Raw genomic sequence first — 47,795 nt, 5'->3', positions numbered from 1 at the left:
CCATAGTGGACTTTCACCACCCAGATATGTGCCATGCCGGGCACACAAAAAAAACAGATGCCCATACATGCGACATCTGTTCCTCATTTTCAGCTCTGTGTACTCAGCCGCGGCGGTTTCTGAACATGCGGACGGTCAGCACAATGCCCGTCACCACGCCGATCAAAGCCGCCAGGGCACCGATGATGCCTGCAGTTTTCAGCCGTCTGGCGCGCTGCATGGCTTCCTCGTCTGCCGGCAGGTCCTTTTCCGTAACTTCAAAGGGCATGCCTTCTTCGTTCACCATCTTCTGGGCAAAAATGCTGATGGCTGTATCCATGTCCAGCCCCAGTTCATCACAGAGTTCCTGCATCTTGTCGTACAGGTCTTCATTCATTTCAACGGGTACATTCACTCGGGTCATACGATCACGCTCCTGTCTCCGATTATATCACGCGCCGTCCTTCATCAGCGGCATCAGGTTCTTTGCATAGGTCCGGGACACAGGCAGATGCCGCCCATCCCGGAGAATCACGCAGTCCCTGCGGACTTTCTGAATATAGCGCCGGTTGATGATGCAGCTGAAGTGAATGCGGATGAACGTTTCATCCAGCTGCTCCAGCACATCGTCCATGCGCATGTAGGAGGTGCAGACTTCGCCGTCCGCCAGACAGACGTTGGTTTTCCGCAGGTCCTTTTCAATGGAAATGATCTGCTCCATGGGTATGAACCGAAGCACGTTTTTCCAGGTCATCTGCAGCTTGCGGCCTTCCTTTTCATCGAGCCGCTGCTGCACCTCCAGGACCACCTGCTGCAGGCGGCCGGGATTCCGGGTTCCCCGCAGAAAGGCTGCGAAGTCCACCTGCCAGGCATCCAGCACATCTTCCGTGTCCGGCCCTGCCACAACCAGCGTCATCTCCGGACGTTCCTTCTGCAGACGCTTCAGTCGTTCCAGCTTTTCCCCGTCTTTCAGGGAGATGGCGCTGATGAACAGATCCGCCTCCGGGATATCCACCCAGTCCGGTCCGGTCTGGACGAAAGAGACAACAGCGAAGCCGGCAGCCTCGTTGACCACCTCCCGGAGCCAGGCGGCATAGCCGGTGTCTTCCACATCTGTCACTGCCCTGAGCATCCTGTGTCCCCCTTCCGTTTCCGGCTCAACCGGTTTCATTCTTTCATGATACGGTTTTTCCCGGCCGAAACGTCAGCTGAATCTTACATTTTCATGATTGTAAAGCGCAGGTCTGAGAATTTCCTGCGGCAAAAAAGCCGGCAAATGACTAAAACAGCGTCATCTGGTTCTCTTCATCCAGCCCCTGACAGGCACCCAGCTGGTCCAGCTTGTCCAGCAGCGTCCGGGAGAGCTGCGTCCGGCGGAGCACATCTTCCTTGGAGAGGAACGCTCTGTCTTCCCTGGCAGCCACCACCGAGCGGCCTACGCTGGCGCCCAGGCCATCCACCGCGGTAAAAGGCGGAATGATGGCTTTTTCATCATCGGGATCGGGAATGAACTCAGACGCCGCGGACCGGTCCAGACTGATCCGGGAAAAGCGGTATCCCCTCAGGGTCATTTCCAGCGCCAGTTCCAGGGTGTCGTAAATGGCCAGTTCCTTGTCGGAGGGCTTTTCCGTCTTGTTGTCCCGCATAGCCCGGATGGCGTTCATTCTCTCCCGGATGGCGCCTTCTCCCTGCATCATGACGGCTATGTCGTAGGCATCGCAGCGGATGGAGAAAAACTGGCAGTAATAATACACCGGCATATGCACCTTGAACCAGGCAATGCGCACGGCGTTCATCACGTAGGCCACGGCATGGGCTTTCGGGAACATGTACTTGATCTTTTTGCAGGAATCAATGAACCAGTCCGGCACATTGTTTTCCTTCATCAGTGCTTCCCACTCCGGTTTGAGCCCTTTTCCCTTCCGGACGCTTTCCATGATCGTAAAGGAGTCTTTCGGGGGCAGGCCGTAGTTCATGAGATCCACCATGATGTCGTCACGACATCCAATGACCTCCGACAGAACGCAGGTTCCGTTGTCAATCAGGTCCTTGGCATTGTTCAGCCATACATCCGTTCCGTGGGAGAGCCCGGATATGGAAACCAGCTCGGCAAAGGTGGTGGGTCTGGTCAGTTCCAGAATTCCCCGGACAAAGGGGGTGCCGAATTCCGGGATCCCCGCAGCGCCGGTTTTCTGATCATACCGGGAGGAGTCGATGTTCAGGGAATCGATTCCGGAGAAAATCGCCATGGTCTCCGGGTCATTCATGGGAATCGTGGTCACGTCCATGCCTGTCATCCGCTCGAACATTTTCATGGCGGTGGGATCCACGTGACCCAGGATATCGAACTTCAGAATGTTGTCATGGATCTGATGGAAATCGAAGTGCGTGGTCTTCCACTCCGCTTCCGGGTTGTTGGCCGGATACTGCACCGGAGTGAAGTCATGGACATCCATGTCCAGAGGCACCACCACAATGCCGCCGGGATGCTGACCGGTGGTGCGTTTCACCCCTTCGCAGCCTTTGGCCAGATCCGTGCGCTTGGCTTCATTGAAAGGGGTGGCTTCCAGACCCATTTCCTCTTCGTAGCCCTTCACATAGCCATAGGCGGTCTTTTCCTGCACCGTGCCCACGGTACCGGCCCGGAACACATGGTCATCCCCGAACACTTCCTTGGTGTAGGCATGGGCTCTGGCCTGATATTCGCCGGAGAAGTTCAGATCGATATCAGGGACCTTGTCCCCGTTGAACCCCAGAAACGTCTCAAAGGGAATATCCTGTCCGTCTCCCCGCATGACAGTGCCGCAGTGAGGGCAGACTTTGTCCGGCAGATCGAAGCCGGATTTCACCTTGTCATCCGAAATCCACTCGCAGTACTGGCAGTTTTTGCAGATGTAGTGGGGCATGAGGGGATTCACCTCGGTGATGCTGGACATGGTGGCCACAAAGCTTGAACCCACCGATCCCCGGGACCCCACCAGGTACCCGTCTTCGTTGCTTTTCTTCACCAGGAGGTGAGAAATGTAGTAGACCACGTAATATCCCGCGCCAATGATGGCATCCAGTTCCCGGTCCAGCCGTTTTTCCACGATATCCGGCAGCTCTGGTCCATAGACATGATGGGCTGTCTCGAAGCAGATGTCCCGGAGCTTCTGGTCCGATCCCTCGATGTCAGGGGGATAGAGCCGGTCTTTGACCGGATAGATCGTGTCGAATTTCTGCCGCATCTTTTCCGGATTGACTACCACGATTTCCTCGGCTTTCTGCGCCGGAAGCCAGTCGAAATCCTCCAGCATTTCCTCTGTGGTCCGCAGATGCTGGTCCGGGTTGGAGAGCATCCGGCGTTCCTGGGCGTTGTATTTGTACAGCGGATGCCGGCTGTTGCCGATGGCCTTGGAATTGATGTAGATGTCCCGGATGCGCTTGTCATGGGGATGAATGTAGTGGGCATCCCCGGTGGCCAGCACCGGTTTGCCGCAGGCTTCGGCGGCTTCCATGAGAAAGGTCACAAATGTCCGCAGCTGCGCGCCATCCGCCACGGTTCCCCGGTCCACCAGGTTTTTGTAGCAGGCCAGGGGCTGCACCTCCACGAAATCGTAGAAAGGCACCGCCGCTTCCAGCTCTTCCCTGGAGCGGGTGTGGGCCAGTTCGAAAAGTTCCCCGTTCTGGCAGGCAGACCCGATCAGCAGGTTTTCCCGTCTCTTTGCCAGTTCCGCTTTGGGGATACGGGGTTCTCCCGCCGGAGACAGGTACGTTGTATGGGAAAGCGTGATCAGCTCGAAGAGTGATTTCAGCCCCTCTTTGTTCAGGGCATAGACCGTGGTATGGAACGGCCGCAGCTTGCGCATGGCAGAGGACTGATCCAGCGTGGTCAGATGCCGCAGAGTTTTTCCCTCAAACTGATTGAGCATGTGGGAGAACACGCCGGAGAGCACCTCGGCATCGTAGTCTGCCCGGTGGGCTCCCTCCCCGTCGTAGGCCACGCCGTAATGGCGGCAGACACTGCCCAGGTTGTACCGCTTGATGTCCAGGATCGAGTGCGCCAGGGGCAGCGTGTCGATCACCGGATTGGTCAGTTTGTCCCTGCCCAGGGCCTGGCAGGCTGCATTCAGAAATCCCACATCAAACACGGCATTGTGTGCCACCAGCACCGCATCGCCGATCCAGTCCAGCAGATCCGGAAGCACCGTTTCAATGGGATCGGCGGCATCCACATCCGACTGGGAGATGTGAGTCAGCTGACCGATCCTGGCCGGAATCGGCCGGCGAGGATTGATGAACATCTGCCGGCGGTCCCCGATGTCCCGGTCCCGCATCTTCACCGCACCGAATTCAATGATCGCGTCTTCCCGGCTGCTCAGCCCGGTGGTTTCCAGGTCGAAGATCACATATTCGGCGCTTTCCAGATCCCGGTCATCCGGATTACGGACAATGTGGTAGACCGGATCCACCACATTCATTTCGCAGCCGTAGATCATCTTGAAATCCCGGTCGGGATCCGTTTTTTTCAGAGCCGTCACTTTGTGCTGCGCCAGCGGGAAAGCCTGCACCACAGCGTGATCGGTCACGGCAATGCCGGGCATGCCCCAGTCCCAGGCCTGCTGAATGTAGGCCTCCACGGCCGACACCCCGTCCATTTCCGAGAATGTGGAATGGGCATGGAATTCCGTGCGCTTTGCCGGCGCCTTGTCCACCCGTTTTCTGGCAGCCACCGGTTCCAGGCGGCTGATCATGAAGGTGTCGGTATGGGCGTAGTTGTCATACTCCACCCGCCCTGTGACCCGGACGGTCATGCCCTTTTTCACGGATTCCAGCTCTTCCAGCGGACAGCGGGCGCTTTCAAACCGCTTGCAGACAATGGCTTCTTCGTAATCGGACAGATACAGCATCTGCAGCGTCTTGCCGGAGCGCAGCTGCCGGTTTTCAATCTCGAAAATGTGGCCTTCGATCTGCACGTTGTCCAGTCCCACCTGCAGATCCCGGATCTTCATTTCGCTGGCCGCTTCCCGCTTCCAGCTTTTCTTTTCCTGCACCGGCTCCCGGACCGGTTCCGGCGCTTCCAGCACGTTGGTTTCCACTTCCGGCTGCGCATCCGTCTCCAGACGGATTCCCGGCTCGCAGACAAATCCGCAGTCCGACAGCGCCTGTATCAGGGCTTTTTTTCCATGGAGCATCTGGGCATATTTCTGCTCATCCCGCGTGGAAAACCAGATGGTCTCCTCCGAGAACCAGGGATGAACAGACAGAAAGGCGGACAGATCCCGGCGGGAGGAAACCAGCCAGGAGATGTAGCTGTCCAGCAGGCTCAGGTCCGCCTTGCTGTCGGCAGCTTCAATGCGCAGGTCGATGCTGCAGTGAAACCGCAGCCGCAGGGCGGTGAGCAGAGACTCATAGGCTTCAAAGGGCAGCGGAACGGGATTGGCCAGAACCATTTCCAGCTTCCGGCTTTGATCATGCCAGACGGGATCCTTCACCCAGTCCGCCTGGCTGAAAGAACCCCGGATCTCCGGCGCCAGCAGCGTCAGAAATCCGAGGTCCCCCCGGGATTGGGCTTGTACGCGGTTATCCTGATCCATCCCGTTACCTTGCCATCTTCTCGAACGCATCCCGGGCGGCTTTCTGTTCCGCCTTTTTCTTGGATGCGGCCGTACCTGATCCCATCAGAATGTCATCCAGATACACGCCCATGGTGAAGGTGGGCGCGTTGGCCGGACCGGATTCCGACAGCAGGCGGTACTCCAGCGTCTTGCGGGAATCAGCCTGCACCACTTCCTGCAGGTGGCTTTTGTAATCCGTCACATCTTCGCCTTTTTCCGCCGTGAACTCCGGCAGCATGATTTCATCCAGCAGCCTGGCAGCGGCCGGATAGCCCAGGTCCAGATACAGCGCGCCCAGGCAGGCTTCGAAGTGATCGGCCATGAGGCTTTTCCGGGTCCGGCCGCCGGTGCGCTCTTCTCCCACCCCCAGCAGCAGAAACTCATTCCAGCCGTAGCGGCGGCTGAGCCGGGCCAGTGTGGATTCGCAGACAATCTGCGCCCGCAGCGTGGTCATCCGTCCCTCGGGCATCGCCGGCTGCATATGGAACAGCTTGTCGGCGCTCCAGACCTGCAGCACCGCGTCTCCCATGAACTCCAGCCGCTCGTTGTCGGGGCAATGGTGCTCGTTGGCATAGGAGGAATGGGTGCACGCCTCCCGGTACAGTTCCAGGTTCACCGGGTCAAACCCCCGGTCTTTCAGCCAGTCGGTAAATGTCTTCATTTCTGTTCCTCCTTGTCATTGCAGCCAGTGATGTCATGGGTCTGCCGCGTCTTTGCTGTCCGGTTTTCCTGCAGCCACCGGTTCACCGGTGCCGGCACCAGATCATCCACCGGCAGACCGTATTTCAGCAGCTCCCGGACATTGGAGCTGGAAACCAGGGTGTCTTCCGGCGCGGAGAACAGCACCAGCGTTTCGATGTCCGGGGCTATGCGCCGGTTCATGGCGGCCATGTTGCATTCATAATCCGCATCCGCAGCGGACCGCAGTCCCCGCACCAGCACCCCGGCGCCTGCCGCCCTGGCTGCATCCACAGCCAGCCCGTCAAACTCCATCACGCTGACATTGGGCAGATGGGCCACGGACTCCTCCAGAAGCCGGCGGCGAAGATCCGCAGAAAGCAGACAGTGCTTGTCCGAATTGGGGGAAATGACCACACACAGATGATCGAACAGTCCCGCCGCCCGCTGAATCAGTGCCAGATGTCCCCGGGTCACCGGGTCGAATGTACCGCAGAATACCGCTTTCATATCCTTGCCCTTTTCCTGTTCCTTTTCTCTTTTTTGCGTTTGCGCCCCGCAGACCGGTGATGCGGCCGTTCTTCTCTTTCGGCGGTCAGAGACTCCTCTGTGAAGATTGCAGTCTGCATGCTGCCGGTGTCCGCCACAATGCCAGAAAACTCCGTTTCCGCCCGCCGCAGGCCCATTTCATGCCGCCGTATCCGGGCAATCACCCGCTGGCAGATGCCAATGGCCATGGAAGCCGCCAGCAGGCTGGATCCCCCGGAGGAGATGAACAGCAGCGGAATGCCGGTCATGGGAATCAGACCCGACACGCCTCCCACGTTCAGCAGAAAATGCAGAAAAATGTACGTGCCGGTGCCCGCCAGGATCACCTTGCTGACGGTATCCCGGGTTTTCAGGGCATACCCGAACAGCTTGTACTCGATCATGGCATAGCAGAGCGTCAGCACCCCCAGCCCGAACACACCCAGTTCCTCGATGATCACAGCCAGGATGTAGTCGTTGTCTGCCTGGGTCAGATACCCGTATTTCCGGGCAGAATTGCCAAATCCCCGGCCCAGAAAATTGGAAGAGCCGATGCTGTACAGGGCATTGGCGGGCTGATACCCGGCGCCGTATACATCAGTATAGGGGTTGACTGTATTCTCGATCCGCACAGCGATGTGCTCCATGCCCGGAATCCGGCTGACAATGTCTGCCAGCAGACCGGAATACATGAGCCCCACCGCAGCGATCACGATCAGGGAAATCACCAGCAGCGTGCTGCGCTGCCGTTTCCGGATTCCTGGGTTGTCGGGAATGGAAGCGCACAGCAGATAAATGCCCGCGGTGATGGTCAGGGTGCCGAAGTCTTTCTGCAGAGTCAGAAGAATGATGTCTGCCAGCAGAAAGAGCAGCGGCAGCCGGAAATACTGACCATAGTCGACTTTCATGCGGGGATGCCGCCGGATGGCCCAGACAGAGGAAGCCACCAGCAGGATCATCAGCGGTTTTCCGAATTCGGAAGGCTGCAAGGTGAAAAGCTTCAGATTGATCCAGGCGTGGGAGCCGTTGACGGCGGGAAAGACGAAGCAGATCCCCATCAGACACAGATAGCCGATGATGATCAGCCAGCGCCAGCTGAAAAACCGCTGCATGGTGAAAACCCGGTTGACCAGCCACATGGCTCCATAGCCGGCGGTGATGAACACCAGCTGCCGGATCAGCGTGGTGAGCACGGCCTGCGCATTGGATGTTGTCTGTCCCACTGCCGTGGATGCGATCATGCAGGTTCCGAAAATGATCAGGATCCAGACAGCTGCCATGAGTCCTTTGTCATACCCGCTGCACAGATGCAGGCTGAACCCATCCCGCTGTTTTCCCGCTGCCTTGTGCATACAGTCCACCCCCCTTGACGCTCAAGTCATAATACCATAATTGAGACAGGGGAAAAAATGACGTAAAATAAGCTCCATGAAGATAACCACAGAACAGATCATTACCGATACCGATCCCCGGATCCGGGAAAAAAGCACACAAGTTGAACTTCCACTGGGGCCGGAAGACCGCCAGCTGCTGGAAGGACTGCTGGAATATGTCAGAAACTCCCAGGATGAAGAAATCGCCGAAGCCGAAAACCTGAAACCCGCCGTGGGCATCGCCGCCATTCAGGTGGGAATCCCCAGAAAGCTCATCGCCGTGGTCGTGCCTGACCCGGATGATCCGGAGAAGAATCTGGAATTTGCCCTGGCAAATCCGAGAATCATTTCCGAATCCGTTCAGAACAGCTATCTGGAAGGCGGAGAGGGCTGCCTGTCCGTTCCGGAAAACCACGAAGGCCACGCCTTCCGGCATGCCCGGATCAAAGTCCGCGCCTATGACCTTCTGCAGGACAAAACCGTCGTCATTCCTGCAGAAGGGTTCCTGTCCATCTGCCTGCAGCATGAAATCGACCATCTTTCCGGCATCCTTTTCTATGACCGCATAGACAGAAACAATCCCATGAAGGAGGATCCCGAAGCAGAGGTCTACTGAAACCGCCCGCAGCCTTCACCGGCCATCCATGTCCCCGGCACAGACCGGGGCTTTTCGCTGTCAGCCCGGCCGGCTGCCACCGCAGTCTGTTTCCATACCTGCAGTATTTCTGTACCGGGCAGCCACATCCCGGTCCCCCGGAAGGCGGCAGCAGTCTCCTGTGGTATAATGAGCTGAACGCAATGTCAGAAAGGATTCACAATGGCTGAAAACAAGAATCACAAAAACGATAATATGGAAGCCGATGTCCCCGCCCGTCAGGACAATGCCGTGCGGAAAACGGATACCCTGGTCTACGCCCTGGGCGGACTGGGAGAAGTCGGCAAGAACATGTACTGTTACGAACACGAAAACGAGATCTGCATCGTGGACTGCGGCGTGCTCTTTCCCGGAGACGAGCTGCTGGGCATCGATTATGTCATCCCGGATTACCATCATTTAATACGGCAGGACAAAAAGCGCAAGATCCTGGTCATCACCCACGGGCATGAAGACCACATCGGGGGGATTCCCTTCCTGCTCAAGCAGGTGAACATCGATGCAATCTACGCACCGCGGTTTGCCAAGGCGCTGATTCAGAAAAAGCTCTCGGAGCACAAGGGCCTGGAAAAAACAAAAATCATCGAAATCGATTCGGACTACCGCATCCGCACCAAACATTTCACGGTGGGATTCTTTGACACGATCCATTCCATCCCCGACTCCCTGGGTGTGCTGGTCACCACGCCAAACGGCAGCATCGTCCACACCGGTGACTTCAAATTCGATCTCACCCCCGTTGGCCGCAACGCCGACTACCAGAAAATGGCCTACATCGGCGCGCTGAAGCCCACATTGCTCATGTCGGACAGCACCAATGCCGGCGTGGAGGATTTTTCCATCTCCGAAAAGGACGTTTCCCGGGAAATCATGGGCATCATGCGCAATGCAAAACACCGCATGATCATTGCCACCTTCGCCTCCAACGTCTACCGCGTGGGACAGATCATCGAAGCCGCTCTGGCCACCGGCCGCAAGGTCGCCGTATTCGGCCGGTCCATGGAAAACGTCGTGGACATCGCCCGGAAAATGGGAACCATCAAGATCAAGGACTCCCAGATGCTCTCCCACGAAGACCTGGCCCGCACACCGGATGACAAGGTGTGCATCATCTGCACCGGTTCTCAGGGCGAACCCCTGGCGGCTTTGAGCCGGATCGCCGCGGGCACCCACCGGTTCATTCACCTGAAACCCAGTGACACCGTGGTCTTCTCCTCCGGCACGATTCCCGGCAATGATGCCGCTGTCAACGCCGTGGTCGACAAGCTGTTCCGCTCCGGGGCCACCGTGCTGAACAAATCCATCCTGAACAACCTGCACACCACAGGCCACGCCTCCAAGGAAGAGGAAAAACTCATGCTGCAGCTGGTGAAACCGGAATACTTCATGCCAATCCACGGCGAGTACAAAATGCTCATGCAGCACCGGCAGACCGCCATTGAAACCGGGATGCCGCCGGAAAACATTTTCGTCTGCGCCAACGGCGACGTGCTCCTGCTCAGAGACAGAAAAGTCATCGCCAGCGACTGGCGCTTCCAGGGAGATGACATCTATGTGGACGGCAATGATATATCGGGCCTGTCCACCGCAGTCCTCAAAGACAGACGGATTCTGGCGGACAACGGCCTGGTGGCGGTGATCATCGCCATCGACTCCAAGGAAAACAAGCTGCTGGCCAGACCCGTGATCGTCTCCCGGGGATTTGTCTTCATCAAGGACTCCCAGTCCCTGATCAAGGAAGCGGAATTCATCGTCGCCAACTCCCTCACCGAACGGATGAAGGAACGCACGACGTTCTCGGACATCAAGAACTGCATCCGCAGCACCCTGGAACCGTTCCTGTACAAGAAAACCCGGCGGAACCCCATTGTCATTCCGGTGATCCTGAACTCCCGACAGACCATGGACGAACTCAGAAAACGCCGGGTGCAGCAGACCGGTCACAACCGGAAACTGCACAAATCCGACAAACCGGGCGGGCAGCCCCAGGATCACACCGCACCCCGCCGGCCCAGACGCCGGCCCCAGGAAAACCAGACAGCTGCCAGCCAGAAAACCGTCGGAAAGAAGAAAACAGACAGTGAATGATCCTGCCCCATGCAGGAAGCAGCCACGCTCTGATTCAAACCGCCCCAGCTTCGGCACACAGTCAGGAACCGGCAACGGTTCCTTTTCTGTTCCTTTTCCGCCTGCTCCGGGTTCTTTGTTATAATGAAACACATGGATACGCTTCAGAAACGACTCATCGCTGTACTGGCAGTCCTGACCTGCATCGCCGTGTTCATGGCTTTTTCCATGTACCGGGCCATTTACGTCAACCCCGGCAGCCTGAACACCACAGCCCTGAGCTGGAAAAACAGGGACATACCCGCGGACATGAACGATGTGTCCCTGGTATATTTCACCGATCTGGAATACGGCCGGTATGAAACCCACGAACGGGCACAGAAAGTCTTCGACCGGATACAGAACATGAATCCCCGGGTCCTGATATTCGGCGGGGATCTCTTCGATGCCGATGCCGAAGTCACAGAAGAGATGAAGAATCAGATGATTCAGTGGCTTTCCTCCATCCCCGCTCCCCTGGGAAAATTCGCCGTCCTGGGAGAACAGGATCTGGTATCCCCGGAACGTCTGGACCTCGTCCGGCAGATCTTCAACGCCAGCCAGGTGGAAGTCATCGACAACAGCAGCCGCCTGATCTGCAACCGGACCACCGCCGGCATCCGCCTGGTGGGAATCTCCCCGCAGGAAGACTGGCAGGCAGCCCTTCAGTGCGTGCAGTCTGATCAGTACACCGTACTGGTGAGCCATTACACCGACCCCTTCGCCAGCGAAGCCCTGGAATCCGCCGGCATCGACTATGCCCTGGGCGGCAACAGCCACGGCACCCAGATCACCTATCCCATCCTCGGCGGGTACAGAAGCTGGCCGGGATCCGAAACCGTCAACCGCTCCGAAACCACCAGAATCGGCTTTCCCTACTACATCTCCACCGGCACCGGCTGCATCAAAGTCAATGCCCGGCTCAATGCCACACCGGAAATCGTATACATTCTCATCAGCGCCTGAAACCCAGGCAGCCTGCCTGCATCAAAGTCCGGTATTCCACCGGGCTTTTTTCTCCTCTCTTTGACAATTCTTTACCGCGGTTTTATACTGACTCCGTTGGACAGGGGCGCCATCCGGCTGAGATGTGCACGGCACAGTCCCTTCGAACCTGAACTGGGTCATGCCAGCGTAGGGAGTTCCGGCCGATCACTGATCCATGCCGTTAAACCTGCGCCTCATACGGAGGTGTTTTTTTTATGAAGAATCTGCAAGTCCGCGAGCTCGTGCTCATGGCATTCTACATCACGCTGTTCATGGTCCTGGACGTGATCTCCAATGCCATCCCCTTCTTTCAGATGCCCAACGGCGGCAGCTGGGGCATTTCCACCATCCCCCTGCTCATGGCCAGCTATCAGTTCGGCTGGAAAAAAGGCGTGTTCATCTGCCTGCTCGCCGTGCTGCTCATGTTTGTCACCGGTCCCATGTATACCCCGGACCTGATGGGATTCCTGCTGGATTACCTACTGGCCTTCGGCGCCTACGGACTGGCTTCCCTGTTTCCGAACTTCGGCTGGTTTTACAGCGGGGTTCTGATCACCAACGCCCTGCGCTTTCTCTTCAGCACTCTCAGCGGTGTCTATGTCTGGGGTGTTGACTGGATCGGATCCATTGCCTATCAGGCCAGCTACATGATCCCCACCCTGATCCTGGGCATGGTTCTGGTCCCCATTCTCATGAAATCCCTGCAGCCCATGCTGAAGAAAGCCGCCTGACAGTCTGCGCCCTTTTACGGTCCTGTTTCGCTGAAACAGGGCCTTTTTTCTGTCGATGGGCCTGCAGCCCTGGCAGGGTCTGAACCGGAAGGTGTCGCCGGAAGCCAGTACAAAAAAACTCTGCCGCAGCAGACAGAGCGATGCTGACAGGATACCGGTCGGGATCCTGTGATGATTACTTGAATGTTCTGGAGTGGCGGAAATACAGCCAGACAGCGATGCAAAGCACAATGGACAGCACCAGCGGACACCACATCACGGGAAAAGGCAGGCCGGTGACATTCATGCCGTAAAAACCATACACCATGTTGGGAATGCTCATGACCAGCGTGATCACCGTCAGCTCCTTCATGATGTCGTTCATGTTGTTGGAAATGACATTGGAAAAACCATCCATGGTGCGGCTGTTGAGCTCGGAATAGTTGCTGCACATTTCCACAGCCTGCCGAAACTCGATCAGCACGTCTTCCAGCAGATCCGTGTCCTCTGTATAGTGAGGAATCAGCTTGCCCCGCATGATGCGGTTGATGGTCAGTTCATCCGCTTTCAGGGAGGAAGAGAAATAGACCAGGCTCTTGTCCAGCTGCAGCATATGCAGCAGTTCCCGGTTTTTCATGGATTTGTACAGCCGGGCTTCTGTCTGATTGGACAGTCGGTCGATCTGCCGCAGACAGTACAGAAACCGCTGGGATATCGCCAGCAGAAGAAGCAGAAGAAGCCGGGTTTTCTGGGTGGTGTTCACCCTGGTCCGTCCGCTTTCCAGTTCGCTGACAGGTTCGTTTTCCTCGCCCGCTATGGTGACGATGCACCCCTTCATCATGACCACACCCACCGGCTGGGTCACAAACGTCGGGATGTCACTGACTGCCTCCGGATCTCTGGCAGGGTAATCCGCAATCACCAGAACCTGTTCCCGTTCCTCATCCTGGTCAATGTAGGAAGTTTCTTCCGGGTCCAGCGATGCGCGGACAAACTCCGGCACCACACCCACGTCTTCTTCCAGCCATCTCTGTTCTTCCCGGGTCGGATCCACCACGCTGATCCAGCACCCTTTTTCCGGCTGCCGGATCTGTTCCATGAGGCCATGCTGCCCTGTCTTGAATATCTTGATCATGCAGGTTCATGATACCAGAGCAGCCCGGAAAAAACCCGCGGCAGGCCAGAAGAGCCGCATTCCGGAAAAACAAAAACCTCTTTTTGCAAAGAGGTCATAAAACAATATATCCGTTCATAAGCCATGTTCTGTTCCGGCAAAGCCGGCGGCGGCTATTTATCTATGCACATAGGTGCATCCGCCTTCCCGTTGAATTCCGGTCCGGCAGTTCCCCTACCAAATTTGGGTTTCTCGCTTGAGGGGTTTACCCGTTCCACCCGTTCCGTTTCCGGAACGGCTTCGTCTCTGTGGCACTTTTACAGGTTCTCTGCCATGGCACAGGCTTTAGGCAAAGAACACAGCCGTTGCGCCCTGCGGCGCACCCGGGCTTATTGATTGGCCCGGCACAATCACTACTGTCATCTCAGACAGTGCGAGCATGGACTTTCCTCTGACCCGAAGGCCAGCAGCCGTCTCGCGGCATACATTGTTTTTGTCGTGTGTTACTGCTGGGGCTGCTGATCCTTGCCGAATACAGCCTGCTCCAGCCTGGCGATCCGCTTGAGCAGATCCACCTGATCGCTGTTGGCGTTCACGAAATCCGCGTTCACCTTTTCCGTCAGGTTCTGGTTCTCGGTCTGAAGAGCGAACACCTGCTGCTGCAGTTCCTTGATCCGGTCTTCGTACCGGGCCAGGGCTGTGCCGAGTTCCTGCATCTTTTCTTCGAATCCCTGGTAGTCTTCAATGACCATATCCAGAAATTCATCCACTTCGCCCGGGGCGTACCCCTTGAGATCCACATGGAACTCCTTGTCGTAGATCTCCTGTGCTGTCAGATTGGTGTCTTTCGCCATTCAGTCTCCCTCGATTCTAACCATTTTATTATGCCCGTCCCCTGTCTCTTCGTCAACTCTGAGTCGCAATCATCCAGACAGGATCTGTCACAAAGCCGGCATCACTCTGATTTTACAACAAATCGCCGATCCGTGCTTCATTCCCGGACGGCAAGTGGAAAGACCCTGCCAAATTCCGTATAATATTTTGGATGAACAAGATTGGATATCCGCAGGGATCCGCCCCTTCCGGCATCACGCCCGGCGGCAATCCCGCATCCCGTGGACAGGGACTGGAGACTGACATCAACGACTCCAATATCTGGTACCGGGAAAACGGAAAGTGTCTGGTGTACAAAAAACCTACCCCGGTACAGGTGGTCCGAGTGGACTACCCCAGCCGGCAGCGCGCCAGGATCACGGAAGCCTATTACAAGACACCCTCCACAACGGACTACAACGGGGTCTACAAAGGCCGGTACCTGGATTTCGAAGCCAAGGAAACCAAAAACATCCGGGGATTTCCCCTGTCCATGGTCCATCCTCATCAGATCCGGCACCTGGAACAGGTGGCCCGGCATGGCGGGATCGGTTTTTTCATCATCCGCTTTTCATCACTGCAGAAAACATTTCTCGTGGATGCCATGGCGCTGATCCGGGAAATGAAAGCCTGTCAGCACAGCAGCATTCCCGCTGCCTGGTTCGACGCGAACGGTGTTCTCCTGCAGGAGAGCCTGTATCCCCGGCTGGCCTGGCTTGCTGCAGTGGATCAGCTGTATTTTCAGACATGATCGTCAGAAGCTGCCAGCCTTCGGCCGGCATCTCAAACGGATACGAAAACAGAAACAAGGAGGTCATCAATGCCTGAAAAAGAAACATCCGGTTCCCGGAAACCGGCAACTGCAAAAACCGCCAGGCGGCGGAAACTCGATGTCTGGAACAAAATCGCCGTGGGTATTCTGACCTGCTTTCTGGTTGGCTGCATATCGGTGTTCTTCATTCTGGTCAACGTCATCAACGATCCGGACGGCATGCGGTTTTCTCAGGAAGGCCTGTCCACCCTGTCCAACTCCCGCATGTTTGACGGAGACGGCAACCTGATCTACGAATTCGGAAACGAAATCCGGGAAGACGTCAGCTATGAACAGATTCCCCAGTCCGTGATCGACGCCTTCCTGTCCATCGAGGACTCCCGGTACTATGATCACCACGGATTCGACCTGCCCCGTTTCATGGCGGCAGCTGTGAGCAACCTGCGGTCCGGTTCTCTGGGACAGGGCGGTTCGACGCTGACCATGCAGATGATCGACAACGCCTTCACCAAGAACCAGGAAGCCAAAATCGAGGCGGAAAAAGGATCGGTGTCCAAACTGGAAGCCATCAAGCTGAAAATCCAGGAAATCTATCTGGCGCTCATTGCCGAACAGTCGATTTCCAAGGAAGACATCTTCGATTACTACGTCAACCGGATCTGGTTCGGATCCAGCTACAACACTCGGGGCATTCAGAAAGCCGCGGAATACTATTTTGACAAGGATGTCTCCCAGCTGAATCTGGGAGAAGCCGCTTTTCTGGCCGGCGCTGTCAACTCCCCGGCCAGCTACAACCCTATCAGCAACAAATACGCCGGGCCTGAGGATACCACAGACTATCTGAAGAGTGCCACCAGTCGGCGGAATGTGACGCTGAAACTGATGCTGGACCATGGCTACATCACAGAAGAAGAGTACGAGCTGGCCAAAAACTCGAAGCTGGAATTTGCGCTGAAGGAAACCGACATGACCGTCAATGATCCCAATATGCCCTATATCCAGCAGGCAATCATCGAGGTGCAGACTCTGACGGGTCAGGATCCCTTTGTGATCCCCATGGACATCTATACATCCCTGAATCAGGGAGCGCAGAAGCAGTGCGACGACATTCTCCGGGGCAATGTGGCCAGCATTCCTTATCCCAACGAAATCTTTGACGTGGGATTCTCCGTCATTGACAATGCCACCGGTGAAATCCTGTGTGTGGGACCCGGACGGCGGTATATCCTGGGTCAGACCGACCGGGACAACTCCACCGACCGGAAACAGCCCGGTTCTTCCATGAAGCCGCTGCTGGCATACGCTCCCACCTTTGACCTTCTGGGCTGGTCCACCGTTCATACGGTGAACGACAAAGCCGACGATTACTTCACCACCGGTCAGAATCTGCAGAACTCCGACCGGCGCTACCAGGGCCTGATGTCCCTGCAGGATGCTCTGGGTGTGTCCAAAAACACCACAGCGGCAGCCGCCATGAATGACCTGATTGCCGCACAGGGTCTGCCCTACTGGCAGGACTACTGTCGCAAGCTGGGGTATGACCAGGATGTATGGGAGCAGTTCGTGGCACAGTATGCCATTGGCGGTTCCAACATGTGGGCCAGTCCCATTCAGCAGGCCAGTGCCTACACCATTTTCGCCAACCACGGAAACCGGGTGAATGCCCACCGGGTGCGACGCATTGTACGCAGGGCGGACAAGGAAGAAATCGCCGGAAACACCACCACAGAGGAGCTGATTTCCGATCAGGCTGCCTTCATGATGTCCAGTCTGCTGGAAAAAGTCGTCACCGGCGGCTACCAGAACTTCAACGAGATCCTGAGATCCAGCTATACAGTCTACGGAAAATCCGGAACCTCCGACTGGGGCGTCTACGGTGCGCAGTATGGAATTCCCAATGGCGCCGTCCGTGATGAATGGTCTGTGGGATATACCGACCGGTATACCATCGCCACCTGGTCAGGCTATACGGAAGAATTCCAGCAGCAGGGCTACTACATCACCGATCAGCAGCTCTATCAGGCCACCGCATTCCATATCTCCCACTACATGCTGGACTATATGGAACAGTTCGGCGGCTACAGTCCCATAGCCCGCCCGGACGGCGTTTCCGACTATAAGGGCGGCTACATCAAAACAGAGTTTGTGGACCGTGGAGATACGACTTCCTCCTCCGGCAGCACCTATCAGCCTTCTGAAGACGATATCCGCACCGCCTGCGAGGCCGCCGGCGGCACCTACGATGAGGAAGCCGGCATCTGCATCACGAAACAGGAAGATGACAGCGCCGCAACAGCCTGTACCGGATCGGGCGGCAGCTGGGATGGCAGTGCCTGCAGCTGTCCGGATGGCTACGAGCTCAACGGGACCGCCTGCGAGGCGATCGATCAGAACGATCCTGCCGAAGAATGCGGTGCACAGGGCGGCACCTGGAACGGCACCTACTGTGAATTCCCCAGCAACCCGGAACAGCCGGATCCCGGCAGCAACCCGGATCAGGATCAGGAAGATGGCGACAACCAGGGAACAGACGTGCCTGTCACCGGCTTCATCTTTCCCAGGTTCCAGGGCCTGTTCAATATTTTCAACTGGCTCTGATGCCATGACGCAAACCCGCGGCAAGTCCGCGGGTTTTTTGTACCCGGCAACCGGGCAGCCGGATACAGTCAGATGCAGACCATGGCCGGAAACGAAAAAAGAGGGATCTCTCCCTCTGAACCTGCACCCGTTATCCGGCCTCCGTCACAGCCAGTGTTCCCTCCCGGTACGCAGTCACCGCCTGACTTACACTGGCAAATTCCTCCTGTCCGGCATTTTCCGTCATCATCACCAGGATGTAGCTGCCTCCGCCGGGTTCCATGACAATGGCCCCATCATGGTACAGTCCTTCAGCCCAGCCGCTTTTGTGTGCCACAGAGTCCTGAGCCGGCAGCCCCTGACGCAGTGCCGTGTCATCTTCACAGGCAAGCAGCAGATCCAGCATTTTCTCCCGGTTTTCCTCATCCGGCCAGTCGTAAATCAGGCGCAGCACTTTGCCCATATCCTCGGCTGTGGACCGGTTGTCCGGAAGACCCGGATCTCCGTCAAAATACGCGTCGCCGGGCAGCAGCCCGTGATTCACCACGGTATCCCGGGTCCCTGCCCGTTTCAGGATATCCGAGATCCGCTGCTGCCCGGCCATCTGCGCCAGGACATTGTAGGAAGTGTTGTCGCTGATGGTGATCATGGCCTCCAGCATATCCTGTACATCCTTTTCCCGGATTTTTCCCTCTTCAATGCCGTCATATACCGCTGCCATGCAGACCAGCTTGACCATGGAGCAGGGATAATACCTGGCGGGATACAGCGAAAGCCGGTCACCGGTTTCCAGGTTCTCGTAATAAATGGAAATGAATTCATTGTCAGATCCTGGTGTTCCGTCCGCCGTCAGCCGGGGCGCTTCTTCAACGATTTCCATCAGAGCTTCCCGTAGGATCTGAATGTCATCACCGGGCTGCTGAGCCGTCTCCGGTTCCTCCGTCCTGGCTTGGGGCAGCTTTTCCGGCGGTTCATACCGGCGGTTGACCCGCTGACAGCCACAAAGGAGCCCCAGGACCGATACCGATACCAGGATTTTCCGGATTGTTCTGTTTTTACTGATCATTGTTTCACCTCATCCTGGCTGAGAAAGCGACAGGCCCGGCCCCTGTCCGGGATACCGGGTCTGTATGTGACTGTATACTGCAGCAGAAACCGTGCCGGAATCCGGATCAGCCTTCCAGACGGTGGACAGCATCACGCAGCTGATCCAGTGCCTGTTCCAGCACCGGTCTCGGGCAGGCAATGTTGAAGCGCTCAAAGCCGGCACCTGCCTTTCCGAAGATCTCCCCTTCATCCAGCAGCAGATGCGCCTCCTGCTTCATGAAAGCCTCCAGTTCCCGGGCATTCATGCCCAGATTTCTGCAGTCCACCCAGGCCAGATACGTCCCCTGGGGCTCAATCATCTTCAGCTGCGGCAATTCCGCTGAAAGATAGTTTTTCATAAACCGGAAGTTGCTGTCAATATATTCATTCAGATCATCCACCCATTGATCCCCGCAGCTGCAGGCAGCCCGGCAGGCATCAATGCCGAAAATGTTGGGATTTCCCGTACCGTTCCGGTCCATGACTTTCGCGAATGCCTCCCGCATAGCCGGATCATCAATCAGAATGTTGGAAGTCCAGAGGGCGGCAAGATTGAATGTCTTGGAAGGTGCCGTGCAGAGAATGGACCAGGCGCGGGAACCAGGCACTGCATTCCAGAAAGGCACCATCCGGATACCCGGACGGATGAAATCGCCGTGAATTTCATCGCTCACGACCTTGACGCCGTATCTGAGGCAGGCAGCCCCGATTTTCTGCTGCTCCTGCTCAGTCCAGACCTTCCCCACCGGATTGTGGGGATTGCAGAACAGAAGCAGCGTGGCTCCGTCCAGTTTTTCCAGTTCACTGTCCTCCAGGACATAGCCCTCTTCCTTCAGTGTCAGTGACAACGGATGGATCTTCCGGCCGTTGCTTTCAATGGCTCTGTAAAAGGGATAGTACACCGGTGTGATCACCGCCACCGCATCACCAGGGCTGGAAAACGCCTGAATGGCGGTTTTCAGTGCAGACACCACGCCATTGCTGTAGAGAATGGATTCCGGTGAAATCTCCAGCTGATGACGCCGCTGCATCCAGCCGCAGACCGCCTGTCTGTAGGAATCATCCGGTCCGGCATATCCGAAGATTCCGTGTTCCGCCCGTTTGTGCAGCGCTTCCTGTATCTCCGGCATGACCTGAAAATCCATATCTGCCACCCACATGGGAATCATCTGCGGATCCGCCAGATTGTCCCATTTCAGCGAATTGCTTCCCCGCCGCTCCAGGACCTGGTCAAAACTCTGTTTCTGTTCCTTCATGATCTTTTCTCTTTCCGTTCTTCTTCCATGTATCTCTCTGTTAAAAACAGCTCCGGTAACCGGAGCTGCACACAACATCACCGCCGGGTTTACCGCAGCAGTATATAGATGAAATAGCAGGCGTACAAGCCAATGAACAGCCAGCCCCGCCGCCGGGTCAGTCGGTCGGATCTCCAGGACATGATCACGATCAGCAGAGCCACCGCTGACAGGATCACAATATCTACCATATTTTCCGGGACCACAGCCACCGGATGAATGGCGCTGGAAAGCCCCAGAATGAACCCGATGTTCATGATGTTCGATCCCAGTGCATTGCCTATGGACAGACCGGATTCGCCTTTTTTGGCAGCTACGACACTGGTCACAAGTTCCGGCAGCGACGTGCCGATGGAGACAATTGTCAGACCCACCAGCGCTTCGCTCCATCCCCAGCTCAGGGCAATGGCTCTGGCAGCGTCCACAGTCAGGTCGCCGCCCAATGCAATGCAGATCACCCCTGCCGCAATCAGCAGGAGTATCTTCCAGACCGGCGTGCTGCCGGCAGGATCACCGGCCCCGGCTTTGCGGCTGGCCATGGCAGACCGGACCAGAATCACCAGATACACGACCAGAGCCGCCAGCAGGACACATCCATCTGCACGGGAAATCACGTGTCCCACAGCCAGCAGAGCCAGCAGCAGCGTGATGCCCAGATTCCAGGTGGTGTCACGGTACCGGGTCTCCCGGCTCATGGCAAAGGGCGCAATCAGGGCGCTGCATCCCACCACCACCAGCGTATTGAACAGGTTGCTGCCAATGACATTGGACAGTGCCAGAGCATTGCTGCCCTGCAGGGCAGCGGTCAGACTGACAGACAGCTCCGGCAGGGATGTTCCCAGGCTGACAATGGTCAGACCCACAATCACTGACGGAATGCGAAGCCTGGCTGCGGCATCCGCGGCTCCATCCACAAACCAGTCAGCGCCTTTGATCAGCAGGACAAAGCCCGCCAGAAGCAGGAGATACTGCATCAGCAGCCCAGCCTTTCCAGACCTTTGACAATGCCGTTGTCTGCATTGGAGGCCGTTTCATACTTCGCGTATTCCTTGATGAAGTCTCTGGCATTGCCCATGGCAAAGCTGGCATCCACTTCTTCGAACATCGACACGTCATTCTCTCCGTCTCCGAAAGCCGCCACTTCATCCCGGTTCCAGCCTTTCATGTCCATCAGGCGTTTGAGGGTATGACCTTTGGAGTACCCCTTTGGCAGTATTTCCAGCTGCCGGGGGCAGGTCCGGAAGATTTCGAACCGGTCGCCGTATTTCCGGATCAGGAATGCGTAGATTTCCCGGATTCTGTCTTCGTCCTGCATCAACTGGATTTTGTTGATGGGACGGGTGATCTGATCGGCACTCGTCACAAATGTCTGATTGGGATAGCCGCCCCGCAGGTCCGCCAGCCAGTCCCAGGGTCCGGCTGTCCAGGGAAAGTCTTCGGGAATGTTCCGCTCTTTGCGCAGTGCTTCCTTGCGGCGGCGGATGTCCTCATCAAAATAGAAGAAGAAGCCATCATCAAAACATGCCTGGGCTTCGCAGTTCAGGTGCATCAGATCGGTGTAGACTTCCCGGATTTCCGAGGGATCCATGCGCCGGAGCACCTCCCGCTGCCCGGCCTGCACGTCATACAGGGATATGCCGTCCACTTCAATGAGATAACCGCCGTATTTCTCCAGTTCCAGTTCCCTGGCATAGGGAAGAAGACGGGTATAGCTGCGACCGGAGGCCAGGATCAGAGTCACTCCCTGTTTTTCCAGCTCCAGAAGTTTCTGTTTCGTTTCAGGAAGGATATGATCGCCGGGGGCCAGCAGTGTCCCGTCCATATCCGTCACAATCGCTTTGAGCATCACATTCACCTCAGGGCAATTATGCCGAGAATTTCTCATTTTTTCAACGAAATACATTTGACACTCCGCCAGGTCGATGGTATTCTAATAGAGCAGTTGAGGAAATGCCTGAATAGCTCAGTCGGTAGAGCATCCGGCTGTTAACCGGCAGGTCACAAGTTCGAGTCTTGTTTCAGGCGCCATTTTGAAACTGTACAGGGATTGCGAGAGCGATTCCTGTTTTTTTTGCATTTTTCTGTCCTCTCCGGTTTTTGCGGATTCCCGGAAATCGTATCAGTCCTGCCAGATCAGCCACTCTGGTATCATAAGGTGACAAGTGTGACCTTCATGAATGTCTGTCACTTTGCATCAGAAAGGAGTCCCATGTATCAGACCGCAGTCTTTGCAATCCTGGGCTATCTCTCAGGTTCCATATTTTATTCTCAAGTCGCAGCCCGGCTGTTCGGGGTGCAGGATATCACCCGTGACACATCTGACGGCAACCCGGGGGTGTTCAATGCCTTTGCCAGAGGCGGGTTTACCGTGGGCCTGTTTGCGCTCTGCGGCGATTTGCTCAAGGGAGCTGCACCGCTGCTGCTCTGGCGCAGGGTCTGCCCGGACTGGATGAACGATCCCCTGCTGCCTTTGATGATGGCTGCGCCGCTGCTGGGGACTCTGTATCCCGTATTCCGGCATTTCCGCGGCGGCAAAGGGATCACCGTCAGCTTCGGCATCCTGCTGGGGCTGATCCCGCTCTGGAAACCTGTGCTGCTTCTGGCTGCCTGCTTTCTGTTCTTCTCCGTGATTCTGGTGGTGGAATCCCACTACTTCCGGACACTGATTGTGTTTGCCGCTTTTCTGGCTGCAGTCTGCCTGGGCAGTCTTGCGCCGCTGGTGAAGGAAGGCTGCGTTTTGCTGTCTGTCTGTGAACTGCTCACAATGATCCTGCGGTACAGGGAAACTGAACCTCTGGAGGTACATCTGTTATGGAAGCACTGATTCTGTCCTGCTCCACAGGCGGCGGACACAATGCTGCGGCAAAAGCCGTGCAGGCCTGTCTGTCCCGGAAAGGCCACCATGCCATACTTCTGGATCCTTACAGTCTGCAGGGACAGGAAGTGGCAGACAAAGTCGGCAGCACGTACATCGAAGTCGTTCGCCGGGTCCCACGTCTGTTTGGAGTGGTATACAAAGCCGGTGAGTGGTATACGAAACTGCAGGAGAGATTTCCGCATCATTCCCCGGTATATCTGTTTCAGCGAAAATCAGCCCGGAAGCTGAGGGACTATCTGCAGAAAAGCCAGCCGGACATCATCATTACCACGCATGTATTTGCGGGAGAAATGCTGACCATGCTGCAGAATCAGGGAATGAAGCTGCCCCCTGTTGTGTATATCGCCACCGACTACACCTCCATTCCCTTCACTCAGGAGGTATCCGCAGACTGTTATGTGGTGGGCCACCGGGACATCATGAAGAGCTTCGAGGCAGCCGGTCTGCCCCGCTGGAAAATCCTGCCCTATGGCATTCCTGTCAGCGAAGCATTCCAGAACCGCCGCAGCCGTCCTGATGCCTGCAAAGCCCTGGGGCTGGACCCCTCCCTCCGTCATGTGCTGCTTTCAGGAGGATCCATGGGATTCGGGCTGGATGGAATGATCCAGCTGCTTCTTCCGGTTCTGAACCGGCACCCGGAGGTACAGCTTCTGGTCCTCGCCGGTTCCAATGCCGGCATGCGGGCGCGCATAGACGCCAAATACACAACCGGTCAGATCCGGGCGCTGGGACCCACAGATCAGATGCCTCTGTATCTTCAGGCATGTCAGGTGCTGATCACAAAACCCGGCGGTCTTTCTACCACAGAAGCCTGTGTCAGCCAGATCCCGATGATTCTCGTTCATCCCATACCGGGAGTGGAAACCATCAACGCCGGATTCTTCGAATCCCATCACATGGCCCGATGGTCCAGGGACCCGGAAAAGGACCTGGCGCAGATTCTGGAGGAAGTCCTGGCAGATCCGGAGCCGATGGAGCAGGCGCAGGCTCTGCTGCAGAGCAATGCAGCCCAGAAAACAGCCTCTCTGTGTGAATCTCTTGTCCGGTCCCGCTGATTCTGCATTCCATTCTGCAGAATTCCGAAAGGAGATTCTGCTTTTTTATTCTGGTCCCCGGCTGGCGGAATGCAGCAGAAAAAAAGCCGGTGTCGAATCACCGGCCATGGGAGCTGAGGTATTCAGCAGAGAAAATATCTGGGTTCCGGCCGCGAGGACTCCGGGTTCCAGAACAGAAAGTCCTGGCTTCCGTGTTCCCGGGCAACGCTTTCCAGAAACTGCGGAGCAGCCATGAAATCCATGCCCATCTGGTTTGTATTCTCCAGATAGCGGATGTCATCATGACTCACCAGACCCACCATCATCTTGTTGGAGGCCACAACAGACCAGACATACATCTCGCTGTTGAGGATTTTGTCCACATCCGACTTCAGGTCTTTCAGATCCTGCCGCGATGTTCCGTATTCCTGTTTCCAGTTGCCGAAGGATAGAATGGCACCGGAGGAACAGGTCTGAATATACAGATTTTCCAGACCTACCGGGTTGATCACAGCGAGAACTTCCTCATCAGGCTGCAGGGAATCGAATTCCTGCATCCGGGAGCTGAACACTTCAAGCTCTTCCTCTTTCAAAAAATCTTTCATCACTTCAGAGATTTGATTCATGCGATCCACCTCCTGATGACAATCAATTTCCTGAAGACAGGTTTGTCCTGTCAAAAGTATATATAACATGGAACTATGCAGAAAAGAAGGCCACTGCTATAGTGAACTCATGCAGGACAATCAAATCATCATCGATAACAGACCATATGACATTCTGTTCACCTTCCGCTCGCCGGACCAGAAACTGTTTCTTCTTCTGCAGGAAGAAGAGCAGGTATTTGCTGTCCGCTATGAGGAAAACGAGTCCGGAGAGCCGGAGCTGTTTCCCGTTTCGGACCGCCAGATCGAGCGGATCATCTCCGCCTACAACCAGGCTGTGCAGGACACTTTCTATATCGGGGACGTTCCATACCATCGTCAGACAGAAACCGCCGGCTTCATTCTGGCTTCCAGCGAAAACGACCCGCTGATTTACGTACCCTTTTCCCCGGATAACCGGGAACCGGTCCATCTGGATGAAGCCGGTCTGCAGTTTGTGCAGGACAGTCTGCAGGCTCAGCTGAATCTGGACCGTCAGATTCTTCTGGAGGCACAGCCGGGAATTGATGATCCTGAACGGATCGTGGGAGAGGCACTGTGCGAGCAGGACGGAGTTTCTGTATACCTGAACTTCCGCCGGAATCCGGCCGGAGAACTGGTGTTTGTGGAAAACGGAAAACCGGTGGTCCGCAAAGACCGGCAGCAACAGCTGCGGCAGAAGTTTCTGGACTGGGAACAGAGCGAGTACAAAGAAGCAGCAGCGGTGCAGGTCCGCAATGCGCCGGTCCCCGAGCCGGATGGCAGCCCTCAGGGAGAATGACCGGCTGAAGGAGACTCAGAGACAATACGCAGAAAAACAGAAAACAGGCATCTGTCCCGGCAGCCGGCTTTCGCAAGTCAGCCCGCATGCAGGAACGTATGCCTGTTTTTCGCATATCCCTGTCTACTCCGGGGAATCCTCCGCGGAATCTTCTTCCAGCTTTTCCCCGTTGGAAGAAATGACATCCCTGTACCAGTAGAAACTGTCCTTGGGACGCCGTCTGCCGCCATCTTTCATGTCCACATGAATCAAGCCATAACGCTTGGAGCGCTCTCCGGTGGCGTTGGAAACAAGATCCGCAGCGCTCCAGACGAGATACCCCAGCACAGGCACTCCGTCCTGTACCGCCAGGGCCACCTGATTGATGTGCTCCTTGAGGAATCTGATGCGGTAGGGGTCGTGAATCCGTTCCTCGTCCAGGACATCCTGGGTTCCCAGACCGTTTTCCACCACAAATACCGGGAGCCCGTATCGGTCGTGAATGATATTCATGAAAATCCGCAGTCCCTGAGGATCGTACACATTTCCCCAGCTGTCCTCTTTCAGTGCGGGATTGTCTCCTGCTTCCCTGCCGTGTTCCCGGTCAGCGATCTGACTGTTGTAGTACGTGAAGGCGTAGAAATCAATGGTGCCGTTCTTCAGGATTTCCCGCTCCTCATCCGTGATGTCCAGCACGATTTTGTGCGCTTTCCAGTGTTTGGGCGCAAACAGCGGGTAGGTGCCCTTGACCATGACATCTCCGGCGTAATACACATTGCGCTCCCAGGAAGACAGCATGGTCTGCACATCAACCGGGTCCGGGCTGGCGGAATAGACTGTTTCCGCCATGATGATCCCGCCGATTCTGTTTTCCGGATCGATTTCATGTCCGATCTGCACGGCCATGGCACTGGCCACCAGCATGAAATGTGTCTGCTGATAGGCAGCCTGCCAGATTTCCGGTGAATACTTTTCCGGATCCAGATCGATCTGGGCAATCAGGCTGTTGATTTCGGAGAACGTCATCCAGTATTTCACGAGTCCCCTGAAGGACCGGAAACAGGTCTCTGCGTATTTGACGAACAGGCGGACCGTTTCCCGGCTGCTCCAGCCACCCAGTTTTTCTTCCAGATACAGCGGTGTGTCTCCGTGCCACAGGGTGACCATGGGCTCGATTCCCCGCTGCCGCAGTTCTTCAAAAATCTGCCGGTAGAACGCGATGCCATCGGGATTGGGTTCATCTTCAATCCCGTGGGGAAACAGCCGCGACCAGGAAATCGTCAGCAGGAAAGCCCTGAACCCCATCTGTTCAAACAGTTCGATGTCTTCCCGCCAGTGATGATAAAAATCGCTTCCCTGATGGTTGGGATAGTCATAGTCCTCCAGCACTGCGTACTGTGCGTCTGCGGGAAGTGTGAAGCCAATGGCCTGAGAAGCATGCGGACTGCCGAATTTGTCGATCCAGGTGATTCTGCGGTCCCGCTGGCCGGCTGTCATGACATCGGTGAGTGCCATGCCCCGTCCGCCTTCATTCCAGCCCCCTTCATACTGGTTGGCGGCAGTGGAGGCTCCCCATAAAAAACCTGCCGGAAATCTTTGCATATATTCGTACCCCCTTGTATGCGGTTTACTGCGTGTTCTGTCCCTATTGTAAAACCAACTGGTGATCCGCAACAGTACTCCCCGCTCAAAAAAAAACAGGCCGGTCTGACAGCAAGCGACAGAATCCGCTGTCACTGAACCACGAAAAAAAGCGGCCTGCGCCACCTTTTTCCGGATTTCAGTCGTTTTCAGAATGATACTTCTCGACCATCTCGTGCACCAGCTCTGTCGCCAGGATGGACGACATCAGGTGATCGCGGGAGTGTTCTCGAACATGTTCGCGACCTGTCATATCAAAGGTCAGCAGTTCAGACTCCGCCTGCTGCGCAGCCGAGCACGCGGCATCGCTGATGGAAAGGAGGCGTCTGGCTTCTTCCAGTTCTCCGTCCTTTGCCTTCTTCAATGCCTTGTATGCCAGGTCTTTTGCCTGACGCGCGTTCTTCAGGATAGAAAAACTCACCATATCTGGATATGTATCCATAATCAAACCTCTCTTTTCCACAACTTTCGGCAAAATTTTAACTCTGTTAAACCCGCATCGCAAGCCGCTTACTCCCGGTTACATTACATTTTTTCATTCTGTTTTCAGGAAAAAGGTCGAAGGAACTTCAGAATCGTCCTGTTAATTCGTGTTATCGCTTTCATTGTGCAGTGCAGTGGATAAAACATTGATTGTCATCAGACACTTGCATTCCGGGAGTGGAATTGATAGAATAACTGTGTTGTTGCGCTCGTAGCTCAGCTGGATAGAGTATCAGATTCCGATTCTGAGGGTCGCAGGTTCGAGCCCTGTCGAGCGCGCCATTGAACAGTCAGGAGCTGCAAAGCTCCTTTTTCTTTTTCCGGTCTGTGGCTGCTGATCCAGCTGGCTGCCGTTGCCATTTCTTGCCAAAGCAGCCGCAAAATGCCATAATATCCCCGTATGTCGTCATAGCTCAGCTGGACAGAGCAGCCGCCTCCTAAGCGGCAGGTCGGAGGTTCGAATCCTCTTGACGACGCCATTGTCCTTAAACCCTTCGGTATCGGAGGGTTTTCTTTTTATCTTCCGGCAGCAGAAACAAACCGGTCCGGGAGTCCACAGACTTCCTGACTCTGTATCCTCCATCCAAACAGAAAACGTCTTCCATATGGAAGACGTCATGCACAGATCTGTCCCGTTTACTTATGTTCCTTGGAAGCCTTGTGTCTGCGGGTCAGAAAGGCAGGCAGCGGTTTGCCTTCCCGTCTCCACTGCATAAACTCTGCAGTGGCTGTAAAGGCTGCATCTCCTGCGGAGTTCAGCGCCGTTTCCACAGAATCCTGAACCACACCGATGATGAATCCCACAGCCACGACCTGCATGGCCACATCCTGGCTGATTCCAAACAGCGAACAGGCCATGGGGATGAGCAGCAGGCTTCCGCCGGCTACGCCGGATGCCCCGCAGGCAGCCAGGGCAGAAAGAACAGAAAGAATGATGGCAGCCGGAATGGAGACTTCAACACCCAGCGTGTGAGCCGCAGCCAGTGTCATGATGGTGATCGTGATTGCTGCACCGTCCATGTTGATGGTGGAACCAAGGGGAATGGATACTGAATAGAAATTCCGGTCCAGTCCCATTTTGTCACAGAGCTCCATGTTCACCGGGATGTTGGCTGCAGAACTGCGGGTAAAGAATGCCGGTATTCCGGATTCCCGCAGGCAGCGCAGGACCAGCGGATAGGGATTCACACGAAGACAGCAGAAGATCACCAGCGGTGAAACCACCAGGGCCATGATCAGCATTGTGGAAACCAGCAGCAGAAGAAGCTTGCCATAGTCGGTGAAAATGCTCAGACCGCTGGTGGTCACTGTAGTGAAAATCAGGCCCAGGATCCCGAAAGGAGCCAGATTGATGATCCAGCGGACGATCATGCTCACCGCATCAGCCACATTTCCCATGAAGGCTCTGGCTGAATCGGATGCCACGGCTTTCATCGCGAATCCGAAGAGGATCGCCCACATCAGAATCCCGATGTAGTTGGCGGATGCCACGGCTTCCAGCGGATTTGCAACAACGTTCATGAGCAGTGTATGAACGACTTCTCCCAGTCCCTGCGGGACTGTATCCGCTGTGGCTGCATCCGCCAGCACAAGTTGCTGCGGGAACAGGAAGCTCATCACCACGGCGAGCACAGCGGCAAGGAATGTGGTCAGCATATAGAGGCCAATGACCGTGCCGAACCGTTTGTCCAGGCTCTGTCCGTTCTGGGCAAGGGCACTGGAGACAAGGACAAAGACCAGGACCGGTGCCACGGCTTTCAGTGCGCCGACGAAGAGATTGCCCATTTCTCCAATCCAGGTCCATCCGGGCAGCAGCAGGGCAAGGATCACACCGATGACAAGACCGATGAGTATCCGCAGAATCAGGCTTGTGCTGTTGTATCTGGCAGCTGCAGCCTTCAAACCATTCAGTATGTTTTTCATATCAATCTCCTGACAGTCTACAATTGTAGCACCTGAACCTTTCCACTGTCCGGGCAGAGTGCCGGAAGCAGAAACCGGTTTCAGAAAGTGACGTTTTTCATCGGTTTGTTTGATTATTGAACGCCGATTTGGTATCCTTTCCAATGTAATGGGGTGTTAGCTCAGCTGGGAGAGCGCTAGCTTCGCATGTTAGAGGTCACGGGTTCAAACCCCGTACGCTCCACCATATGCATACAGAGCCTTGGCATAAAGGCTTTTTTTGTTTTTGGGGTTGAAACCAGGAAAAATCTTCCTGAAATTACGTTTTTCGGGGCAGAAACCATCTCCTGTATCTTCATCAATCTGCAGCAGGCAGGCGGCAGAAACCTCTTCCATGTCATAAAGTGTCATTGAAATGACGCAAAACCATGGGAAAGCATTTCGCCGGTTTCCACAATCCTGTATAATTGAGCGGAAAATCAGAAAGTGAGAGGTTTTATGGCGAAAAAAATCTACCAGGTGGACGAAAAAGTCCCCTCCCGCATGCTGCTGCCTCTGAGCATCCAGCACCTGTTTGCAATGTTTGGCGCCACTGTTCTGGTGCCGTTCCTCTTTGGCATCAACCCCGCCATCGTCCTGCTCATGAACGGCATCGGCACGCTGCTGTTCATCTTCATCACCAAAGGACAGGCACCGGCCTACCTGGGTTCCAGCTTTGCTTTTCTGGCACCCGGCAATGCCATCATCGCATCCTTTGGCTATGAATACGCCCTGGGCGGTTTCATTGCCGTCGGCTTCTTTGGCTGTCTGCTGTCTTTCATCATCAAAAAGTTCGGCACAGAATGGATTTCCATCGTACTGCCTCCCGCTGCCATGGCACCGGTCGTGGCGCTGATCGGTCTGGAACTGGCAGGTTCTGCCGCCAGCACCGCGGGACTGCTGGGTGAAAGTGTGGATCCCGTCAATGTGACGGTATTCCTGGTGACACTGGCTGTTGCCGTGATCGGATCTGTCTGCTTCCGCAAATTTCTGGCTGTCATTCCTATTCTGGTTGCCGTGATTGCCGGCTATGCAACGGCGCTGTGTTTTGGAGTGGTGGATTTCTCCGCATTCCAGAACGTCAGCTTCTTCCAGATACCGGATTTCACCTTCCCGAAATTCGACATCAATGCCGTGCTCATGATGCTGCCGGTCCTGCTTGTCATTGCATCCGAGCACATTGGTCATCAGATCGTCACCAGTCAGATCGTAGGGCGCGACCTGATCCGGAAACCCGGTCTGGACAAAACGCTGTTTGCCGACAACTTCTCCACAATGATCTCCGGTTTCCTGGGATCGGTTCCCACAACCACCTATGGTGAAAACATCGGCGTGATGGCGCTGACTGGTGTGTACTCTGTACAGGTTATCGCCGGCGCTGCCATCATCTCCATCATCTGCGCCTTCATCGGTCCGCTGTCCGCACTGATTCAGACCATTCCCAATGCGGTCATCGGCGGAATCTCCTTCTTGCTGTATGGCATGATCGGCGTTTCCGGTCTGCGGATCCTGATCGACGAAAAAGTGGATTTCGGCAATTCCATGAACATGGTGCTGACTTCCGTTGTCTTCGTCACCGGTCTCTCCGGCATCACGCTGACTCTGGGATCGGTTTCCCTGTCCGGCATGATTCTGGCTGCCCTGGTGGCCATGGGACTGTCTCTGCTGTTCTATGTCTTTGACAAGTTCGGCTGGATCAACAAGGAAGAAGCGGCGGAGCCTGAAAATGAATTCACGGAACTGGCGGACGATCTTGCTTCCCGGTCCCAGGATGCCGCAGGAAAATAACCACCGGACCTGTGTCATTGATGTGGGCGGCGGCCTTCGGGACATCTACGGAGCCGGCGTCTTCGACACACTGATGGAGGAAGGCATTGCCTTTGATTTCGGAATCGGCATCTCTGCCGGGGCTGCCAATCTGTGCAGCTTCCTGGCAAGGCAGAGAGGAAGAAACCTGGTCTACTACCGGGATTATTCTCAGCGCCGGGAGTATATGAGTCTCCGGAATGTGCTGCAGAAAAAAGGATTTCTGGATCTGGACTATATCTACTCCACCTTGTCCAACACGGATGGAGAATATCCGCTGGATTATTCGGTCATCTGCCGCAATCCCATGGATCTCATCACGGTGACCACCAACGCCCTGACCGGCTGTCCGGCGTACTGGCACAAAAGCCGGTACAGTCAGGACGACTATGAGCTTATCAAATGCTCCTGCACGCTGCCCTTTGCCTGTCATCCTCACCGGATGCAGGGAATGGAGCAGTTTGACGGCGGCATTTCCGATCCCGTCCCACTGGAAAAGGCGCTGGCCATGGGTGCCGGGAAAATTGTGCTGATTCTCACCCATCCTGTGGATTTCAGACGGACAGATGATCATGACCGGCGGTATGCAAGGGTTTTGTCAGCCCGGTATCCGAAAGTCGCGGAAGCCCTGAAACACCGGGCAGAACGCTACAATCTGGCGCTTGACCGGGCTCTGGAACTGGAACAGCAGGGCAAGCTGCTGATTCTGGCTCCGGAAAGCGACTGTGGTCTGAAAACGCTCACCCGGGATGTCCGGAAACTGCAGGCAATGTATGAAAACGGTCTGCGGGACGGCCGGAAGGTCAGAGAATTTCTTGCCCGTTAAGCCGGTACACTGCAAAAAAACCACCTGTCTTTGAACGCAGGTGGTTTTTCTCATATCAGCTGCCTGCCATCAAACAGGCGGCTGATCCCGACTGTCTTTGACGTACAGAGTCGGAATGGCTTTTTCGTTGTACTGGGTGCTCACCACACGGCCATCTGCCAGGCGGGAATACACTCCGGCAAATTCGCCGTTGTAGACATACAGACCGGTCATGTTCGCATACAGCCGGAAATCATCGCTGACCAGCAGGTCCACATTCTCCGACATGTACGGCGTTACATATTCCTGCACCAGATAATGCCGGCCGGTGAAGTTTCTCACTTCCTTCTCCCACTGTCCCTGGTGCAGGTCCAGACCGCAGAAGACCCCTTTGGCGGCATAGGAATCCTCCGGTTTCAGGATCCATCTGTTTTTGTCATCTGCCAGTATTTCTTCCGCTTTCTCCCTGGTCAGGCGGTATGTCACCGGCAGATGCCTGTTCAGAAACTGCCGCTCTTCTTCTGTGAAATACTTCTGCAGAACCGGGTTCAGCAGTGCCATGTTGATGGCTTTGTGATGAATGATCTGCGTGGCCAGCGGTCCGGCCATGATCACTGCTTTCTGCCGCATGGCTTCCAGAAAGGGCTGAACCTGGTCATATCCTTCCATGATGTCTCTGGTCACAGCCCGGCGGTACACAAGATCAAAGGCTCTTCCCGTCCTGACTGACTTCAGTTTTCCATCCTCGAAGATCAGATTCCGGATATCCGCCACTTCTGTCTCAATGCCACGCTCCTGCATCCGCAGCGCAATCTGGTGCAGTTCCGAAAGATAAGCCTTGTCCAGAAAATCCGTGATGAGAATCACCGGACTGGCCTCCGGATTGCGGCCATGGCGCGTGGCGCTGTGCCAGACTTCCAGCAGGGCATCGATCAGAGAATCCATCAGTTCTTCTGTCTCCACCGCCGGGTGCAGAGCCTGGAAGACGTTGTTTTCACTGAGAAATTCAGTCAGGCGCCTGTTTTCGTTCATGGCACTGGTGCCGTCAGTATTGAACTCGCAGAATTTGAAATCTCCGTTCTGCTCATTGTAGAACACATCAATCCGTGCCACAGGAATGGGATAGGCTGTCATCTGTTCCAGCTGAATCAGTTCTTCCAGGCGCCTGTCAAAGGGAAACAGAGCCCGTACCTGCGGATCCTGCCGGTAGGCGTCCATGGTTTTGTAGAACACCGGCATCATGGTCTGCACGATTCTCTGAAAATTCCGGCGGTCCTGTTCAGAGAAGTATTTGGGAATATGCAGTGTATGAGTAATGTTGGTATGCCCTGCATTGAGTTCTGAATGCGTGATCCGTTTCTGCACCTGCAGAGCCGAGGCTCTGGATTCCAGCCGGTGGGTCTGAATGTACTCTCTGGATTTCTTTTCAATATCTCTGTTCATTTTCTGTCTCCTGACAACGGTCAGCGGGCCCGACCCGGCCACGCATATCCGTCAGGCACCGGGTTCAGCCCTGATAAATATGCCGGCGGGCGGCAATGTTTCTCTGCAGCGCAGCATAATGCTTCAAGTCGGTTCTGTTCATGGCTGCCCGTGCGCGTCTGTCCAGTTCATCCAGCAGTTCTGTCACAGTCTGACCGTACACCTGCGCCTGCCAGTCAATGATCCGCAATGACGATTTTGCCTCCCGGATGTCCTCCTCGCAATCTGTCAGAGACAGAATCCAGTCCAGTGTATCCTCATTGTAGAACACAGACCGGATCAGCGCTGCGTAAGCCGTGATGTAAGGCGGTGCCACGGAATCTGCACTGCGGATTTCAATGAAATTCTTGACACGCACATCCGGAAAGGCCATGGACAGCAGATGCTGAATATGCGCTCTGGTCCAGCCATATTTCTCACCGGCCTGCTTCACGGTCAGTCCAGGTTCAGAAATGAATACATCCTGATCCATCATCAGGATCACCGGGATGTTCTCCAGCCAGTGTGCATAAGCCTGATATCCGAAATCAGGCGAAAACAGACCGGAAGGGATTCCGGTTCTGGCAGGATCGGTGTGAGACCAGATGGAATCCCGCAGCAGAATGTCCCGGTTTTCCCTTCCGGCGTAGTCCGGGGTGTTGGACATCAGGAATGCCAGCAGCGGATGCAGAATATTGGCAGCCCGGACCTTGCGGACAAAATCCTCTTCCCCTGCATAGTCAATGGAGACATGAATGCTGGCTGTGGCTTTCATCATTTCATGCCCTCTGGTCCCTGTATGTGCGAACCAGGCTTCCATGTACTGATACCGGTGCTTGGCAATGCGGTGGACCTGATCTGCCGGTACGGAAGGCAGCCCGCCGGACCAGACCACATCCGCCTGTCTTCCGGCTGCCAGCCGCCGGACCGGATCCATTGCCTCTTCGTACCAGTCAGCCAGCTGATCCATATCCGCGGTATACAGGAACGAGACTTCAAACTGGGATCCCGGTTCCAGGGTGATCAGTGCCCGGTCATTCTGCAGAGCAATCAGCTGACCGTCTTCGTGGAACGCCTGCTCATACTCCGGTTTCAGCTCTTCCAGAATCTGTTCCACACTCTGAGCCGGCAAAGGCCGTCCCGAGGCTCTGTCCAGCAGAAAATGCTCGACCTCCACCCCGACACGGCCTGTTGCATCGGTCTCTCCGGACTGAATGAATTCAGCGATCGGAGTCATAGTAAATCGAAGCCTTCACCTCATCGGTGTGCTGCCTGCCTGTCAGCTTTTCCATAACCGCAAAGGCAAAGTCAATGGCTCCGGCAGCAGATTTGCCTGTCACAAGGTTGCCGTCAGTCACGGCGTAGTCTTCCTGATACTGACCGCCGAAATCTTCGTTCATGGACTTGAAGCAGGTGTAGTTTTTTCCCTTCAGCAGTCCCATGCGGCCCAGGATCGTGGGAGAGGCGCAGATGGCTGCCATGACTTTGGCATCATCCTCTGCAAAGCGGCGGATCTGTTCCCGCACCTTCTCATTCTTTTCCAGCAGTGCGTGCCCGGGACCGCCTGGCAGCAGCAGGCAGTCTGCCTGTGTAAAATCGTAATCTTCCATGGGAATGGTTTTTCCCAGCGTTACGCCGAAACGTCCGGTTTCGGTTTCCCCGTTCTCCGGAGAAACCAGATCCACATCAATTCCACCCCGTCGCAGCAGGGCAATGGGAGCCATGGCTTCCAGTTCTTCAAATCCATCATCCAGCAATACAGCAGTTCTCATCGTATTCACCACTTTCTTTCCCAACGATTATACCAGTCCTTCACCGTCTGCGGACAGCTCCAGGCACTGGGTCAGGACAGGACGCTCAATGTGCACTATACTGATAGGGATTGGAGGAACCCCATGAAACGACTGTTCAGTTCAGGCACACAGCAGACCGGACTTCTCGCCCTGGTGTATTTCATCTTCGGCGTCCTGCTCTGTTTCTTTGCCACCAGTATACTCATCACTGCCACCCGGATCCTGGGAGGCTGCCTCATCCTCTATGGTGCTCTTCAGCTGTATCTGTTCTTTTCCGGACGGCAGTCAGGCCAGGCCAATGGAACCAGGCTGGCTGCCGGTGCTGCGACTGTGATCTTCGGCGGAATCTTTCTGTTCAGTCCGGAAAGCCTGATTTCCATTTTCCCGGTGGCCGGCGCCATCATTCTGATCGTGAACTCTCTGGTACAGATCCAGAAAGCCTTCCAGCTGCGGGATTACGGCTGTGAAGGCTGGTCCATGACGCTGATGCTCGCTCTGGTGCTGCTGGCTGCCGGCGCGGTGATTCTGCTACGGCCCGTGCAGACTGCCTCCTTCATTCTGCAGATCGTGGGCATTTCTCTCATGGCAGAAGCCATCATGATGTTCTGGTCTCAGCATGAAATCGGCAAATACATGCCGCGGGATGGTCGTGACTCATGAAAATATCCACCAAAGGCCGCTACGCCCTGCGCATGCTCCTGGACCTGGCTCAGACCCAGCAGGATGGATATGTGGCGCTGAAGGAAATTGCAGCCCGGCAGAACATTTCCAAGAAGTATCTGGAACAGATCGTCATCGCCCTGAATCCCACCGGGATTCTGACCAGCAACCGGGGTTTTCAGGGAGGCTACCGTCTTGCCAGAGCGCCCCGGGACATATCCGTGCTGGAAGTGCTGGAAGCCACGGAGGATTCTATGGCACCGGTTACCTGCCTGCGCTCGGAAGTCAATACCTGCCCCCGGCAGTCACAGTGTTCCACGCTGTCCCTGTGGACTGGCCTGTACGATACAGTAAAATCGTACCTTGGAAATATCACGCTGCAGCAGCTGCTGGACGAAAGCGCGGCACTGACCGGCAACGATTACATCATCTGATCAGCCCGGGCAGAAAACCTCCGGTTTTCCTGTCCTCTCTGTCTGTCACAACACACAAAGCTCCGGCTGCACAGCCACACAGGCTGCAGAACCGGAGCTTTTTTCGTGGAATCATCAGCCGGATCTCCGTCCGGACAAAACATCCGGCAGGTTGGGTTTATCCAATGATGCCGGTCTCCTCGATTTTTTCCTCAATGTAGTCCTTGACCCTGATCAGCGGTTTGCGCAGTCCCAGGCCAATGAAGAGAGAAACCAGAACCCAGCCTGAAAGCCTGAGCAGATCCATCCAGTAGTGATTGCCGTAAATCCCGGCTACGCATTCCCGCATGCCATTGATGGAGAAGTTGAAGGGGAAAAACGGGTACAGATCCTGATACAGCTGCGGCAGCGTCTCGATGGGGAACGTGCCGCCGGAACCGGCGACCTGCACCACCATCAGAATCACAGCCAGAGCCTTGCCCACGTCCCCGAAGGAAACCGTCAGGGTGTACATGAGCAGCGAATACGTCAGTGCAGTGCAGACCGCCATGAGCACGAACAGTCCCGGCTCCACACACTGAATTCCCAGCATGTACAGATCCCCCAGCGAAATCACCAGTGCCTGCGCCACGCTGATGGTCGCAAACAGCAGATACCGGCCGAAATAAGCCTGGGCCGGAGTCAGTCCCCCGAACTCCTCCGGATCCTTCACTTTGGTCTTCACGATGGCTACATTGACCAGAGCTCCCACCCAGATGGCCAGCACAGTGTAGAAAGGCGCCATGCCTGAGCCGTAATTCCGGATCGGGTAGATGGAATGTGTGCTCAGACTGACCGGCTCTTTCAGAAATCCCGAAATCAGTGCCGGATCTCTGGCCAGCAGCTGAGACAGTTTCTCCAGACGCTCATCTCCGGAAACCGACTCGATCTCTTTGATGTATCCATCCAGTTTTTTTCCGGCTTTGACCAGCAGATCTCTGGATTTGGCCAGGGTATCATTGGCGGAGGAAATGGAATTTCTGGTGGAAGACAGAGCACCGGAAACTGATCCCTGCAGCGAATTGGCACCCTGTACCAGACCGCTGGCCATATCCAGCTTGGCATTGATCTGATCCTGCAGACCGTTGAGATCCGCCATCAGTGTGCCATCATAGGCATCCACGATGGATTCATGAACCGAAGTCACCTTCTGCAGGCTCTGGGAAGCTTTGTCCAGAAGATCCTTCGGTATCTCCTTCCCTGCCTGCGCAGTCTGCCGGATGGTTTCCAGGGTGGCTGAAGCATCGGTGAGCGTCTGTCCGTTTTCCTGCACATGAGCAATGATGGTATCCAGTGAAGAAACCGGCTGCGGCAGCGCATTCTGCAGATTCTGGAGAGCAGAGAGAATCGAGCTGTTCAGACTCTGAAGTGTCTCCATCTTGCCAATGGCAGTGGAAGCCAGCCTGTCAGCAGATCCGCTGTCAGCAGAAGCCAGCTGGTCCAGCTGCTGCCGGGCATTGTCCAGTTCCGTGCCATAGTGATCCAGTGAAGCACCCAGAGAGGAGGAAAGCGCCTGGAATGTATTATCGGCTGTGGCAAATCCATCAGCCACATCCGTCCGGGCTGAATCAATCTCCGAAGACACAGCCCCGGTATCCGGAATCAGATTGCCGGCGGAAGCCAGAGCCGAATCCAGCTGACCGGTACTGGAAATGATCATGGACAGCAGCGTCTCGTAATCCTCCAGCGAATCCCGGGCTTCATTCAGGGCAGCCGTCACCTTCGTCACAGTCTCGCTTTCTTTTGAATCCAGCTCGGCGTCCACATCCTGAAGCAGGGTGGACAGAACGGAGCTGGCTGTTTCAATGAAGGTCTCATTCACCTGCAGCTGCACGGCATTCACCCCGGCATTGGTGATTTTCGGAGCAATGGCATTTTTCTTCTCATTTACATAATAGTCAATCTGCGGCTTTTTCAGCTCCAGTTCGGTGATTGACAGCATGTCTTTCGAGAATGTCTTCGGGATGATGATTGCCGCATAATACTCTGCACTTTTGACACCATCCAGCGCTTCGGTTTCATTGACAAACTGCCAGCCGATCTGCTTGTTCTCCGTCAGTTTGTCCACAATCATGCCGCCGACATTCACGTTGAGGCCTTCCAGGGAAGCCCCATCATCATTGTTGGCTACTGCGATCCTGATCCCCTGAGTATTCGAATACGGATCCCAGTTGGAATGAATGTTGAACCAGGCATACAGCGCCGGAATGATCACAATGCCGATGACGATGATCATCGCAAACAGGTTGTGGCTCAGCTTTCCGAGGTCCCGCTTGTATACTTCCCAGATTTTCTTCATTTTCTTCCTGCATCCTTTCTGTCTGCAAATCAGTGCATCCGGCGGCAGCCTGGGGGGGGCAGGCACAGAGGTCCTGATACTGTGAATTTTAGTGGATAAAGCAAGTCATGGCATCTGTCACAACCGGGAAAGTGGTGAAACCCGGCAACTGCTCTGCCTTTTCCTCCTTCGTGCCGTCAACAGGGATCAGGCTGCTGTCTGCCATGGACATGAAAAATGGCAGGATGCCTGCCTCAGGGGTGCTGCATCCTGCCATGTTCCGGTTGTATCTGTGTGAGAGGACAGACTGCTGTCAGCCTTCCCCTGCATTCCGGAAAATCAGTCTTCCGTTACCGTCTGTGTCCAGCCATAGGGATCTTCCAGTTCTCCCCACTGAATGCCGGTGAGCGTATCGTAGAGTTTCTGCGTCAGATCTCCGGTTTTGAATCCATTGATCTGGTGCTTCTCTCCCTTGTAGCACAGTTCGCCAATGGGCGAAATGACAGCTGCCGTTCCTGTTCCCCAGGCTTCCTGAAGCTTTCCGTCTCTGGCTGCTGCCATGAGTTCGTCAATGGCCATGTGCCGTTCTTCCACTTCATAGCCCCATTCCCGGAGCAGATGGAGAATGGAATCCCGGGTTACGCCCGGAAGCACTGTGCCATCGGTGGGTGCTGTCACGACTTTGCCGTCAATCAGGAACATTACGTTCATGGACCCTACCTCTTCCACGTATTTCCGGTTGACACCATCCAGCCACAGCACCTGATCATACCCGGCAGCTTCCGCTTTTTCCTGGGCTTTCAGACTGCCGGCATAGTTGCCGCCGCATTTGGTGAACCCGGTGCCGCCCGGAGCTGCCCGGATGTATTCATCCTCCACCCAGATTTTCACCGGATTGACCCCGGAAGCGTAATAAGCGCCGGAGGGTGATGCGATGATGATGAATTTGTATTTTGCGGAAGGATGCACGCCCACGCCTTCCTCAGTGGCAAACATATAGGGGCGAATGTACAGCGATTCTCCATCTCCGGAAGGAACCCAGTCCGCTTCCTTTTCCACCAGAGCGCGGACGGCATTCACAAACATGTCTTCCGGAACCGCCGGCATGCTCATGCGTTCATTGGAGTTGATGAACCGCCTGGCATTCATTTCCGGGCGGAACAGCTGAATGGCGCCGTCTTTGGTGCGGTAGGCTTTCAGACCCTCGAAGGTTTCCTGGGCGTAATGCAGGACCATGCTGGCCGGAGACATTTCGATGGGTCCGAAGGGGACAATCGCCTGGTCCCACCAGCCGCCTTTGTTTTTATCGTATTCCGCCACATACATATAGTCGGTATAGAGTTTGCCGAATCCAAGAGGTCCCTGGGGTTTGTCCTTCAGCGACGCGGCTTCTTCAAAACGGATATCCATGATTGTTCCTTCTTTCCTTGATTCTCAATACTGAAAAGTTAGCACCGCCTCAGATTTTTTTCAATGCGTTTTTCAGTTCTGAAAGAATCTTTCAGAACAGTGATTCCTTCTGCAGATACAAAAACAGAGGAGGCAGTCTCCTCCTCATATCCGCTCACAGCTCACAGGCTTTACAGATTCATGTCCCGGACGCATCCGGACAGGACATCGATCTCCTTCACGCAGGTATCCGGATCCAGTTCCGGTTCCAGGGAAACGGTCACATCCAGTGCGGCGATCCGGGGCAGCAGGCTGATGTAATCAATATCCCCCTCCAGCATACCGGTGTGGACAAAAGGCTTTGCCAGCGCCAGATCGAGGTGATAGTTTTTCAGGTGAATATGACAGATGTCGTCCTTCACTTCCTGAAATTCTTCTTCCAGTGTTGTGTTCAGCCATTGTTCCGGCACCTGTGTGACTTCCGCCCGATAGCTGTTGCCCGGGTCCCAGAGCATTTTGAGTGAAGGGGAATTCACTCTGCGCACAATCTCCCGGGTCATGCGGCCTTTGGGCAGATGGGAATACGGGCAGTTTTCCAGAGCCAGGATTTTTCCATGATCCCGGGCAATGTCCGCTGCTTCTTTCATGACAGACGCGATCCGATTCAGGTCTTCCTCCGTTCCGCCCAGTTTCCCTGGCTGATTGTCCGGATAGCGGAAAGGAAAGACCCGGATCACATTGCATCCGAATATATCCGCCAGATCGCAGACATGTTTCAGCTGATCCAGATGGTCCCGGATATTACCCCGGAATACCGCGAATTCCGGTTTGAACAGAGAGATCTCATAGTCGTCGTACAGCGGGCACATGAAGAAAATCGTGGATGCCAGACTTGCCACTGTCAATCCTGCTTCATCCAGACAGGCTTTTGCCTCCCTGGCTTCCGCCTCGCTCAGGCATTCCACGCTTTTCCCGTCGAGTCCGTGCAATTCAACATGCTTCAGCCCATGGTCCCGGGCTGTCAGAGAAGCAATGGACAGATTCTGGGTAATCTGATCCGTGATGATACTGGTTTTCATGATTATATGTTATATCATTATAGCTTTTAACACAATGATTCTTCCGATTATTCCGGGTCAGTATGCCGCAATTTGCCACAATTTGTAAAAAAATGATATTTCATTCCTGACCTGTGTGCAATTAACACTGAAGTTGTCCTATAATGGGAATGGTGTTGTAAGCATTTTCATTGACCTCAGCCATGTTCTGAAGCCGGAAATGCTTTCGATGGTAGTGAAGGAGAATCATATGTCAGAAGTAACATTGAAGAACATCAAAAAAGTCTATCCCAATGGTTTTCAGGCGGTAAAAGACTTTAATCTGGATGTCAAGGACGGAGAATTTGTCATTTTTGTCGGACCTTCCGGCTGCGGAAAGTCCACGACCATGCGCATGATCGCCGGTCTGGAAGACATCACCGACGGTGACCTGCTCATTGACGGCAACCGCGTCAATGATGTGGAACCCAAGGACCGGGATATCGCCATGGTCTTCCAGAACTATGCTCTGTATCCCCACATGACGGTGAAGGAAAACATGGAATTCCCCCTGAAGATCCGCAAGATGTCCCAGGATGAAATCGACAAACGGGTGGCACAGGCTGCCCGGACTCTGGATCTGGAAAAACTGCTGGACCGCAAGCCCAAGGCTCTGTCCGGTGGTCAGAGACAGCGTGTGGCCATGGGCCGTGCCATCGTGCGGGATCCCAAGGTCCTGCTGCTGGACGAACCTCTGTCCAACCTGGATGCCAAGCTGCGTGGACAGATGCGTGTGGAGATCTCCCGTCTGCATGAAAGACTGGGCGCCACGATGATCTATGTAACCCACGACCAGACCGAGGCCATGACACTGGGTGACCGGATCGTGGTCATGAGCGACGGCGAAGTGCAGCAGATCGACACGCCGCAGTACCTGTACGATCACCCAGCCAACAAATTCGTAGCCGGCTTCATCGGGTCTCCCCAGATGAACTTCCTGGATGGCGTGGTCACCGAAAAGAACGGCAAAGTGGCTGTCCGGGTGGGAGACACGGATATCGCGATCGATCCTGCCAAAGGCAAGGTGCTGAAGAACAACGGCTACATGGGCAAGGAAGTGACCATTGGCGTGCGTCCGGAGGATCTGTATGACACACCGGAGCACCTGGAGCTGTACAAAGATTCCAAAGCGAAGGCAAAAGTGGCTGTCCGGGAGAACCTGGGTGCAGAAATCTATCTGTATACAGATTTCAACGGGGCACAGCTGACTGCCCGGGTGGATCCGGAATCCGGAACCCAGGTGGGAGATGTGGTGGAACTCTCCTTCAACCCTGCCAAGATCCACGTATTTGACAACGAGACCGGAAAAGCAGTCGAATAATCATTCGCTGTCATCCAGTAAAACTGTTGACCAGAGCTCCGGTGATCCGGAGCTTTTTTGCGGAACCTCAAGTGTGGATACCTCTGCATCAGACAGCAGAATTCTGATTTTCTTAAGAAAGAGATGCTACACTGGCTGTATGAACAATCAAAACAACAGTCAGACGCCGGGATACGCCTACGTATTCGCCATCGGCGCAATCATTCTCGCTGTGATTCTGCTTCCGATCATCTGGAAGATTTTCAAGGGAATCGTCAAGATCTGCCTCATTCTGGCCGTGGTGTTCTGTGCCTGCTACGGAGCCTATATCCTGTTCACCGGGAAAAAGAAATGAACCGGCTCCCCGATCTGATTTGTCGGGGAGCTTTTGCATTGATCCGCTTTGCTCCTGTTTCTGCCGCAGATTTCCGGCGACTGGTGCCGGATTCTCCCGAATTGACTCCTGCAGGATGAAAAATGCGGGACTTTTCCTTAAAATAATGCTGGAGGACCTTAACCATGAATCGAATATCATTCGCCCTTCTGGCTTCTGCCATGATCGGCCTTGCAGGCTGTACAGCCTGCACCCCCGGACAGGACAAGCCGGCAGAAACAGAAAAAGACAATACAACGCTGTCAGCCATTGCGCTGACTTCCGAATTCCACACAGCAAAAACCGGTGAAGAGGTTTCCATCACCATCAAAACCACACCGGCAGGAATCTCGCTGACTTCGCAGGATTTTGAAGTCAGCGGCGGAACTCTCACCATGGATGGCAGCAATGCGAAGTTCAAGGCAGACACTGCCGGCAATTACACCATTCAGGCCAAAAAGGACAAAATCACCAGCAATACCCTGACGCTGGAAATCGTGGATGTGGAAAGCCAGGATCAGGCAGCCGCAGATCAGGCTCCGGCAGACAGCGGGACCGTTTACGCAGACCCAGGAGTACAGAACCAGCAGCCTGCGGCCGAAGCACCGGCACAGGCTCCCGCGGACAACAGCGGCAGCCAGGACAGCAGCGGTTCCCAGAATACAGGTGCCCAGACCACAGCCCCGGCTGTCCTTACAGTCAAACAGGTTCTGAACAATCCGGCAAAATACAACGGACAGACCATCGTTGTACAGGGCTCTCTGCCACAGACAACTGTGACCGATCCTGACGGGAACCAGGTCATGGTCATGTATCCCGCTGCCGGCGACACATCTTCACGCCTGTATCTGTCCGGGAACACAGATTTCGGATTCGGCGGCTGTGACGCGAAGCTTACCGGTGTGATCCGGCAGGGCGCAAACGGTATCTGGACACTGGATGTGACCAGCGCAGAACAGACCGGACCCAGCGGTGCAGACAGCAGCGCCACAGACAAACCGGTCTCCACTCTTCCGAAATCAGGCACATTCCACTTCACAGTGGACAGAGTCCGGATCCGGTACGGAACCGATGGTCTGAGCTCCAAAGAAAGCGGAAAATACTTCAACAGGGGAGACAGCGTGAAATACAGCAAAGTCTACGAAAAAGACGGATACACCTGGATCTCCTACAAGGCTTACAGCGGCAAAACATGCTCGGTGGCTGTGGGCGACACGAAAACCATTCAGTACGGCTACGCTGACTGAGGATGCGGCTCCAGCTGTCTCCCGACAGCACAACACCCGGCGGATCATACCTTCGCCGGGTGTTTTCTGTATTGTCCAGTTTTCCATCAGGCTCAGCCCGGGCATCCTCCGGCTTCGTCACAGACTTCCAGGACTTCTTCGGTGCTGGTGTCCCGCAGAATATAGCCGGACTGGTCACGGTCCACTCTCCCGGAAACCATGACCACCGCATTGCCGGGGGTATCCGCCGGGATTTCAATCCGGATCCGGTGGTCCTGATCCGCCGGTTTCCCCCGCTGGTAATAAAACCCGATGGGGACTCCGTTCTCATCGCCTATGGTGGACATGGGTGTCTGCCCGATGACAGTCACTGTCTGATTCAGCAGATCCTGTCCCTGGCTGAGAATGTCATCCACCTCCAGTGCATCTCCGGCAGCATCTTTTGACAGGGACGATCCGGATTCTGTTCCGGCGTATCCGTCTCCTGCTGCATCTGTCTGTGTTTCCGGATTCTGTCCGGGTTTGGCGGACTGTGCCCCGCTGCATCCAGCCAGAATCAGAATCGCAAAAAGAGCCACATTCCGCAGACTGCGTTTCATGGACATCCCTCCTCATCTGCGTTTTCTCTGTCTCATCGTAACACGAAGATTTGCCACAGCACTTTTCAGCCGGAAGCTTCCACTCACTTCAGACACAGATTGATGCGGATGTGTCTTCCATTTCATCAGAACCCGGATACAATAATCCGGACGGCAGCAGCTGCGCCGCAGAAAGGATCCCATGAGACAGTCACCCTCCTTCATCCCTTTGATCTTTGCTCTCGGTCTGAGCGCCTGCACATCCCGGACCAGTCCCGCTGCACAGACCCCGGACAGCGTACAGAGCAGCCCCGCTTCTGAGTCCGGCAGCCAGGAACCGGAAAGTCTTCGTGCCCTCCACGTGGAGGGAGACCAGCTCATGGACGATCAGAACAATCCAGTTGTTCTCCAGGGGTACAGCACCTTCGGAATCGCCTGGAAACCGGAATTTGTCAACGAGTCCTGCTTTCAGTTCCTGAAAGATGAGATGGGTTCTCAGGTCATCCGCCTGGCCATGTATACAGCAGACAGTCAGGGATACTGCACAGGTGGAAATCAGGAACAGCTCAAGGAGCTGATTGACAAAGGAGTCCAGGCTGCACAGGCTGCCGGGCAGTATGTCATCATCGACTGGCATATCCTGTCCGATGGCAACCCCGCCCAGCACCAGCAGCAGGCAGTGGAATTCTTCCGGGAGATGTCTGCCAGATACGCAGGCAACCCGGCTGTCATCTATGAAATCTGCAATGAGCCCAATGGAGCAGACGTCACCTGGGCATCCGTAAAGTCCTACGCCGAAACAGCCATACAGGCGATCCGGCGCAATGACTCGGAGGCACTGATTCTGGTTGGAACACCCCAATGGTGCCAGCAGGAAACAGAAGCCGCCGCCGACCTGCTGGAGAACGCCGGCAATGCCATGTATACCGTCCATTTCTACGCTGCCACGCACAAAGACCAGCAGCGAAAGGATCTCGAAACTGCCCGCAAAGCCGAACTGCCGATGTTTGTCTCGGAATTCGGCATCACCGAAGCCTCCGGCAATGGCACCCTGGACACGCAGTCCGGCAGGGAGTGGATCAGCCTGCTGAATCAGGATGGAATTTCCCGAATAGCCTGGGCCATCAGCGACAAAGAGGAAAGCAGTTCCATTTTCAAGCCCGGCACCAATCCTGAACATCCTTCCCTCTCCGATCTCACCGAATGGGGACAATGGCTTCGTTGGGCATATACGGGAAAGGACACCATTGCATCCGGTCAGAAACAGAAATCAGACAACGAAGTTGAAGAACCCCGGAACAGCTCTGCAGAAACAGCCTCTCAATCCGGTGAAAACGGACTGGAGGCTGTGCTGACACCAGGCAATACCTGGCAGTCAGAAGGTCTGACCTTTACGCAGTTTGGCCTGGCTGTGACCAACACCACCGATCAGCCGGTATCCGGCTGGGCTCTGTCTTTTCCCTTCACCGGTGAGGCAGCCATTGACCAGTCCTGGAATGGCAGCATCACGGTCAATGACAATACAGTCACGATAAAACCGGCTCCATACCATACCCGGATTGAACCCGGGCAGACTGTTTCCGATATCGGATTCATCACAAAGAGCGATGGACCTGTAAAACCGCAGTGATCCAGGCTGCCGATGGATTGCGGCAGGGCGTATTCCGGTTGAGAATGCACCACGATTCAGGGTTTCCCTTTGGATGCCGGTGGCTGCTGCATACATCAGAATGATGACAGGCTGAAGCCGCTGAAGAAACTTCGGCCTGTTTTATGCATTTGTCTGCAATCAGAAACATCCCCCGGGAGTTCAGGAATCCGGGGGATGGTCAGGATATTCAGGGAATCATGGTGTCTGACTGCCAGGAACGGTTATCAGATACTCTGCCGGGAATCAGAGGCGGCTGCTGATCAATAGCTGTCAGCGGAGGGAGCCGCTTTATCCAGTCCCAGTACAACCGGCACGGAGCGGTACCCGACACCCATGCGGTCAATGCCCATATCAATCAGCTGCAGGAAGTGCCCGCGGGTCCGGATGCAGCCGGATCCTTTCACTTTGCACTTGTCACCGCATTCCTCCTGCATGATGGCGATCACCTCCGGCGTGGCTCCGTGAGCTTCATGCCCGGTGAGGAATCCTGTGCTGGTCTTGACGAAATCGGCACCGGCTTCCATGCACACCTGGCACATTCTGCGGATCTGTTCCTCGTTCAGGGCATCCGTTTCAAAGATGACCTTGATTTCCCGGCCATATCTGTGAGCTGCCTTGACACAGGCTTTGATGTCTTCCAGAACTTTGTCCCAGTTGCCGGAGCGGATTTCACCGAAGTTGGCCACAATATCCACTTCCTTCACTGTATCGTATTTTGCAACCTGCTCGATCTGCTGCACTTTGGATGCAGTACTGCTGGTGCCGAAAGGAAAATCGCAGACAGGGCACAGCATGGTGTCCGTTCCTTCTACATAGGGCGCACACAACTCCATATAACCCGGATTGATGCAGATTGTCGCACAGCCAAGTTCTGCACCGTCTTTGGTCAGGGCGATGATTTCCTCTTCGGTGAATTCCGGTTTCAGGACGGAATAATCGATATAGGAAGCCAGTTCTTTTACAGTCATGTCCGCAGCTTTTTTCTCCAGATGTTTCATGTTTTTCTCTTTGGGAAGCGTGTTTTTTCGTTTTGTTCCGTTTCCCTTTCCTCCACACCCAAAATATACCACATAATTTTCGTTTCACAAGTTTTGTTATTCGTTTTTCTTCGATTTTATTTCGATTCGAAGGTGAGAGCAATGCCGCACTGCTCATAACAAAAAAACGCAGGAGAATCAAGCTTCCTGCGGCGGGAGATGAACCAGTATACAGTTG

Annotated in this window: 43 protein-coding genes, 4 tRNA genes, 1 other RNA gene and 1 riboswitch (1 of these 49 running past the window's edge); of the genes, 21 read left to right on the top strand and 27 right to left on the bottom strand. The window is 55.1% G+C overall.

The genetic code is table 11. From position 1 onward, the window contains the following. Positions 1–103: 103 nt before the first annotated feature. The 6 genes from QZ305_RS01705 to QZ305_RS01680 all read right to left on the bottom strand — a co-directional run bounded on the left by QZ305_RS01705 (position 104) and on the right by QZ305_RS01680 (position 8,134). Positions 104–403 carry a type II toxin-antitoxin system RelB/DinJ family antitoxin gene (locus tag QZ305_RS01705; protein ID WP_294729762.1) on the bottom strand — a complete coding sequence of 100 codons (300 nt, stop codon included), beginning with the start codon at positions 401–403 and terminating at the stop codon, positions 104–106. 27 nt (positions 404–430) lie between these two features. Next, positions 431–1,150, bottom strand: coding sequence for a LytTR family DNA-binding domain-containing protein (locus tag QZ305_RS01700; RefSeq protein ID WP_294729761.1), 720 nt, complete (start codon positions 1,148–1,150; stop codon positions 431–433). A gap of 109 nt (positions 1,151–1,259) precedes the next feature. Further along, positions 1,260–5,555: a PolC-type DNA polymerase III gene (locus QZ305_RS01695; protein WP_294729760.1), complete on the bottom strand. Its 4,296-nt coding sequence runs from the start codon at positions 5,553–5,555 to the stop codon at positions 1,260–1,262. A 4-nt stretch (positions 5,556–5,559) separates the two neighbouring features. After that, a complete protein-coding gene (gene rnc / locus QZ305_RS01690) occupies positions 5,560–6,237 on the bottom strand; it encodes a ribonuclease III (protein ID WP_294729759.1) in 678 nt (225 codons plus the stop codon). Next, positions 6,234–6,764, bottom strand: a complete 531-nt coding sequence (gene coaD / locus QZ305_RS01685) for a pantetheine-phosphate adenylyltransferase (protein ID WP_294729758.1) — start codon at positions 6,762–6,764, stop codon at positions 6,234–6,236. Before coaD ends, rnc begins: the two co-directional genes overlap by 4 nt. Then, positions 6,761–8,134: an FtsW/RodA/SpoVE family cell cycle protein gene (locus QZ305_RS01680; protein ID WP_294729757.1), complete on the bottom strand. Its 1,374-nt coding sequence runs from the start codon at positions 8,132–8,134 to the stop codon at positions 6,761–6,763. The genes coaD and QZ305_RS01680 overlap by 4 nt, the downstream gene beginning before the upstream one ends. A gap of 76 nt (positions 8,135–8,210) precedes the next feature. Between QZ305_RS01680 and def the strand changes: the two genes are divergently transcribed. From def to QZ305_RS01660, 4 genes are all read left to right on the top strand, one after another. Further along, a complete protein-coding gene (gene def, locus QZ305_RS01675) occupies positions 8,211–8,771 on the top strand; it encodes a peptide deformylase (RefSeq protein ID WP_294729756.1) in 561 nt (186 codons plus the stop codon). A gap of 234 nt (positions 8,772–9,005) precedes the next feature. Then, complete coding sequence (locus tag QZ305_RS01670) at positions 9,006–10,898, top strand: ribonuclease J (RefSeq protein WP_294729765.1); 1,893 nt, start codon at positions 9,006–9,008, stop codon at positions 10,896–10,898. Positions 10,899–11,030: 132 nt separating this feature from the next. Further along, the gene (locus QZ305_RS01665; protein WP_294729755.1) at positions 11,031–11,882 is read left to right on the top strand and encodes a hypothetical protein; all 852 of its coding nucleotides are present in this window, start codon (positions 11,031–11,033) and stop codon (positions 11,880–11,882) included. A 92-nt stretch (positions 11,883–11,974) separates the two neighbouring features. Then, positions 11,975–12,074: riboswitch (TPP riboswitch) on the top strand. 44 nt (positions 12,075–12,118) lie between these two features. Further along, positions 12,119–12,634, top strand: a complete 516-nt coding sequence (locus QZ305_RS01660) for an energy-coupled thiamine transporter ThiT (protein ID WP_294729754.1) — start codon at positions 12,119–12,121, stop codon at positions 12,632–12,634. 175 nt (positions 12,635–12,809) lie between these two features. Here QZ305_RS01660 and QZ305_RS01655 read toward each other — a convergent pair whose 3' ends face one another. The 3 genes from QZ305_RS01655 to QZ305_RS01645 all read right to left on the bottom strand — a co-directional run bounded on the left by QZ305_RS01655 (position 12,810) and on the right by QZ305_RS01645 (position 14,581). Then, positions 12,810–13,748 carry a magnesium transporter CorA family protein gene (locus QZ305_RS01655; RefSeq protein ID WP_294729753.1) on the bottom strand — a complete coding sequence of 313 codons (939 nt, stop codon included), beginning with the start codon at positions 13,746–13,748 and terminating at the stop codon, positions 12,810–12,812. 112 nt (positions 13,749–13,860) lie between these two features. Next, an RNA gene (rnpB, locus tag QZ305_RS01650) (RNase P RNA component class B) lies at positions 13,861–14,209 on the bottom strand. Positions 14,210–14,230: 21 nt separating this feature from the next. Next, the gene (locus QZ305_RS01645) at positions 14,231–14,581 is read right to left on the bottom strand and encodes a DivIVA domain-containing protein (protein WP_294729752.1); all 351 of its coding nucleotides are present in this window, start codon (positions 14,579–14,581) and stop codon (positions 14,231–14,233) included. Between the two features lie 191 nt (positions 14,582–14,772). On the opposite strand from QZ305_RS01645, the gene QZ305_RS01640 reads away from it, so the two are divergent. Continuing rightward, on the top strand, positions 14,773–15,351 hold the full coding sequence (locus tag QZ305_RS01640) for a Holliday junction resolvase RecU (protein ID WP_294729751.1): 579 nt from the start codon (positions 14,773–14,775) through the stop codon (positions 15,349–15,351). Between the two features lie 69 nt (positions 15,352–15,420). Then, on the top strand, positions 15,421–17,970 hold the full coding sequence (locus QZ305_RS01635) for a transglycosylase domain-containing protein (RefSeq protein WP_294729750.1): 2,550 nt from the start codon (positions 15,421–15,423) through the stop codon (positions 17,968–17,970). A gap of 130 nt (positions 17,971–18,100) precedes the next feature. On the opposite strand, the gene QZ305_RS01630 is transcribed toward QZ305_RS01635, so the two are convergent. The 4 genes from QZ305_RS01630 to QZ305_RS01615 form a co-directional block, all read right to left on the bottom strand. Beyond that, complete coding sequence (locus tag QZ305_RS01630) at positions 18,101–19,015, bottom strand: serine hydrolase (RefSeq protein WP_294729749.1); 915 nt, start codon at positions 19,013–19,015, stop codon at positions 18,101–18,103. A gap of 106 nt (positions 19,016–19,121) precedes the next feature. Then, a complete protein-coding gene (locus QZ305_RS01625; protein WP_294729748.1) occupies positions 19,122–20,291 on the bottom strand; it encodes a MalY/PatB family protein in 1,170 nt (389 codons plus the stop codon). Between the two features lie 89 nt (positions 20,292–20,380). Further along, the gene (locus QZ305_RS01620; RefSeq protein WP_294729747.1) at positions 20,381–21,304 is read right to left on the bottom strand and encodes a calcium/sodium antiporter; all 924 of its coding nucleotides are present in this window, start codon (positions 21,302–21,304) and stop codon (positions 20,381–20,383) included. Further along, complete coding sequence (locus QZ305_RS01615) at positions 21,304–22,176, bottom strand: HAD family hydrolase (RefSeq protein WP_294729746.1); 873 nt, start codon at positions 22,174–22,176, stop codon at positions 21,304–21,306. The genes QZ305_RS01620 and QZ305_RS01615 overlap by 1 nt, the downstream gene beginning before the upstream one ends. A 106-nt stretch (positions 22,177–22,282) precedes the next feature. Here QZ305_RS01615 and QZ305_RS01610 point away from each other — a divergent pair. The 3 genes from QZ305_RS01610 to QZ305_RS01600 all read left to right on the top strand — a co-directional run bounded on the left by QZ305_RS01610 (position 22,283) and on the right by QZ305_RS01600 (position 24,263). Next, positions 22,283–22,358: transfer RNA gene (locus QZ305_RS01610), tRNA-Asn, on the top strand. Positions 22,359–22,539: 181 nt separating this feature from the next. Beyond that, positions 22,540–23,154, top strand: coding sequence for a glycerol-3-phosphate acyltransferase (locus tag QZ305_RS01605; RefSeq protein ID WP_294729745.1), 615 nt, complete (start codon positions 22,540–22,542; stop codon positions 23,152–23,154). Then, positions 23,142–24,263 carry a glycosyltransferase gene (locus QZ305_RS01600; protein ID WP_294729744.1) on the top strand — a complete coding sequence of 374 codons (1,122 nt, stop codon included), beginning with the start codon at positions 23,142–23,144 and terminating at the stop codon, positions 24,261–24,263. Before QZ305_RS01605 ends, QZ305_RS01600 begins: the two co-directional genes overlap by 13 nt. Positions 24,264–24,385: 122 nt before the next feature. Here the strand turns inward: QZ305_RS01600 and QZ305_RS01595 are convergent, their stop codons facing one another. Then, positions 24,386–24,868: a hypothetical protein gene (locus tag QZ305_RS01595; protein ID WP_294729743.1), complete on the bottom strand. Its 483-nt coding sequence runs from the start codon at positions 24,866–24,868 to the stop codon at positions 24,386–24,388. Between the two features lie 109 nt (positions 24,869–24,977). Here QZ305_RS01595 and QZ305_RS01590 point away from each other — a divergent pair, with 109 nt between their 5' ends. After that, complete coding sequence (locus QZ305_RS01590; protein WP_294729742.1) at positions 24,978–25,667, top strand: DUF1292 domain-containing protein; 690 nt, start codon at positions 24,978–24,980, stop codon at positions 25,665–25,667. 123 nt (positions 25,668–25,790) lie between these two features. Here the strand turns inward: QZ305_RS01590 and QZ305_RS01585 are convergent, their stop codons facing one another. Then, positions 25,791–27,248: a glycoside hydrolase family 1 protein gene (locus QZ305_RS01585; protein WP_294729741.1), complete on the bottom strand. Its 1,458-nt coding sequence runs from the start codon at positions 27,246–27,248 to the stop codon at positions 25,791–25,793. Between the two features lie 178 nt (positions 27,249–27,426). Further along, positions 27,427–27,729: a PTS lactose/cellobiose transporter subunit IIA gene (locus tag QZ305_RS01580; RefSeq protein ID WP_294729740.1), complete on the bottom strand. Its 303-nt coding sequence runs from the start codon at positions 27,727–27,729 to the stop codon at positions 27,427–27,429. Positions 27,730–27,975: 246 nt separating this feature from the next. Between QZ305_RS01580 and QZ305_RS01575 the strand changes: the two genes are divergently transcribed. Both QZ305_RS01575 and QZ305_RS01570 read left to right on the top strand, forming a co-directional pair. Then, positions 27,976–28,052, top strand: a tRNA-Arg gene (locus tag QZ305_RS01575). Between the two features lie 120 nt (positions 28,053–28,172). After that, positions 28,173–28,249 (top strand) — tRNA-Arg (locus QZ305_RS01570). A 157-nt stretch (positions 28,250–28,406) separates the two neighbouring features. Here the strand turns inward: QZ305_RS01570 and sstT are convergent. Beyond that, positions 28,407–29,693, bottom strand: coding sequence for a serine/threonine transporter SstT (gene sstT / locus QZ305_RS01565; protein WP_294729739.1), 1,287 nt, complete (start codon positions 29,691–29,693; stop codon positions 28,407–28,409). Positions 29,694–29,843: 150 nt separating this feature from the next. Here sstT and QZ305_RS01560 point away from each other — a divergent pair. Continuing rightward, positions 29,844–29,919, top strand: a tRNA-Ala gene (locus QZ305_RS01560). Here QZ305_RS01560 and QZ305_RS01555 read toward each other — a convergent pair. Continuing rightward, positions 29,898–30,068, bottom strand: coding sequence for a hypothetical protein (locus tag QZ305_RS01555; RefSeq protein WP_294729738.1), 171 nt, complete (start codon positions 30,066–30,068; stop codon positions 29,898–29,900). The genes QZ305_RS01560 and QZ305_RS01555 overlap by 22 nt on opposite strands. A 102-nt stretch (positions 30,069–30,170) precedes the next feature. Between QZ305_RS01555 and uraA the strand changes: the two genes are divergently transcribed. Both uraA and QZ305_RS01545 read left to right on the top strand, forming a co-directional pair. Then, positions 30,171–31,499: a uracil permease gene (gene uraA / locus QZ305_RS01550; protein WP_294729737.1), complete on the top strand. Its 1,329-nt coding sequence runs from the start codon at positions 30,171–30,173 to the stop codon at positions 31,497–31,499. Further along, the gene (locus tag QZ305_RS01545; RefSeq protein ID WP_294729736.1) at positions 31,483–32,343 is read left to right on the top strand and encodes a patatin family protein; all 861 of its coding nucleotides are present in this window, start codon (positions 31,483–31,485) and stop codon (positions 32,341–32,343) included. Before uraA ends, QZ305_RS01545 begins: the two co-directional genes overlap by 17 nt. A 69-nt stretch (positions 32,344–32,412) precedes the next feature. Here QZ305_RS01545 and QZ305_RS01540 read toward each other — a convergent pair whose 3' ends face one another. The 3 genes from QZ305_RS01540 to QZ305_RS01530 form a co-directional block, all read right to left on the bottom strand. Beyond that, positions 32,413–33,765 carry a hypothetical protein gene (locus tag QZ305_RS01540; RefSeq protein WP_294729735.1) on the bottom strand — a complete coding sequence of 451 codons (1,353 nt, stop codon included), beginning with the start codon at positions 33,763–33,765 and terminating at the stop codon, positions 32,413–32,415. A 64-nt stretch (positions 33,766–33,829) separates the two neighbouring features. Continuing rightward, on the bottom strand, positions 33,830–35,020 hold the full coding sequence (locus QZ305_RS01535) for a glutamate-cysteine ligase family protein (RefSeq protein WP_294729734.1): 1,191 nt from the start codon (positions 35,018–35,020) through the stop codon (positions 33,830–33,832). After that, the gene (locus tag QZ305_RS01530) at positions 35,004–35,555 is read right to left on the bottom strand and encodes a DJ-1/PfpI family protein (RefSeq protein ID WP_294729733.1); all 552 of its coding nucleotides are present in this window, start codon (positions 35,553–35,555) and stop codon (positions 35,004–35,006) included. The genes QZ305_RS01535 and QZ305_RS01530 overlap by 17 nt, the downstream gene beginning before the upstream one ends. Before the next feature lie 123 nt (positions 35,556–35,678). Here QZ305_RS01530 and QZ305_RS01525 point away from each other — a divergent pair, with 123 nt between their 5' ends. After that, positions 35,679–36,236, top strand: a complete 558-nt coding sequence (locus QZ305_RS01525) for an HdeD family acid-resistance protein (protein WP_294729732.1) — start codon at positions 35,679–35,681, stop codon at positions 36,234–36,236. Beyond that, complete coding sequence (locus QZ305_RS01520; protein WP_294729731.1) at positions 36,233–36,670, top strand: Rrf2 family transcriptional regulator; 438 nt, start codon at positions 36,233–36,235, stop codon at positions 36,668–36,670. The genes QZ305_RS01525 and QZ305_RS01520 overlap by 4 nt, the downstream gene beginning before the upstream one ends. A gap of 157 nt (positions 36,671–36,827) precedes the next feature. On the opposite strand, the gene QZ305_RS01515 is transcribed toward QZ305_RS01520, so the two are convergent. The 3 genes from QZ305_RS01515 to QZ305_RS01505 form a co-directional block, all read right to left on the bottom strand. Then, complete coding sequence (locus QZ305_RS01515) at positions 36,828–38,987, bottom strand: YhgE/Pip domain-containing protein (RefSeq protein ID WP_294729730.1); 2,160 nt, start codon at positions 38,985–38,987, stop codon at positions 36,828–36,830. Positions 38,988–39,305: 318 nt separating this feature from the next. Beyond that, positions 39,306–40,376, bottom strand: a complete 1,071-nt coding sequence (locus QZ305_RS01510; RefSeq protein WP_294729729.1) for a branched-chain amino acid aminotransferase — start codon at positions 40,374–40,376, stop codon at positions 39,306–39,308. Between the two features lie 170 nt (positions 40,377–40,546). Beyond that, positions 40,547–41,434, bottom strand: coding sequence for a sugar phosphate isomerase/epimerase (locus QZ305_RS01505; protein WP_294729728.1), 888 nt, complete (start codon positions 41,432–41,434; stop codon positions 40,547–40,549). A gap of 229 nt (positions 41,435–41,663) precedes the next feature. Between QZ305_RS01505 and QZ305_RS01500 the strand changes: the two genes are divergently transcribed. The 3 genes from QZ305_RS01500 (at position 41,664) to QZ305_RS01490 (ending at position 44,372) form a co-directional block, all read left to right on the top strand. Then, positions 41,664–42,773 carry an ABC transporter ATP-binding protein gene (locus QZ305_RS01500; protein WP_294729727.1) on the top strand — a complete coding sequence of 370 codons (1,110 nt, stop codon included), beginning with the start codon at positions 41,664–41,666 and terminating at the stop codon, positions 42,771–42,773. A 139-nt stretch (positions 42,774–42,912) separates the two neighbouring features. Next, entirely contained in the window at positions 42,913–43,107 is a 195-nt protein-coding gene (locus QZ305_RS01495) for a hypothetical protein (protein WP_294729726.1), read from the top strand. Positions 43,108–43,271: 164 nt separating this feature from the next. Next, positions 43,272–44,372, top strand: coding sequence for an SH3 domain-containing protein (locus QZ305_RS01490; protein ID WP_294729725.1), 1,101 nt, complete (start codon positions 43,272–43,274; stop codon positions 44,370–44,372). Between the two features lie 92 nt (positions 44,373–44,464). On the opposite strand, the gene QZ305_RS01485 is transcribed toward QZ305_RS01490, so the two are convergent. Further along, positions 44,465–44,950, bottom strand: a complete 486-nt coding sequence (locus QZ305_RS01485) for a hypothetical protein (RefSeq protein ID WP_294729724.1) — start codon at positions 44,948–44,950, stop codon at positions 44,465–44,467. Positions 44,951–45,131: 181 nt separating this feature from the next. On the opposite strand from QZ305_RS01485, the gene QZ305_RS01480 reads away from it, so the two are divergent. After that, entirely contained in the window at positions 45,132–46,559 is a 1,428-nt protein-coding gene (locus tag QZ305_RS01480) for a cellulase family glycosylhydrolase (protein WP_294729723.1), read from the top strand. 281 nt (positions 46,560–46,840) lie between these two features. On the opposite strand, the gene deoC is transcribed toward QZ305_RS01480, so the two are convergent. Both deoC and QZ305_RS01470 read right to left on the bottom strand, forming a co-directional pair. Further along, positions 46,841–47,578 carry a deoxyribose-phosphate aldolase gene (gene deoC, locus QZ305_RS01475; protein WP_294729722.1) on the bottom strand — a complete coding sequence of 246 codons (738 nt, stop codon included), beginning with the start codon at positions 47,576–47,578 and terminating at the stop codon, positions 46,841–46,843. 177 nt (positions 47,579–47,755) lie between these two features. After that, positions 47,756–47,795, bottom strand: partial view of a DeoR/GlpR family DNA-binding transcription regulator gene (locus QZ305_RS01470; RefSeq protein WP_294729721.1) — the end only. Its footprint extends 740 nt past the window's final position; 40 of the gene's 780 nt are visible here — the last part of the coding sequence; its start codon lies off the right edge, out of view; it ends in the stop codon at positions 47,756–47,758.

Source organism: uncultured Faecalibaculum sp. (assembly GCF_910588395.1).
In the GTDB taxonomy this organism is placed as follows: domain Bacteria; phylum Bacillota_I; class Bacilli_A; order Erysipelotrichales; family Erysipelotrichaceae; genus Faecalibaculum.
This window is presented reverse-complemented; position numbering and strand designations above follow the sequence as displayed.

Coding starts and splice junctions, on each gene's coding strand:
- QZ305_RS01705 (WP_294729762.1), bottom strand. CDS start 403: ATGACCCGAGTGAATGTACCCGTTGAAATGAATGAAGACCTGTACGAC.
- QZ305_RS01700 (WP_294729761.1), bottom strand. CDS start 1,150: ATGAAACCGGTTGAGCCGGAAACGGAAGGGGGACACAGGATGCTCAGG.
- QZ305_RS01695 (WP_294729760.1), bottom strand. CDS start 5,555: ATGGATCAGGATAACCGCGTACAAGCCCAATCCCGGGGGGACCTCGGA.
- rnc (WP_294729759.1), bottom strand. CDS start 6,237: ATGAAGACATTTACCGACTGGCTGAAAGACCGGGGGTTTGACCCGGTG.
- coaD (WP_294729758.1), bottom strand. CDS start 6,764: ATGAAAGCGGTATTCTGCGGTACATTCGACCCGGTGACCCGGGGACAT.
- QZ305_RS01680 (WP_294729757.1), bottom strand. CDS start 8,134: ATGCACAAGGCAGCGGGAAAACAGCGGGATGGGTTCAGCCTGCATCTG.
- def (WP_294729756.1), top strand. CDS start 8,211: ATGAAGATAACCACAGAACAGATCATTACCGATACCGATCCCCGGATC.
- QZ305_RS01670 (WP_294729765.1), top strand. CDS start 9,006: ATGGAAGCCGATGTCCCCGCCCGTCAGGACAATGCCGTGCGGAAAACG.
- QZ305_RS01665 (WP_294729755.1), top strand. CDS start 11,031: ATGGATACGCTTCAGAAACGACTCATCGCTGTACTGGCAGTCCTGACC.
- QZ305_RS01660 (WP_294729754.1), top strand. CDS start 12,119: ATGAAGAATCTGCAAGTCCGCGAGCTCGTGCTCATGGCATTCTACATC.
- QZ305_RS01655 (WP_294729753.1), bottom strand. CDS start 13,748: ATGATCAAGATATTCAAGACAGGGCAGCATGGCCTCATGGAACAGATC.
- QZ305_RS01645 (WP_294729752.1), bottom strand. CDS start 14,581: ATGGCGAAAGACACCAATCTGACAGCACAGGAGATCTACGACAAGGAG.
- QZ305_RS01640 (WP_294729751.1), top strand. CDS start 14,773: ATGAACAAGATTGGATATCCGCAGGGATCCGCCCCTTCCGGCATCACG.
- QZ305_RS01635 (WP_294729750.1), top strand. CDS start 15,421: ATGCCTGAAAAAGAAACATCCGGTTCCCGGAAACCGGCAACTGCAAAA.
- QZ305_RS01630 (WP_294729749.1), bottom strand. CDS start 19,015: ATGATCAGTAAAAACAGAACAATCCGGAAAATCCTGGTATCGGTATCG.
- QZ305_RS01625 (WP_294729748.1), bottom strand. CDS start 20,291: ATGAAGGAACAGAAACAGAGTTTTGACCAGGTCCTGGAGCGGCGGGGA.
- QZ305_RS01620 (WP_294729747.1), bottom strand. CDS start 21,304: ATGCAGTATCTCCTGCTTCTGGCGGGCTTTGTCCTGCTGATCAAAGGC.
- QZ305_RS01615 (WP_294729746.1), bottom strand. CDS start 22,176: ATGCTCAAAGCGATTGTGACGGATATGGACGGGACACTGCTGGCCCCC.
- QZ305_RS01605 (WP_294729745.1), top strand. CDS start 22,540: ATGTATCAGACCGCAGTCTTTGCAATCCTGGGCTATCTCTCAGGTTCC.
- QZ305_RS01600 (WP_294729744.1), top strand. CDS start 23,142: ATGGAAGCACTGATTCTGTCCTGCTCCACAGGCGGCGGACACAATGCT.
- QZ305_RS01595 (WP_294729743.1), bottom strand. CDS start 24,868: ATGAATCAAATCTCTGAAGTGATGAAAGATTTTTTGAAAGAGGAAGAG.
- QZ305_RS01590 (WP_294729742.1), top strand. CDS start 24,978: ATGCAGGACAATCAAATCATCATCGATAACAGACCATATGACATTCTG.
- QZ305_RS01585 (WP_294729741.1), bottom strand. CDS start 27,248: ATGCAAAGATTTCCGGCAGGTTTTTTATGGGGAGCCTCCACTGCCGCC.
- QZ305_RS01580 (WP_294729740.1), bottom strand. CDS start 27,729: ATGGATACATATCCAGATATGGTGAGTTTTTCTATCCTGAAGAACGCG.
- sstT (WP_294729739.1), bottom strand. CDS start 29,693: ATGAAAAACATACTGAATGGTTTGAAGGCTGCAGCTGCCAGATACAAC.
- QZ305_RS01555 (WP_294729738.1), bottom strand. CDS start 30,068: ATGGAAGAGGTTTCTGCCGCCTGCCTGCTGCAGATTGATGAAGATACA.
- uraA (WP_294729737.1), top strand. CDS start 30,171: ATGGCGAAAAAAATCTACCAGGTGGACGAAAAAGTCCCCTCCCGCATG.
- QZ305_RS01545 (WP_294729736.1), top strand. CDS start 31,483: ATGCCGCAGGAAAATAACCACCGGACCTGTGTCATTGATGTGGGCGGC.
- QZ305_RS01540 (WP_294729735.1), bottom strand. CDS start 33,765: ATGAACAGAGATATTGAAAAGAAATCCAGAGAGTACATTCAGACCCAC.
- QZ305_RS01535 (WP_294729734.1), bottom strand. CDS start 35,020: ATGACTCCGATCGCTGAATTCATTCAGTCCGGAGAGACCGATGCAACA.
- QZ305_RS01530 (WP_294729733.1), bottom strand. CDS start 35,555: ATGAGAACTGCTGTATTGCTGGATGATGGATTTGAAGAACTGGAAGCC.
- QZ305_RS01525 (WP_294729732.1), top strand. CDS start 35,679: ATGAAACGACTGTTCAGTTCAGGCACACAGCAGACCGGACTTCTCGCC.
- QZ305_RS01520 (WP_294729731.1), top strand. CDS start 36,233: ATGAAAATATCCACCAAAGGCCGCTACGCCCTGCGCATGCTCCTGGAC.
- QZ305_RS01515 (WP_294729730.1), bottom strand. CDS start 38,987: ATGAAGAAAATCTGGGAAGTATACAAGCGGGACCTCGGAAAGCTGAGC.
- QZ305_RS01510 (WP_294729729.1), bottom strand. CDS start 40,376: ATGGATATCCGTTTTGAAGAAGCCGCGTCGCTGAAGGACAAACCCCAG.
- QZ305_RS01505 (WP_294729728.1), bottom strand. CDS start 41,434: ATGAAAACCAGTATCATCACGGATCAGATTACCCAGAATCTGTCCATT.
- QZ305_RS01500 (WP_294729727.1), top strand. CDS start 41,664: ATGTCAGAAGTAACATTGAAGAACATCAAAAAAGTCTATCCCAATGGT.
- QZ305_RS01495 (WP_294729726.1), top strand. CDS start 42,913: ATGAACAATCAAAACAACAGTCAGACGCCGGGATACGCCTACGTATTC.
- QZ305_RS01490 (WP_294729725.1), top strand. CDS start 43,272: ATGAATCGAATATCATTCGCCCTTCTGGCTTCTGCCATGATCGGCCTT.
- QZ305_RS01485 (WP_294729724.1), bottom strand. CDS start 44,950: ATGAAACGCAGTCTGCGGAATGTGGCTCTTTTTGCGATTCTGATTCTG.
- QZ305_RS01480 (WP_294729723.1), top strand. CDS start 45,132: ATGAGACAGTCACCCTCCTTCATCCCTTTGATCTTTGCTCTCGGTCTG.
- deoC (WP_294729722.1), bottom strand. CDS start 47,578: ATGAAACATCTGGAGAAAAAAGCTGCGGACATGACTGTAAAAGAACTG.